The organism is Thermogemmatispora argillosa, from assembly GCF_059696725.1.
In genome coordinates this window covers 861,719-919,389 of record NZ_AP019377.1, presented here as the reverse complement: position 1 = coordinate 919,389, position 57,671 = coordinate 861,719, and the positions used below count along the sequence as shown (strand labels likewise).

Here is a 57,671-nt window from a genome sequence, read left to right as displayed (position 1 = left end):
TTGCCACCGGGGCCGGCCAAAACTACTTTGGTCATCCTGAGTGGGCCCGCTATGCTCCAGGCCTAAAAACCCTGGAGGATGCGACGCGCCTGCGACGACAGATTCTGTTAGCCTTTGAAGCCGCCGAAATGGAGAGCGATCCTGACCGGCAGCGCGCCCTGTTGACCTTTGTGCTCGTTGGAGCTGGCCCTACAGGTGTCGAGATGGCCGGCGCCATTGCCGAGCTAGCTCACAAGGCACTGGCCGCCGACTTTCGGAATATCAATCCCCACTCGGCGCGCATCATCCTGGTCGAGGCTGCCCCGCGCATCCTGCTCTCCTTCCCCGCTGAGTTAGCCGAGAAAGCGCGGCGCGCCCTCAACCGCCTGGGCGTCGAGGTACGTACCTCTGCGCCTGTGGAAGCCGTTGATGAGAATGGAGTGGTAATCGCTGGCGAGTATCTGCCAGCGAAAACCGTCATCTGGACCGCCGGGGTTCAGGCTTCACCTGCAGGTCGCTGGCTTCAGGCCGAAGTTGATCGCGCCGGACGCGTCAAGGTCAATCCCGACCTCAGTCTACCTGGCCACCCGGAAATCTTTGTGATCGGTGATACGGCTCACGTCGAGGAAAACGGTCAGCCCTTGCCTGGCCTGGCGCCAGTGGCCATGCAAGAAGGCCGCTACGTTGCGCGCGCCATTCTCCAGCGCTTGGCCGGTCGCGAACCTCCACCCTTCCACTATATCAATAAAGGGAACCTGGCGACCGTGGGGCGGGCCTGGGGCTTGTTGCAGATTGGCAGATTGCGCTTGACAGGCTTCCTGGCCTGGATCTTGTGGCTGACGGTCCACATTTTCTACTTGATCGGTTTCCGCAACCGCGTCCTGGTTCTCTTTCAATGGGCGTGGGCCTATCTCACCTTCCAGCGTGGTGCTCGCCTGATCCTCTACCCGGAGCGCGCCAGCAGTCGGGAAGCGGTGCCGCTGGCAGCTCTGGACTGACAACAATCGCTTTGCTTCAGCCGGGGCCGCGGTTCGCAGGCGACGCCCATCGTTGAAAGAGATCGACAGACACGGCGGTCGATCTGGGGGCGTCGTCTGCCGGTGCCGCTTTACCTGTTTCCATCAACGGCGGGCGTCTAGTGTGTAGGGCAGCGTGCCAGCTTGCAGTGAATGCCTGAAACCTGCTGGATCGCTGGTGCGTGTCCTCTCTGGAGAGTAGTCCAAAGCTTTACGCACGAACGCCTGAGTTTGAGGATCAGGAAAGGAAAGGTTGGGCATATGACGACGCGCACGCATAGCAGCGGTAAGACAACCTTTGAGGGCCAGCCGCGCCTGAAACAGCGCATGTACGAGATTCAGACGCCCCAGCAGGTGCGTCAACTTCCCATTGAGCTGCCCGAGGAGGCGCGTAAGCAGAGCATCGAGATGCTTAATCAGGTGCTGGCCGACTCGATCACGCTCTACCATCTCTACAAGAAGCACCACTGGCAGGTGGCCGGCCCGACTTTCTATCAGCTCCACCTCCTCTTTGATAAGCATGCTGAGGAGATCCTGCAGACCATTGATCTCATCGGCGAGCGTATCCAGACGTTGGGAGGAGTAGCCCTCGGCATGCCCTTTGATGTAGTCGAGCGCACCAACATTGAGCGTCCACCCAGTGGGGCCGAAAGCGTCCCCTCGATGCTGGCCCGCCTGCTGGAAGCTCATCGCACAGTCATCAAGGAGCTGCGTCAGGGGATTGAGCTGACAGAGCAATGCAAAGACTACGGCACTAATGATATGCTGATGTCTGACATACTTCGCATGCATGAAATGCATGTCTGGTTTATCTCACAGCATCTCGTCGATACCCCGCTCATAGGCGAAGACGGCACAGCCTGATCGCAGGCAGAAACTGCGGCTACTGCCTTAAGGCTGCTAACTGCTTGTGTCATACCAATAGCGCCAGCCTCCAAGCCGCCCTTAGAGGCTGGCGCTTGTATTATTGCCACTGGAGATGAGCGGGGGCAACGCCACCGGCTCCAAACACGCAGAGGCCCTGCTTGCTCTCGCGCGCTCCCGTGCCAACGCCTTGTTTCTTCTTCCTCGCCTGACTGGCCTGGCTTGCCGCTCTCTGCCTTCTGCCTTACGGTCCCGGCTGGGCGCTCCCTCTTTCCCATCAACGCGCTTTGTGCTATAGTATAACATCGCGTTATAATCCAATGCTGAGGCAAGCGAGCAAGACTTTGCCTATATTGTTGCAGGATTGCATCTATGTTCTACGATCAGGTCAAGATCTTTGTCAAAGCGGGAGATGGAGGCAGCGGAGCAATCCATTTTCGTCGTGAAAAGTATGTGCCGCGTGGCGGGCCAGATGGCGGAGATGGAGGGCGAGGAGGGAGCGTTTACCTGCGAGCCAGCGCGGCGGTCAATACCCTTATTGAATATCGCTATCATCAGCATTTCAAGGCTGGCAACGGGCAGCCTGGCAGGCGACAGCGCATGCACGGGGCCAGCGGTGAAGACATAGAGCTGATCGTACCCTGTGGCACCCTGGTCAAGGATGCCGAGACCGGAGAGCTGCTCGCTGATCTGGTAGAGGATGGCCAGCGCGTCATGGTAGCGCGTGGCGGGCGCGGCGGTTTGGGCAACGTCCATTTTGCCACGCCGACCAATCAGGCCCCGCGCGAGGCCCAAAATGGCGAGCCAGGTGAAGAACGCTGGCTCCTGCTGGAGCTGCGGCTGATCGCCGATGTAGGGCTGGTCGGCTACCCGAACGCGGGAAAATCGACCCTGCTCTCGGTCGTGACAGCCGCTCGTCCCAAGATCGCTGACTATCCCTTTACAACCCTGACGCCGAATCTAGGAGTAGTCCAGTTAGGCCAGGCCGGCAGCCCCGACCTGCTCAGCTTTGTACTGGCTGACATCCCTGGGCTAATAGAAGGGGCGGCGCAGGGGGCAGGCCTGGGCCTCGAATTCTTGCGCCATATTCAACGGACACGCCTGCTCATCCATCTCCTTGATGGAGCCTCCGAAAACGATCTCTGGGACAATTTTCAGGCCATTAACCGCGAACTGGAGAGCTATGATCGCCAGCTCGCGCGCCGCCCGCAGATCGTGGTCCTTAACAAAATGGACCTGCCCCAGGCGCGTGAGCGCTGGCCGGCCCTCAAGGAGCGGCTTGAGCAGGCTGGCTATCCCGCCTTTGCCATCTCGGCAGCCGCCCATCAAGGGACGACCGAGCTCATGCAGGCTGTAGCCCGGCGTTTGGAGGAGATCAAGCGCCAGGAGCAGCAGGATGCATTAGCGACCGAGCAGCCGTCACAAGGCCCCATTCTGCGACCAGTTCCCGAAGATGCCTTTACGATTAGTAAAGAGAATGGCGTCTTTGTCGTGCGAGGGAAGCGTGTAGAGCGCATTGTTAGCATGACGCGACTCGACAGCAGAGAAAGCATGGACCGTTTACAGATTACCCTGGAGAGGATGGGGGTGACGCGTGCTCTGGAAGAGGCAGGCGTCCAGGTGGGCGATGTGGTGCGCTTTGGCAAGGTTGAACTGCTCTGGGGTGAATAGGGAGCGTTGGGAGACAACCAGGGAAGCGGCGGCAGGGTGGGCCCTGCCGCGCGCTGCTGTCCCCTTGTCTTCAGCAGCGCAGCGCACCTCATCTTTTCGCTAGACCGGACCACAGCGCAAGGCACTGGGGCCAGACGACGCCCAGTCTATCCCTAGTCGGGGGCTGGGAGAACAGCGGCGCAAAGAAGGTGAGGGATAGCAGCCCAGCGACCTGAGCCTTGTCCCGCCAGGCTGGCATCTTCTGTAGGGGATCTCTGGTCTGACCGATTTCGCTCCTAATGCCTAGCTTTCTGTGCTATACTGTAAGACTGAAACAAAGAACATTCACAATCGCTCAAGTTCTTCTACTAGAAAGCCCGCGTAGCAAAGCGCGCTGTCATTATGGAAGAGAAGAGTGACCGCACAGATGGGTGAGACACTGAACATACTCTTTCGCACCCGCGCTGAGGGCGGCTTTGCCGTGGAGGTCCGGGATAGCTGGTCTGGGAAGAGTGTCAGCGGCGACTTCATTCCCCCGTTTACTCCGCGCTCCCTTACTACGCTACTCAAGCGCCTGGATCATCAAGAGATTGATGGTCAGGGGCAGCGTGAAATCGGAGAGCGACTCTTTGCGGCCCTTTGTGGAAAGCAGCCCGGAGCTTCTGGGAGGGCTGGCGCTCGCCTCAACGGGATGCATGAGCAGGGTGAATCCGTAGGTGGCCTGCTGCATAGCGTGATTCAGCGGACCCTACGTCGTCGCGGCACAGTGGCGCTTACGCTCAGTTTTACGCCTGGCTGCGATGAGTTCATCCTCTATCCCTGGGAACTGCTGCACAACAGTGAATATTTCCTGGTAGCCACGGGCGTCTTTACGCTGACCCGCATACTGCTGCGTCCTGATGAGCCGGGAGGCTGTGAGCTGCCTGTCCATCCCCCGTTGCGCGTTCTCTACATCGGAGCGGCCCCCGCAGACTGTGAGCCGCTAGAGACCGAGCGTAGCTATGATGCTCTGCGCCGCGGTCTTGCACCTCTTATCGAGAGTGGTCAGTTGATTCTCGATCGACTAGAGCCATGCACCTTTAGCGAGCTGGTGCGCTATCTGAACGCCTATGGAGGTGCTGGCATCCTTGACGATAGCGAAGTACAGATTCCCTGCTACGTCGTCCATTTTGACGGCCACGGTGACTACGGGCGTGTCTGCCCGCGTGAGGAGTGCGGGGCTTTCAATGAACCTGATCAGCGGCGCTGTCGGGCCTGTGGTACCTCGTTGGCCCGCGTGAGTGCGCAGACCTATCTCTGCTTCTGCGATGAGCAGGGGAAGCGCTGCTACATTGATACGCACTCGCTGCGGGAGCTGCTCGTCACCAGCGATGTGCGTCTGATCGTATTGGCGGCCTGCGAAACGGCGCGCCTGGAGCGCGAGCGCTCCCGTCAGCGGCAGGTCGCTCTTGACAACTCGCTAGCCACCGCGCTCGTCACGGCCCAGATCCCGGCGGTTGTGGCCATGCCCTTCTCATTGCAAGACAACCTCAGCCCAGTCTTTATCTACCATTTCTACGAAGCCCTGGCCACCGGGCGCACCCTGGAGGAAGCCCTCTCGCGGGCGCGTCATGCCTTGCTCTCCCCTCATCACAGCGGCTGGTTTATCCCGGTCCTCTATCGGCATGCCAGCCCTGGCTGTGAGGAGCCGGTCCCGCTGCTGGTTCAAGAAGAAGAGACTGAGGAGCGCGACCTTTTCCTGACGAACTTTCCTGTGCCCACCTGCTTTGTAGGCCGTGAGCGTGAGATTCAAGAGCTAACCCAGCTCATCACGACAGCCGCACAAACCGAAGAAGAACTCCCCAGCCTGCGCGGGCAGCAGCCACGTTCGCGTCTGCGCCAGATCGTACTGACTGGCCCGGTCGGCATTGGCAAAAGCGCCCTGGCTTTCGAGGTGGCGCGGCGTAATCGCGATAAGTTTCCCGGTAACGGGGGCGTGATTGGGATCTCGCTGCAGGGAGGCAAGACCTTCGCGGAAGCCGTGGTCGAGATGGCTCAGGCTTTTCCTGGCCTGGCCAGCCGCCTGCTATCAATACCGGATCTGCGTCAGCGAGCGCGCTATCTGCTCAATGCCCTGCATGCCCGTACTGATCGCGAGCTTCCCTGTTTGTTGCTCATCGATGGCTTTGAGGAGGTGACCGATCAGACTGAGTCAAAACTCTGGCTCCGGTTCCTTGGAGAGCTTCCCGAGCGCGTGGTCGTCCTGCTCACCTCGCGCTCGCATCCTGCCACACTGGGTCTACAGGAGGGGGCGGCCTGGCGCTGGTATGAGTATCCGGTTGGCAAGATGACCGATGAGGATCTCCTGCGGCTCTTTAGCGAGCTGGCGGCTCAGAGCGGTCTGGACAAGCGCATTCATCTCGATGACCCGGTTCAGCAGGAGATTCTGCGGGAGATCTGTACGCTACTGGATGGCTATCCGCTAGGGGCAGAATTGATCTTTGGGGCTGCCCGCTCTATTGGAGGTAAGGTCTTTACGCCCGAGGCTGCCACGCGCTCGCTGGAAGAGATTCGCGATGAGCTGCGCGAAACGCCGCTGGCCGGCATTTGGGCCGCCCTGGAAGTAGCCTATCTGCGTCTCTCGCCCGCGGCGCGCCTACTGCTCTCCTATCTCTCAGCTTTTCGCCTCCCCTTCGGCACCAACCAGATCGTGATGCTGATTGCTCCCCACAGCTCTGAAAGGCCGCCCCTCCATCTCTCGTTAACTCGTCTGGCCTCGCCTGGTGAGGCATCGGGAGACAGCGAGCGGACTGCTGGCAAGCCGCGTAGCGCTGGGACGGTCATACCCGATGAGCTTGCCAACAACTGGCGTGCGGCTCGCGATGAGCTGGTCCAGGCTTCATTTATGGGTTTCGATGGACGGGTCTACAGCATTCACCCGCAGGTCCGCAACTTTGCTCTCTCCTATCTGCCGGCAGAAGAACGGCGGCGGGTGCATCGGGTTGTGGCAGCCTATTACCTGGGGCTGCCTCATCTCAGCCCCGAGGAATGGTTTGCGGCCTTTGAGCACCTTGTCGGGGCTGAGGAGCTAGAAGAAGCGGTACGCACGGCGGTACGGGCCTCCTGGGCCTTGTGTGGGCGTGGCTATGCCTCCCAACTGCTGGCCATCCTGCGCCGTGCTGGCTCCTATGCGGTGCGCATCGAAGATAAGACAGGCGAAGGTCAGATTCAGTGCTGCCTGGGAGCCATTCTGCGTCAACTCGGTAACTATACCGAGGCTGTAGCCTGCCTGAAGCGCAGTTTACAACTTCATCAGGAGCAAAACCAGCAAGAAGAGGCCGCCTGGACCTTCTACGAACTGGCTATGCTGGCCTGTGACGAAGGTAACCTCAGTCAAGCTGCCGACTATGCTGCCCAGGCCCTGGCGGGCTTCGAGCGAGGAGGCAGCCACAAAGGCTCTGCCTGGGCCTTGCTAGTTCAAGGCGAGATCTTACGACGCTCTGGTCGCTATCGGGAAGCCCTCGCCTCCTGCCGCTCGGCTCTGGCCGAGCTGCGAGCCAGTGGCGACCAGGAGGGATGTGGCTGGGCCCTCCTCCAGAGCTGCCGGATCTGGCAGGCCCTTGCCAACTATGGAGAGGCTCAGGCTGCCTGCCAGGAAGCGCAGCGTCTCTTTGCCTCGCTTGGACTGCGGACCGGCAGCGCCTGGGCTCTCGCGCAGCGGGCGCTGCTCTCTCTGGAGGAGGCGCACCCCGATGATGCTGATCAGGCCACTTCCCTGGCGCTCGAAATCTTCCAAGAACAAGGAATGCGGCCAGGGGAAGGGCTGGCGCTCTGCATCAGAGGAGAGGTGCGCCGTGCCCTTGGCGATTGGGGAACCGCTCGCAGCTTCTACGAAAAAGCCCTGGCTATTTTCACGGGCCTGGGCAACCGTGTCGATCAGGCCCAGGTGCTCATCGCCTTAGGCTCTCTGGCACTCGCCGAAGGTGCTCTCCACGAAGCCAGTGAATATTTTGAGCAAGCACTTTCCCTGGCGCAAGAGCAAGAAGCGCGCCCCCTGACAGTCCAGGCCTTACGCGGCCTGGGTGATGCCGCGCGCCTGCTAAGGGCTTTCAACGAGGCCCAGACCTACTACGAGCAGGCTCTAGCGCTGGCGAGCGAGCTAGGAGCACCGTTAGAAATCAGCGCGATCCACCAGGGGCTAGGAGAGCTGGCCTGGGCCCTCGGGCAGCGCGCCGCCGCCCAACAACATTGGACCAGGGCTTTGCTGGCTGATCAGCGCCTTGAGCATCCTGCACGGCGCGCCCTCCAGCAGCGCCTTGAGGGCCTTCTTTCTGAAGAAGCGGATCAGACAGGGCCAGATGATCAGCGCGTTCAGACCGAGTCGCTGCCACCCACACCTCTCATTCTGGCCAATGAAAGGACTGACCCGGCCTCAGAGGCTTCTTGACCCCAAGAAGGCCGGGTCGGCCAAGCTACTGTTCACCTGCCTGCCTTTACCTGCTGCCCTTCGCTGGCCCAGCCGGCTAGCCCCTTATCTCGGCCGGCAGTCAGGCGCGGACCTCTGGCCAGTACGCGCAACCCACGAGCCTGGCTCTCAACGCGCGAGGGCCAGGCTGTCAGAGGCTGGCTAGAGGTGTTGCTGCGAAGGACGGCTAGAGCGCGTGCCGCGGTGGAGCAAGCGTTGCAGCCAGCTCAGCGGAGAGTGTGAGCGAGCCTGCTCGCCAGTTGCGCCGTGGCCCATCGAGACAGGCTCTCGCCCTTCCACACCTGTCGTCGCAGCCAGGCGGCGGGCGCCCAGCGCGCTGTGTCCGTTATGCGAGGCTTCCAAACGATTTTCACGCGAGAGCGACTCCGGAGGAAGGCGCTCACTTCCCGGAGCAGGCTGCCGCTCCACCGCCTCTTCGACGGACCGGCTCGACGGACGCGGCCAGGACTCCTGGACAGCCTCGGTCGCCGTGCCACTCACCGGCTCATGGGGATTCGGCACATCCGCCGGGCCGAGATTCCCTGTAATCAGCGGTGGCTGCTGCTGCCTCAGCAGATCCTCGCGCTTAATCGGTTGCGTCTCCTGCTTCTCCAGTGCCAGGCGGCTATCCAGCTCCTCAAGCAAGCGTGCGATAGCGGGGCGCAAAGCGCGATTGCCGGCAGGAATTCTGGTCCATTGCGCCAGCGCTGCTGGATAGTAACCGGCACGGTAGCAATAGAGACCGAGCATAGCTCGGGCGTCAAAGATAGTCATCCGCTGCCAGAGCGCCAACTCTTCAGCCGGGGTCTCAATCACATCCTCGCTGGCCTCAATCACCTCTACCAGATGGTAAAGAGGGATTCCCATAATGCGATAAGGAAAACCATAGTAGAGAGCCAGGCGTCGACGCCGCGAACGCTCTGGGGGATGCTTCCCTACAAAATAGCGCCGTGTCCAGGAGCCGCTAGACCAGACGATCCAGGCCAGAAGCAACACCAGGATACGACCTAAATAGCGCTGCCAGGTCTCAGGAGCCAGACCCACCATGACCCCGAGCACCGCAAAGCAGGCGCCCAAGGCCCAGGCCCCGTAGACCAGGCGGCGCCGATCCCAGCCCAGCAAATCGAAATGGTGATGCAGCGGTGTTGCCAGGAAGGGCCGGGGAAACTCGGTGTGAGGAATAAACTCACGTGTACTGGCGAAGCGCAACATTTGGAGCTGCCGGCGATAAAAGCGCGTAATCACCCGCGCAGAAAGGGCCGAGAGGCCTTCCAGCACAAAGGCAGCGCCCACCAGGAAAAGCAGCGTCTCCTGGCGATCAAAAATAGCGATCATCGCCAGCAAGCCGCCCAAAGCCAGGGCCCCGCTATCACCCATATAGATTTGCGCCAGCCGTTTAGCGCTGCTGCGCCGTCCGCGCGCGGCCCAGGCCGAAGGCCAGTTCCAGGGGAGATAGCCGAGCGTGCTACCAGCGCAGAGCAGAGAGAGCACCTCGACCACCTGGCCCTCTGGGCGGTCGATAATGCCGGTGGTCACGATGCCGAAAGCCAAGGCCGCGCTAAAGACCAGGCCGCCCGCCAGCCCATCCAACCCATCGCTAAAGTCCACAGCCAGCGACGTCACGCTGCCAGTCACGCCTGTCATCAGCACCAGGAACACCAGCCAGGCATAGTAAGCCAGCTCGCCCGGATGCAGAGGGCAAGCGCTCATCTCGGGACTGGCGTTTGGACAGATCAGGTGGCCAATAATAGGCAGCCCGATATAGGGGCTGTAGGACTCAGGCCCTTTCGGCGTCAAGAAGAAATAGCAGGCTCCGGCGGCCACCGACAGGATAAATAAGCTACTGAACTTTGCGCGCTCCGACAGCCCCTCATTGCTATAGACCTTGTGCCAGTCATCGACCAGGCCGATCAGCATAAAGCCGAAGGTAGCTCCCAGGCCGATCAGCAGCAGCGTCCACTGCTCGCGGGTATGGAACAGCAGATAGCCGGCGACCAGACCGGTGATCATCATCGCCAGCGTAAACGATGGGCCACCTACTAAAGGCAGCTCAATCGTCTTAATCTCACGCCCGCTGGCGGGCAGGTCCGAGCGCAGATCGGCGCGATGATGGCCAGGTTTATGCTCGCCACTGCGGAATTTCGGAAAGAGCAAGCGGGCAATACCGCAGAAAATCAAGCTGAGCAGTGCCGAGACCACGAATGTCAGAATCAAGATGACCGGCACCAGATAGGCATCAGGAATGGCAGGTAATGGCATACGTTTTACTCCCCCGGGGCGAAAAGAGGCCCGGAACCGTGCTGGCTAGCCCTGGCTCAAGCGAGCGCCTGCTGATCTCTCTCCACCCGCATGATTTTTCTGCAGTAATAGGAGCTGTCCATCTTGGCAAGAGAAACAGAAAGCAAAAAACACACGTTATCAGAAAAGCTATCGCATTGATAACCAGCACAAACGTACTCCGTAGCTCAAAGGTGCGAGCAGCAGCTAGGAACTTGAGGGATTGCCGGCATAACCGAGCCGTCGCAGCTCTTCGAGTGCCACCTGTCGCTCATTCCAGGGGAGCTTCTCGCGACCGACGATAATACTCTGCTCGTGGCCCTTGCCGGCCAGCAAGACTGTATCGCCGGGGCGCGCGGCGGCCAGGGCCGTGGCAATCGCGGTACGACGATCCGCAATGCACAGGAAATCGCGACCCTCAAGCTTTCCTGCAGCTTTCGCACCCGCAGCAATCTCCTGCAGGATTTTCAGGCGATCTTCTTCCCGTGGATCTTCATCAGTAATAACGAAGAAATCCGCCATCTGGGCAGCCACCGCGCCCATTGCCGGGCGTTTTTGCACATCACGTTCGCCGGCGGACCCGAAGACCACCAGCAAGCGGCCTGGGGTTAGAGGGCGCAGAGTTGCCAGCACCTTCTGTAGACTATCAGGAGTATGGGCGTAATCCACAATCACCGAGAACGGCTGACCGGCGACTACATGCTCCATGCGCCCGCTAACGCTGCGCGCCTGAGCCAGTCCCTGAGCGATCTCTGAAGGACTCAAGCCCAGATGGTAGGTAGTGGCGATAGCGGCCAGGCAGTTACTCACATTAAAGCGACCCACGAGGCGGGTCGTCATCGGCACAGGCTGAGCCTCGTGCGGAAAGCGAACCGAGAAGCGCGTACCATCGGCCCCCAAAACCAGCTCCGTAGCCTGGAAAGCCGCAGGGCAATCAATCCCGTAATCCAACACTGGCGCGCGGCAGAACGGCAGCAAAAAAGCAAAGCTGCTATCGTCGCGGTTCAAGACCGCCGCCGCGCGGGTGGCCAGCGCCTTCCGGCGCTCGGGGTCCAGCATCTCAAAGAGACGGGCCTTGGCGCGGCGATAGTTTTCAACGGTCCCGTGAAAATCGAGATGCTCCGACGTAATATTCGTGACCACACCCACGTCGAACTCACAGCCGCGCACGCGCGCCAGCTCCAGGCCATGAGAGGTTGCCTCAATCACCGCATGAGTCACGCCGGCGTCGAGCATGCGGCGGAGGAACGCCTGGATTTCCAGAGCCTCTAGTGTACTCTGGCGCGTCGTATTCTCCCACTCTTCCCCCTTCACTTTAAAATTGGCCGTCGTCATCAGGCCGGTGGCGACGCCAGCGGCTTCCAGGATTGTACAGATGAGATTACAGGTTGTCGTCTTACCATCTGTGCCAGTGACCCCGATTGTCCAGAGCTGGCGAGCCGGATAGCCATAGAAAGCGGCGGCCAGGTCAGCAAGAGCGCTGCGCACATCAGCGACCTCGATATAGGGCAAAGGAAGAGGAGAGACAGCGAATCCCTCCAGCGACTCACCGAGGGCGGCCACGGCGCCGCGAGCGGCGGCCTCGGCCAAAAAGCGACGGCCATCGGTATGCGTCCCGGGCACGGCGATAAAGAGCGTACCCGGTTCGACACGGCGCGAATCGTAGGCTAGCTGAGTGACAGTGAGCTGCTCCACGGCGGCCATCTCACTGAGAGCGCCAGCGGGGTAGATCGCCCGTGGCGGGGATGGCAAAGCAGCCAATAGCGTTTTCAGAATCATCTTACTCCAGGGATAAACAGGCTCCATATGGGCCTGGGTTCCACATGCTCTCTTTTGATTGAAGGCTCTTCTAGTAATAGATGGTACGAGTGCGGTGATACGGTCGCATATCGGGTAAGCGCTGACTGAGCAGCCAGAGCTGCTGGTCGATCTCAATGGCTTTCAGGAAGAGACCGCGGGTGGCCAGTGCCTGGCGCAGCAGCTCGCAGGCCCAGACCGTCGTTGCACGGATCTCGATCTCTTCCTCGCTGCCGGCGGGAAGCGGCTCCTGCCGGTCGATCCGTTCCGCCAGAGAGGGATCATATTCCAGCACCCCGAAATGACGAAGCACCTGGGGCAGCTTGTAATCTGCAAAGATTGTTAACTGCTCAAGATCGGAAAAGGCGCCCCACCGCTGACCGCGGAAGAGGGCATGCAGATCGGCGACGCAGATCTGCGCCCGCTTCAGAAAGCGTACCTCGCGTTGGCGATAATGGGCCACGTCGCGAAAAGAAGGGAAGGCCTCAACCAGCAACTGTACCAGGCGCACCGCGCTACCCGCCGCCTGGGCAACGGCCTGCGAGAACTGCCCATTGAAGCGCTCCACAAGCACGCGCCCGACTTCATGAACGTGCGACAGGCGCTCCTCGAAAAGGGGGATCTCGACCCCATCTTCGCTCCGGAAGATCAGAGCCAGCTCTTCCCGACTCATATCGCGCAGATAGGCAGCATCCCAAACGGGTCGGCCCTCTTCCACCGCCCGCGTCAGAGCAGCAGCCTCCGCCCAGTAGCCGCTTAGCTGCTCCCCCCGGTAGGTGATGCTCCAGCGCGGCTGTCCTTTCTCCGGCCAGAAACAGAAATTGAGGGCATCGAGCAAGAGAATCCAGTTAACGCTGCGCTCGCTGCCATCAAAGAAATGATAGCGTTCATAGCCGGCTGGCAGCACAGAGGCGGTTGATAGGGCCGAGGTCGGAGCGGCCCCGGGGCCAGCCACCTGCCCCAGCAGCTCAGGCCAACGCTCGCTGAAGGCCTGAAGCTGCTCGCGATTAATCCAGACATACTCACCCTCCTCAACCACACGACGGGTGCTGCTAAGAACCCCTAGCGGGTCCTCTCCAACGGAAGGGAGCTGTTCCTCCTGGTCCAGGTTTTGATTCCAACGGTCCATATGCTTCATCAGTCTGCCTGTGGTCCTGCGCTTTCCAACACTGGCCCATTGAGGATACGCCTCAATGACGTGATAATTGCGTACGAATTGGTTCCTGCTTTCTCCTGGGCGATTTCACTGGCAGGCGCTTGCTCAGAGCGGGCTGGCCAGCGCCTGGTGTAGGAAGGCGATCGCAAGCAGGTAGGCTCGGCCTGCGCCTGGCCTGGCTGCCTCGCCGGCGGACGGCGAGCGAATGGAAGAGACAACCGCTCTGCCCAGGGTCGCATCGGGATGCAGCACCCCGCCGCCCCGCTCAAGCCTGAGTGTGTGATGTGCGGTCTCTTCCCGATTCTAGCGGCAAGGCCCCCGTTCGTCAATTGCGCTGGGACCTTATGCTGCCGCTTTGCGTCCGCCTTCTTCCCTCTTCCAATTATTCATAGATACATCTAAATATACATATTATATGCTCTTGCATTTCATTTAGATATGTGGTATGCTCTCACGCAGAGCATGCAAAGGCATGCTCTCATGGGAAGTCTCTCTAAACTGAAGAGAGGGAAGGAGAGTACTGTGGAAGAACAGCAGTTGTGTTACCTCGTCCATCGTCTCTATAACGACGAAGACTTTCGGCAAGCATGTTTGAATGACCTAAAGAGTGTAGCCTCTTCTGAGCACATTGAGCCTCTAGTGTTGAATGTGCTTGAGAAGCTGATCCCGCATCTTGCGCTAGGGACTTCACTAGGGCCGCCTATGTGGTGGTGGCATCCCTGATCAACGAGCGGGAGACGAGGCAACGATATAGAGGAAGATAGAGTCGCGAGGGAGCGAGGTGAGTCAGGAAATATGAGTGAAGACAGGCGGACTACGGCCAGGGAAGAGGTCTTACGTGAGGCGTTGGCCTTTCTCAGCGGGCGTTTGGAGCGCTTGCTGCTGGAGGTTCCTGCTCCGCTACAAGAGGATGTGGCTTTAGCCCTCCGTCAGGAGAGCAAGCTACTCACCTGGCGGACAGCGGAGCTGAGTGGCGGTGATCCGGTTCAGGGTCCGGGCGAACCGCGGGCCGGGAGGTGGCCCTTGCTCACCTTTCTGATTGCCGGCGCGCTCTGCCCCGAAGGGGAGCCGGACTACGCCGCCGGGGCGGCCTTAGCGATCGAATGCCTGGTCTGTGCCATCGATATCTTTGACGATCTGGTCGACGATGATCAGACGCCATTGCTACAGACCATCGGTGAGGCTCGCGCCATCAACGTGGCTGCAGCCCTGCTGACACTGGCTCAGCAGGCGATTCTAGCAGTCGCTGCCAGCGCCAGACCACCCGCGGCGGAGCCGCCTGTCCTCCTGGCTGAGCTTCAGACGGCCACTCTCGCCTGTCTGGCTGGTCAGCAGCAGGACCTACTTGCTGAGGCGCTACCACTCACGGCCTGGTGCCGTGAAGAGTGCCTAGCCCTGGCAGCGGCTAAGGCTGGCTCTCTCATGCGACTGGCTTGCCGTCTCGGCGCTCTCGCTGCTGGTGTTCCTCCCTCCCTCTGCGAACAGTTCTCCCGCCTGGGGGAGCTGTTGGGGATTGCGGGCCAGCTTGATAACGACTGTCATGATCTCCATGCCGTACTGACCCGCCCTCCAACGCTCTCCAGGCCAAAGTCAGATCTGCGCCGTGGGAAAAAAACGCTTCCGCTGGTGCTCGCTGCCGCCAGCGGCTGTGCTCCAGATGCACTCCTCGCCCTGCAACAGGGTACCGCCATGCAGGCCGCGCTCTCCACCAACCTGGCTGAGGCTATCACCGCCGCCTGGAGTATCTCCCTGCTCTATCGCGAGCGGGCTCGCCTCTGTCTCCAGGCTATTGAGGCCTGCCAGCCTCTTCCGCCTGAGCTGCATCAAATATTGGGGTTATGATTGAGAGGATCTCAGGTATTCAAGCAAGAGGGAGTATATGTCGAGGACAACACGCTCGTTTCCGAGAGTCGGGCGTCTGGCGGCGATCCTGGTGCTGGCCCTGGCCTATGTTGTGCTCCTGGGAGGCGACGCCTGGGTCTTTTTCCCGCGCAGTGCCTCTCATCTGACCTATCTGCCTTACGCTTTTCTCCAGTTTGGCGTGTCGGCTCTGGCGGCCCTGCTCTTTCTGGCCGTTGGTGCTTTGGTCTGGCTCTATGCTTACCGCCGCGGCGTAGCTCTGCTCTTGCTCTGCTTCTGTGCCTGTATGATGATGACCTTTCTGGTCCAGACCGGTGCCGCGGTTGGCGATATGCTCCTCTCGGTCATCGGTGGCGTCAGCAGCGCGCTTTCGCTCCTCCTCTTCACCACGCTGCTCCTGCTCTTCCCTCAGAATATGCTGGCTCCTCCGCCCCTGGTTGCTGCTTCCACCCGCGCCTGTTGCTCGTTCGGCCATCTGCTACGTTTGCTTGTGCTGTCATTACTGGCGCCGGCCTATCTTGGGCTAGTTGTACTGTTAAGTTTACTGGTCACCTGTCATTTAGCCTTCTATGATTGGGGAACCAGTCCCCGCCTGGCCTGGCTCAACTTCGTTGACTACACCTACTATCTCCTGACCCTGACCGGCATTCTGACCTCGATTGCTCATCTCTATCGGCGCACAGCCACGCTGCGCGAGCAGCAGCAGCGCCGTCTCTTTATGGGCGCGGTCATTCTGGCCTTTGCTCCCTTCTTGCTCTTGAATGTCCTCCCCTGGTGGTTGCATATCCCGCTGCGCGTTGATCCGCGCTTCAGCACCCTCCCGCTGGCTCTTTTACCGCCGCTGCTGGGGTATTCGATCTTGCGCTATCAGATCCTGGTCTTGGATCGCTATATTCGTCGCGTGGTGGCCTGGATCGTAGGCCTGGTCTGCCTGGTCATGCTGGCCTACATCGTGGCGGCTCTCTGCCTGATCCTTCCCCTGCCGGATCTGCCGGCACGGACGCTGTTGACGGTTGCTCTGATGGCCGTCCTGGCGCCGCTCACATGGTGGCTGGCCGGTATCCTGACAGAGCGCCTCTTCTTTAGCGAGATGTACCATTATCGGCGTGTCCTGGAGGCCCCTCACCCCTTAGAGAGCGAAGGGGCCACGCTCGATGAGGTGGCACAGTTGTTGAGCGCGGCGGCTATGAATGTATTCGAGACGCGCGAGGTCTGTCTGTTTGTCCTCGACGATGAGAGTGGCTACTATCGCCTTTGCCCTCCACTTTCCTACGCCGAGCCTGCCGATGAGGTTCGTCTGCGCCTGCTCCGCTGGCTGCTGCCGATGGAGCCGGAGGAGGCTCTCAGTGAGGAGGGCTGGCTGACTCTGACGCCGTCGCTCATTGAGCGCTTAATGCCGGCTCGTTCTCCGCTGCACCTTAGCGAGCTGCAGCACTCCTTGGGGAGCAGTCCCGCTGGCCTGGCTCGCTACCTGCAGGTCGCTGTCACTCGTCAAGAGCTGGACCCGTTGTTGGTCCCAGTGCGGGCCCAGGGACGCCTGATCGCCGTGCTGGTATTGGGAGAGCGCGGTGATCATCAGCCCTATGCCGGCCCCGATTTCGAAGCCATTGAGCTGATGCTGGCGCGCTTTACGCCGCTGCTGGAGACAGCTCGCCTCTCGGCTCGCGCCAGTCGCCATGCTGCTATGCTTCATGCGCTCTACAGTGTCAATGCTCTGCCCATGAGCGCCATCGAGACGATCGAGGATGTGGCGGTCAATTATGCGGAGGTGGCCGCGCGCGCCGGCTCTGCCGGGGCTGAGGTCTGGCTGTATGACGAGCAGGAGGCCTGTCTGCGCCGCGTGGCCTACCTGCCTGGCGGCCCGCCGCTCTCTGCCGCTCAGCAGCTTAGCTCGCTCCAAGAGGCGGACTGGCGGCCCTGGTTCTATGAAGGGTATGAGCTGGCTCCAGGACCGGCCCGCGACCATGCCCTCTCCTCTCATATTCCTCCCTGCTTGCCTCAAACACCTCCTTTCCCTTTCGCCTGGCTCCCTCTGAAACGCGCTCATCGCTATCTCGGTGTCCTGGTGCTAACCTACGCACGCGCTCATGTCTTCTCCTGCGAGGAGAAACATATGCTGGAAATGTTCTCTTCTCAGTGCGCCACGATGTTGGAGAACGCCAAAATTACCTTGGAGTTGCGGGCCGCTTATGAGCAGCAGAAGGAACTCGATCGCCTGAAGGATCAGTTCATCATGACCGCCTCTCATGAATTGCGCACCCCTTTGACTGCTGTCCTCGGTTATATTGAGTTGCTAAAAGAATATCATATGCATCTTTCTCCAGAGGTGCGAGATGATTTTATCGCGCGAGCGCACCGGGGCTGCGATGAGCTGGTCCTGTTAGTGAGCAACATTATGGATGCGAGCCGTGTCCATATGGATGCTGAGCGTCTGAAACTGGAGACCGTCGAGCTGCGCAAGTCTGTTGAGCATGTGGTGGATATTTTGGATGCCCTGAGCAAGCGCGAGCGGCATACCTTGCGCATTCATGTGCCCGCGGGCATCTATGTGCTGGCTGATGAGCTGCGCCTGCGTCAGATCTTACTAAATCTTCTCAGCAATGCCCTCAAGTACTCTCCGCCAGGTACAGATGTTGATATCTTTTGTCGAGTCGAAGAGCGCTGGGTGACTATCTCGGTACGCGACTACGGCCTTGGCGTCCCACGCGAGGCCCAAAAGCATCTCTTCGAGCGCTTTGTTCGTCTTGATCGCGATATGAATAGTCCGGTGCGGGGGGCGGGACTGGGGCTGTACATCAGCGAGCAGCTTGTGAAGGCGATGGGTGGAAAGATTTGGGTGGAGAGCAGCGGCGTGCCGGGTGAAGGGAGCACCTTTTCTTTCACCTTGCAGCACGTCCCGACCTCGCTGCCCCGGTGTGAGACGCCGCACAGTGTGCGCCGTGAGCTGGCCCGCTGAGCCGGCTCCATCGATGGCCTACGGAGGCAACGGGAGCAAGCAAAGCAAGAAACAGGGCACCAGGTGACAATGGTCGGGTGCTCAGGAGAGAAGAAGGGGCAACCTGCTCACGGGAGGCAGTACCTGAATAGCTCCGCCGCAGCGTCTCTTATGAGAAAAGAGCCTGTGGGAAGCTTCCCAATCGTCAGGGACTCTCGTGTAGAATCTTACTTCTTTCTAGCTAGCTAGCTGGCTAGGAGCGAGAAGGAGCGCTATCCTCATGAACCCATTACGCCGAGCAGCTTCTGACACGATCACACCGCGTCAGCTAGAGGTCCTGACCTATCTGGCTCAGCGCGATCACTGGTCAGTGAGCGAGGTAGCCGCTCTGCTGGGAGTCAGTTCAGCGGCAGCCACCAAAGTCTTGACTCGGTTAGAACGCAAGGGGTTGATCACACGGACTCATAATGTCCTCGATCGGCGCTGTGCAGATATCACGGTCACGCGTGCGGCGCGGGCCTTATTGCAAGCGGAGGCTACGGACTCTCATCCGTAGCCTGATCTGCTGGGGCTGATGCTGGAGCCGACTCCGGCACGGCAGCCTCCGCCGGTTCGCCTGGGGTGGGTAGAGCCGGGCTCGGCGGATGCTCCGGATTCTCTGCGGCCTCAGAGGCCCTGGTCGGGCTTGCCGCCCTGAGATAGCCGCGCTCCTGAGCATAGCGCCAGAGAGATTTCTGCAACTGGCGCCGGGCTCGTGAGATGCGGCTCATTACCGTGCCAATAGGGATCTGCAGCGCTTCGGCGATCTCCTTGTAGGAAAGGCCCTCGATATCGGCCAGAATCACTGGCATGCGAAAGTTCGGTGGCAGTTCCATGAGGGCATTGTAAACATCTTCATCAAGGTAGCGCTGAAGTACCTCTTCCTCGGCGCCGGCGGTGACTTCATTGCCACCCAGATCTTTGATGCGATTGTACAGATAAAACTCTTCTCCCTCGGGCAGCGAGGCGGTCGCCGGGTGGGTTGACTGGCGGCGGTAATGATTGATTGCCGTCGTGTTCAGAATGCGAAACAGCCAGGCTCGGAGGTTGGTGCCAGGATGGTAGGTATGGGCGAAGCGAAAGGCTTTGAGCATGGTCTCCTGTACCAGATCTTCGGCCTCTTGGGGATTATTGGTCATCCGTAGTGCCGTGCGATAGAGGCTGTCAAGCTGGGCCAGGACACCTGCCGTGAAGTCCTCTCGGGGGAGCGCTGGCCTCTGCCCGGCTGCATCGCTTCCGGTATTCGCTGGAGTATTGACAGAAGTGATAGGCTGTTCGGACATGCAAATCTCCCTCTATCCTCTCTCAACCGGACGACCACAGTTGCGTTGTCTCGCGGCTGCGATGGAGTGTGCACCAGGGACAGGAGCGACAAGATCAGCCCGCTGCGGCAAGGCCGACCACCGTTGGCGCTGTCCCCCTGGGGGCTGCTCCGTGCAGAGGTGTAGTGTATAACCAGTAGCTGCGTTGAATGCGGCGTCGGCTCTGCGAGGCCTCGTATTCCAAATAAAACCTGCCTGTCGGGTATATTCCCCTGCACGGAACCGCAGCATACGGTACCTCACTAGACAATAGGCTGCTTTTAGTATAGCTGATAGATCACTGCTCAAACCAGTCCTTTCTGGTAGAGCGAGACGCCAGGATGGTCTGCCTGTGGCGTTCCTCTCCTGGCTGGCCTTTGCTCTCCCTTGCCCTGCTCTATCCTCGCTCGGACTTGATCCCTCTCCTTTCTTTCCTGTTCCATCATCTGGCGGAGCATTGCTAGAGAAGCCAGATTGTAGCTTCAAACGACATTTTCTCAGTCCCCTGTGGACAACATACCAGAAAAGGGCAGCCTGGTCAACCGTTTTGGCGTTGCCGCTCTCCTGGCTGGAGCGTCAGACGCTAGCGTATGGGGTGAAGTGGCCGGAAAGCGGAGGTTGGATGAGCCAGCGAGAACAAGGAAGCAGTTCCCTGGGGAATGAAAATCCCCTTGCCCTCTGTTAAAATGAACAGATAAGAAAACCAGCCTCGATACTTCAGGAGAGAGAGCGAGTGAACAACCATGAATTGCGTTGAAGCGATAGCTCGTCTCCATCTGTATATTGACCGGGAACTCAGCGCCGAGGAGATTATCACGGTCCAGCAGCATCTGGCTTGCTGCTCGCAATGTGAGAGCCGCTTTCGCTTTGATGAGCGTCTTAGAAGGCTGATTCATGAACGCTGTACCATTGAGCGGGCTCCTGCTCATCTGCGCGAAGCCGTGATGCGCATTGCCCAGACGCCCCCGGGTGAGCCGCTGGAACTTGATCCCGAGCTTGAGATGGAGCTGAGAGCAGATATCGCTCTGGAAGAGTTTGTCGAGTGAGCAGGCTGGCTAGTTGGCTCGTTGACTAATCAGCGAGTCAGACAGACTGAGCCCCACAGACAGCCGCAGTGTACCGTTCCCCTGTCTCTTGCGCCTGAGGTGGCTGGCCTGGCCTGTCTGTCGGCGTTGGTCCTGTCTGGTATATGGTATGTTCTCCCTTTTGCTTATGGGTGCACGCGCCGTAGCGAACCTGGCCTGTGGCGTGAAAGCGGAATAAGTGAGCCGGCGCGGAGACATCCGCGACCCCTGCCCGCTAAAGAACAGGAGGAAGGAGTAGTCTCCTCACCGGCTTCGTCTCTTTCCCAGAGTAGGCAAGAATCTACCCGACCCACTTAGGGCGCCCACGCCCTGCGCGCGCGGCCTGGCCTGGCCTGGAAAAGCAAGAGACCCAGCCACGCTAACTGACTGACCAGTCGCTGACCGCGATCCGGCCCGTGTAGAGGTGGCAGCGGACTGGTACGGCAGCGTTGTCAGCCCTCAAAGACTCAGGCCCCAGTTAAAATAATGGTTGAGCGCGGGCAGCAAATTGAAGAAGATGGCCAAACCGGCCAGAGCCATGATGACCCCGGTAGCCACCTCGATCTTCCCCAGATGCGGCTTGAGGAGCTTGAGAGCTGCGCTGACCTGATTAAGGCCCAACCCGAGCAACAAGAACGGGAGGCCCAGACCCAATGAGTAACTAAGCAGCAAGAGAACGCCCTCGCGCAAGGTCGCGGCATTGGCGGCCAAACCGAGAATGCTGCCCAAAATCAGCCCGACGCAGGGAGTCCAGCCGATAGCAAAGACCAGCCCGATGATAAACGAGGCCAGCGGACCGGGACGCGATGGGCGAAACTCAAAGCGTTTCTGCCGTGAGAGCAGCGGAAGCTGGAACAAACCCGTAAGATGAAGACCAATAATGACAAGGAGAACGCCGCCGATCTCACGCAGCAGGAGCTGATTCGCCCGCAGAAAGGACCCAAGCGCGCTGGCAGTTGCTCCGAGGGCCACGAAGGCGCAGGTGAAACCTAACACAAAGAGCGCGGCATGGAAAAAGGTCGTCAGGCGTGCCGCCGGGTTGCCTCCCTCGCGACTTGCTTGATAGACACTCTCGCCCACCAACTGCGCCAAATAGATTGGAACCAGAGGCAAGACACAGGGCGAGAGAAAGGAAGCAAGTCCCGCCAGAAAGGCGACACCAATACTCACTTGCGATCCCATAAAACGTCTTCTCCTCAAGCGACGAAGCACTCAGCTCGGATAAGATCCGGTCTGATCGTCGAACGATCGCTCGTAGTATAGCGAAGAAAGCGCCTGCCTGCAAGGCAACGATGGCACTGCTGGCAGAGGAATGAGTCGCAGAGCGGGTCAGGCAGCACTAACCACTGTGAGCATAGCCATCGCCGGACGGCATAGGGGAACCAGGCTCTGGCCCTCCTCCTCTTCCCGTGCCTGAGCGCCCGAGTAAGCGCTGAAGCTGGTGCCAGAGGCCACCCTTTTCGGACTGATCGTCTGCTACCGGCAGATCTGGGTCACTCGCTCCTCTCCCGAATGGGGGGCTGGGGCTGGCGGCAGCGCCAGCCGCCATAAACGAGCCTGGCGCCGATAGAGGCCGCTCCGGCAGCGAGGCGTAACCGGGACTGGGAGCCTGGTGCCACTCTCTGACAGCGCCTGGCTCTGGTGAACCAGGCCGATCTGGAAGCAGCTCAGACGAGTGCTGAGCCACTGAGCGCTGGGCCCGCCACTCGCTGAATGAGGGCCGCGGCTCGGCCAGGCGCGGTCGGCGTGGCGGCTGCACAGCGAACGCCCGCGGGTTCGTTGGAGGCAGAGGCGAGAGAGGCCCCCCGCTTGGAGGCGGCGGTAGTTCCTCAGCCTTCAGATTCAAGGCGCGCAACTCTTGGGCCATCTGACGCGCCTGTTCATAGCGTTGAGTCCGATCACGGGCCAGCGCTTTCAAAATAATCTGCTCCAGGCCCGGCGCGAGCTGGGGGTTAAGCCAGGACGGCGGGCGAAGCTGACCGCTTGTGATAGCCTGAGTCACCTCGGGCAGCGTGCGCCCGTTGAAAGGGCGTTGGCCGGTCACCATCTCGTAGAGAACCACACCGAGAGCATAGATATCGCTGCGATTATCTAATGGCTGTCCCCAGATCTGTTCTGGTGAAGCATAGTAGATACTGCCTACCAATGTCCGCGCCACTGTAATGCGCTGCAGCCCCGGGGCACGTGCCAGCCCAAAATCCATCACCTTGATCTTCCCCCAACGGTCCAACATCAGATTTTCTGGCTTGATGTCGCGGTGAATAACATTGCGCTCGCTGTAGGCGCAATCGAGCGCATCGGCGATCTGGGCCGCGTACTCGGCAGCCAGATGCTGGGGGATCTGGCCATCCAGGCGTAGCAAACTTCCCAGGGTTGGCCCTTGCACGTACTCCATCACAAAATAGAGCACGCCCTTTTGCTCGCCAGCATCGTAGATCTGTACGATGTTGGGATGGTTCAGCCCGGCAATGATACGGGCCTCGCGGATAAAGCGCGCGACGTAAGACGTGTCTTTGGCCAGGGCATGAGGCAGAATCTTAATGGCGACATCGCGACCAAGCGCGAACTGCTTGCCGCGGTACACCATCCCCATCGAACCACGCCCTATTTCTTCTTCCAACAGGTAGCCACCCAGACTCTGTCCTGCCAGTTCATTCATGTGCGTGAACGCACCGACGCTCTGCCAACCAGGGCCTTCAGGCGACTTCGGCGCGAAGCCGGGCGACGCCAGCCAGAGTTGAGCGGGAGGTCGGTGCCCCCTCCATTTCTGCGTTCCTGCAATGACCGGTCTCTCTCTGAATGAGCCTCCAGCCGCCTGGTCCTGGAGGCTCGCCCACGGCGGACAAGGCGCAACCTGTGACCAGGCAGCAGGTCAGAGAGAAGAAAAAGACCCGGCCCGCCAGCCTGAAGAGAAGCGCTCGTCAGCTCAACTCAGAACTCAGCCGGCGCTGGGCGCCGTTCTCTGTCAGAGCATGGCGGTGATGCTGACATAATTATTTACGTTCTTCGACGGGAGTGCATCTACAGGGAGGCGAAGAGTTGCCCCAAAAGTCATGTCCTCTCTGTTTGGTTGTGTAACAACAGTATTGTTTCTATTCACCCATCTTCCTTCTTGTCTCAAGAGAGAGGCTCGGCAGTGGGGCGGCATGGGCGCGGCGCGCACTGAAGTAGAGAAGAGGCGGAGGCAGGACAGGCTAGTGGTTACTATGGGCATGCATGTCATGCCGATTGCGGCGCAGGGGCCTGCTCCTTCCTGTCCTGTCCCGCCCTGCCGTGCTCTGCTCTGCTCGCGGTTAACTACGCGGTAAGAAGAGAGGCGAGCCAGTGGGTGCCGGCATAGGGCCGATCGGTCTCCCTGAAGGCCGGCCTCGATGCGAGCCTCATCCTGACCTGGGTGGGGCCTGCTGCGATCCAGCCGGCTTGCGCCATCCTGCTCAGTCGAGATAATCTTTCAGGTAGCGACTGGCCTGGGGATGGCGCAGCTTGCGGATTGCGCGCTCCTCGATTTGGCGCACTCGCTCGCGGGTGACTTTCAGCTTGCGGCCCACCTCTTCGAGCGTATGGTCATGGTCATCGATGAGGCCGAAACGGAGCTCGATCACCTGGCGCTCGCGGGTCGTGAGCTGGTTCAGCACCTTCCTGATCTCCTCACGCAGCAGCTGCTGATTGGTGACCTCCATTGGCCCCCGCTCGCGAGCATCCTCGATGATATCGCCCAACGTGTTCTCCTCCTCATCGGAAAGAGGCGCATCCAGCGAGAAGACCTTTTCTGCCCAGATCAGGAGCTCGTTGACGCGCTCAGGACTCATGCCGAGCCGCTCACCGATACTCTCGGGCGATGGCTCCTTTCCCATCTCCTGGTAAAGCTGGCGCATGATCCGCTTGACGCGCATGACCTCCTCCATAATGTAGACAGGAAGGCGCACCACGCGCGTCCCTTCAAGAATCGCTCGCGTTATCGCCTGCTTAATCCACCAGGTGGCGTACGTTGAGAAGCGGAAGCCCTTCTTGTAGTCGAACTTGGTGACAGCGCGAATAAGGCCGATATTGCCCTCGCCAATCAGGTCCTCCAGGGAGAGCCCCTGGCCTACGTATTTCTTAGCGATGCTGACCACCAGGCGGAGGTTCGCCATGATGAGCTGGTTGCGCGCATCGCTATCGCCCTGTTCAGCCCGCTCAGCCAATTCGGCCTCGCGCGCTGGGGTAAGCAGGGGGATGCGAGAGATCTCACGGAGGTAGAGGCGCAGGCTATCGCTCTGCGCTAGCGAGGTCAGGTCCGCATCCTCATCCTGCTCTGGCTCCGGTTCCGGTTCCGGCTCCGGCTCTGGTATGAGTTCGCGTTCTGGCTCGGTCGGCTTATCGGCGTCGAACATCACTTTTCGTTCCAAGTACCTGCTCTTGTCTCCCTACCCGGGGCAGGGAGCGGTATAATCCTCTCTTGTGGTCGGCCTGCTGGATCGCCGCAAGAGTGACAGACAGTCCCTTCCTCCAGGAAAGGAAGTAAACGTGCTGCAACTCTATCTACTCTGTTCTTATTGTACGAACGCTCACCGCATCTGGTGAATCGTCTGCCTGTTCCGGCTCTGATCAGCTCGCTGGCGTTGCCGCTATCTGCGGCCTCCCTGCCTGGGCTCACCTGTCCCCGCCTGCCTTTGTTCATCAATCCTCTGGTTCTCCCAGCCGGCCCCGGAACAGGCTCCCTTTCCTGCCAGATCGGTTGAGCATGGCCTCATTGTACCATACTGGTACACGATTGCAAGCCGGACCCTTGCTTGCAATCTCTGTCTATTTATAACATCGCTCTACGGTGCGTTATTCTCTCCAGTATAGCACGAGGGCCGCGCAGAGGAAATGCCATCCTGGCGGAAGCCAGAGAAATGCGGCCCTGGCTGCCAGCGTGTTGTGAGAGCGCGCCGTTGGCGGCTGCTCTGGTGGACGATGGGGCCGGTGCGCGGACGAGAAGGCAGGATCTCAGCCGTGCCCCGAAGCTCCTGCTGATCGCCGGCTGTGGCTCTTGCTCTGCAACTGCTGGTGTACAATAGAATGGGGAATCTGAAGTTAGCGGCAAGCCGGTGCGGTTCGCTCCAGGCCGCTGCCGGTGCTGGCTGGGGCAGCACAAGACGCCAGGCGATGGCAGGCAGTGATATGCGCATTGGAGCACAGGCCTGGGGCCTGAGCCGAAGCTGCCGGCAATCTGCTGCTGGGTGTTGCCCGGGAGAAGGACCACGAGATGACTTTTCCCCTGCCTTTGAAATCTGGGACGGTCGTCGGAGGCCACTATATTATCGACGGCCTGATTAACCGTGGTGGCTTTGGCTCGGTCTACCGCGGCATCGATACCAGCGAGGGCGACCGTCCTTGCGCTATTAAAGAAACCTATGATGTGACCCCGGCGGCGCGACGTCAGGCGCTGATGGAGGCGGGCATCCTTTTTACCATTAGGAGCAAGCACCTTCCCCAGGTCTATGACGCCTTTGAGGAGGGAGGGCGCTTCTATCTGGTCATGCAGCTCATCGAGGGGCAGAACCTGCTTCAGTTGATGCAGGCGCGAGGCGCTCCCTGTCGCGAACAGGAGGTACTGGCCTGGTTCCTGCCCATTATGCAGGTGCTGCAGGAGCTGCACAGCCGTACGCCGGCGGTGGTCCATCGCGATATCAAACCGGCCAACATCATCCTGACGGTCGAAGGTTACGCTGTACTGGTCGATTTTGGCGTGACCAAGCTGTACGATCCTGCCACCGCCAGCCAGACGATGATCAAAGCCGTGACTGAGGGCTTTAGTCCTCTGGAGCAGTACACAGGGACGACGACGCCCCAGTCGGATATCTATGCCCTGGCGGCCACGATGTATTACCTGTTGACAGCGACTAAGCCCCCTTCGGCCATCAGTCGCAGCTTGCGTGAGACGCTGCAGCCGCCGCGTCTACTCAACCCACAGATCTCACCTCAGGTTGAGCAGGCCCTGCTCAAGGGTTTGGCACTCAATCCCGAGGGACGGTTTCGCTCGATGCAGGAGTTTGCCGAAGCCCTGCAGGGGCGAGCTTTCTTCACAGGTTATGCTGATCCAACGGTGCGTGTCATTGGAGAGCCACAAGCTGGATCAGGGCCAGCCGCCGGCGGACGGCCCAGCGCAGGCCCGGCGGTGATCGTCAAAGGGCCGCCACTGGCGAGGCCGCTCTACCCCTCTCCCTCGCCGTCGGCCCCCTCCAGTCCGCAAAGAGCGGCGGTGTCTCCTCACCACACTCGCCCTGGTCAGGGGGCCCAGGCGGTCATGGTCGCACCTCCCCAGCCGCTGCCCAGTCCAATGGGGCAAGGCTGTCTCTGGGGGCTTGTGCAAGGGATCAGCTCGGCGCTCCTGGTGCTGCTGCTGCGCACGCAGGAAGCGCTGCTACTGTCGCTGCTGCTTGGCTGGCTGTGTTATCTGCTGGCTGGCTTTATGACGACCCGTCGCGGAGGCAGCTCGCTGCGTGGGGCGCGAGCTGGCTTCTGGGCTGGGATTAGCAGCACACTCATATTCTGGCTCGTCTTTGGCTTGGGCCTATTGATCCTTGTCGTGCAGCGCCTTCAAAGCGATCTGCTACATGCCAGTCAACAAGGAATTCCCCTTCAGATCGGGCGTGAACTAACGCGCATTGTGCACCAGGTAGCACCCTGGCTCTTCTCGTTGCCTTCACCGGGGGCTGGCTCGCGCCTTCCCGGTCCTCTGCTCTACCTTGGTGGAGGTCTCTTGCTGGCGATGGTGCTCGGCTGGCTTGGGGGCCTGCTCGGGAGGAGGGCTTTTCTCAACCGTTGGGCGCCACGGAGTGGCTAGCTGACTGGTGGGCGAGATGGAGGTGGAGGAGCAGAGCCGGGATGGAGCTTGCGAGAGATGAGAGAGCGGACAAAGGGCCTGAAGAGGCTGGCCTGAGACCGCGGCTATGGTATCATAGGCGCGGGTTGCTGCCGCTAGAACCGGCTCACCCTAACCTGATCAGACCAACACGAGCACAGACAGAAGGTGGCACGTATTCCGGTGAATGTGACTGATCCAAGCACAAGCATGATGCAGAGCGCAGATGAGGAGATTCTCCCCCTGTCCGAATTAGCGCGCCTGTTGAGCGCCGAGCTGCAACTCTCCAGCGAGCAGATCGCGCGCACCCTCACCCTGCTCGATGAAGGCAATACGATCCCGTTCATTGCCCGCTACCGCAAGGAGGTCACGGGCAGCCTCGATGAGGTCCAGATCCAGGCCATTGCCGACCGGGCCGCGGCCTTGCGCGCGCTCTTTGAGCGCAAAGCCGATGTACGTCGTTTAATCGCCGCTCAGGGAAAGCTCACGCCAGAACTGGAAGCGGCGATCATGGCAGCCCGCACGCTGCAGGAAGTCGAGGACCTCTATCTCCCCTACCGGCCCAAGCGCAAGACCCGTGCCAGTGTGGCGCGTGAGAAAGGGCTGCTGCCGCTGGCGGAGCTGATTCTGCAGCAGCCCGAGCTGCCTGGCGATCCGGCCAGCGTCCTGGAGGAGCAGGCTCGGCCCCTGCTCGATCCCGCGAAGGGGATTGAGACAGCGCTAGAAGCCTATGCGGGCGCGCGCGACATCGTGGCCGAGATCGTCGCCGAAGATGCCAACGTCCGTGGTGCCGTACGCGCCCTCTTTTTCAAGCAGGCTGTAGTCAGCGCTCGCCCAGTTGATCCCGACACCCTGGCCCAGAAGGACCCTAAAGGGACCTACCGTATCTACTACGACTTCCATGAAAGCGTCGATCGTATGGTCCCGCATCGTGTCCTCGCCCTGAACCGTGCCGAGCGTGAGGAAGTGCTGCGCGTCAGCGTGACGCTGGACTACGAGCAGGCGCGTCCCGCTATTACTGCGTACTATCCTCTCAAGGAGACTTCGCCCTTTGCCAGTCAACTTGCTCAGGCCATCGAAGATGGCTATAAACGTCTGCTGGCCCCGGCCATGGAGCGCGAGGTACGTGTTGAGCTAACGCGCAAGGCCGAAGAACATGCGATCGGGGTCTTCGCGGCCAACCTGCGCCATCTCCTGCTACAGCCGCCACTGCGCGGCTACAAGGTGCTGGGTATTGATCCTGGCTATCGCACTGGCTGCAAGCTGGCAGTCGTCGACGAGACCGGCAAGTATCTGACCTCAGATACCATCTATCTGCATCAGGAGGAGAAGGCGAAACAGACCCTGCGCCGTCTGATTGCCGAGTACGACTTGAAGGTCATAGCGATCGGCAATGGTACGGCCTCGCGCGAGACCGAGCAGTTGGTAGCAAGCTTGATCCGCGAGCTAGAGGCTGAGACAGGCCGCCGCGGCGAGATTGGCTATGTGATTGTCAACGAGGCTGGCGCCTCAGTCTATTCGGCCTCCGAGATCGCTCGCCAGGAGTTTCCAACGCTGGACGCTACCCAGCGCGGAACTATTTCGATCGCGCGCCGCCTGCAAGATCCACTGGCTGAGCTGGTCAAGATCGATCCGCGAGCGCTGGGAGTTGGCCTCTATCAGCATGACGTTGATCAGAAAGCCCTGGCCGAGATGTTAGAGCGGGTGGTAGTCTCTTGCGTCAACTTTGCAGGCGTTGATCTGAATTCAGCTTCGGCGGCTCTCCTCAAGCATGTCGCTGGCATTAATAGCCGTGTCGCCGCTGCGATTGTCAAATACCGTGAGGAACACGGGCCATTCCGCTCGCGCGAGGAACTGCTGAAGGTGCCCGGGCTGGGGCCAGCTACCTTTACGCAGGCTGCAGGCTTCCTGAAGATCTCTAATGGCACTGAGATGCTGGATAATACCTTCATCCATCCCGAGAGCTATCCGGCGGCGCGCGCCCTGCTACAGATGCTGCCTGATGGCGCAGACGGAGCGCTCAAGCCGGCGGAGCGCGTCGCCCAATTCCGGCGCCTGGTCAAGCTTCAGAGCACCTTGGGACGCAGCCGGCGGCGGCATAGCGGCGATGGAGAACTTGACGCTGAACAAGCGGCCTGGGCCGAGATTGCACGCAAGATCGGCGTAGGTCTGCCGACGCTCCTCGATATTTTAGACAATCTAGAAAAACCAGGGCTTGACCCGCGCGATGAGCTGCCTCCTCCCATCCTGCGTCATGACGTTCTGAAACTGGAGGACCTCAAGCCGGGCATGGTACTTCAGGGCACAGTGCGCAACGTGGTCGACTTCGGCGCCTTTGTCGACATCGGCGTCAAGCGCGATGGCCTGGTCCATATCTCGGAGCTGGCGGACCATTATGTCCGTGATCCTCTGGCGGTGGTCGCTGTTGGGCAAGTAGTTCAAGTGCGCGTCCTGGCCGTCGACTTGCAGCGCGAACAAATCCAGCTCAGCATGCGGGGCCTGGCCACTCGCTCTCACTAAGCCGCCCACTCTCTTACTTACTTAATCACCTGCGCCTTGTCAGGCGAAGAGCGAAGCGCTTCCGCGCTCTGACGCTGGTCGCTGGACCGGCCAGAGAAGCGGGCGCAGGTGATCTCGAAAAGACCAGAGTTACGCGCCCTTTCCGCGCTCACTGGCCGTCTTTCTGCAGCAGCCCGCGCTGGCATGCCCTATAGTAAAGCTCGGAGTCGGCTGCTGAGGAGCGCAACCCTTCGCAGGCACCAGCGAGGGCCAGGCTCCTTAGCAGCCGTCTTCGTTGGAGTCTCTTTCTGGAGCGGAGCGCGTAGCCTCAGTCACCTAGCTGCAGGGGACGCGTCGGTTTGGCTGCCAATCGCGGCTCATGTTCGCTGAGGCGTTGCAGCAGAGCCAGGCCCTTTTGATGGAGAAAGCTGGCCCCAAGCCGGTCGGCCTCGCGGATAGCGCGCAGCGCGTAGAGATGCGCCTCCTCCCAGGCTCCGCGGCGCCAGGCGAAGTCGGCCTCATCAAGGACCAGCGCGGGCACAAAGTAGGGGTCGAGATAGTCGCTGGCCAGAGCGATCAAGCTCTCGACTAAGGCTCGCGCCTCGGCCTGATTCCCACGGATATGGCAGAGCAAGAGCTGAATCTCTAAACGCAGGGCGCGGTCATAAGGCAGCGTCAGCACCTGCTCCTGTGAGCGCAGAAGATGCTCAGCGTGGCGCAGCGCCTGGCTTGCCTCCGACTGACGGCCCTGGCGATAGGCATAGCGTCCCTGGAGCTTGAGCGCTTCGATCGTGCCGCGCAGATCTCCACATTCCTGACAGATACGGAGAAAAATGTTAATGTAGCGCTGAGCGAGAGCCAGGTCGCCTTCGCTGCTGGCCAGAGCTGCCAGATAGAACCAGGCGCGGGCAAGGTAACTGCGCGGATGGCTGCCCCACTGAAGAGCCGGGCGCGGCTCTCCAGGCTGAAGGGCTTGCTGAGCCGCCTGGAGGCTTTCCTCAAAGCGCTGGTGAGCTTGCTGAAATTGACCGTGGTAGAAGTGGAGAGCGCCGAGGCGCTGCAAAAAGCAGGCAAGGTGGAACGAAGCGGCGCAGCCCTGACTGACCTCGATGCCGCGTAGCAGCAACGGCTCACTCTCGCTCATGGGCAAGTGCGCCAGCAGGCCCAGTAAAGACTGCAATAGCTGCAAAAAGATCTCATGCTGACCACTCTGGTACGCCTGGGAGAGGACCGTCAGGAGCTCGACCTGGCGACCCTTGAGGGCTGGAATATTATGCTGCTGCTCACTGGCGAAGGCCAGCAAAGCGGCTTGCCGCCGCTGCTGCTCTTCCTGAACATAGGCGCGCAGCAGCGGATGAACGCGATAGCGCTGCTCATGGGTACTGTCGCCAGGCATGCTCTCTGTCTCCGGCAGGAGATCGAGCAACGAACTGCGTACCAGGCGGGCCAGGTGCGCGGCGGTACTGGCCAATGTGCGTTGGGGGGCACTGAACGGTTCGTCTGTCAATGTCAAATTGCACTGAGGCTCACCCAGGCAACGCTGCTGCCAGTCTGCCGCCTCGGCCAGGCTAAAGGGGCGGGCCATCAGCGGAGCTAGCTGCAGCAACAGCTCCCGCGTTTCCTGGGGAAGCGTCCCCAGGGCCTCGGCGAGCAAACGGCGTAGCTCGCCCTCGCTATCCAGCAACCCATCGAGGGGGTGCAAGGCAAGGCGCTCCGCCAGCAGCTCGCAGGAGACGCCAGCGCCGACCGCAGTTGCAGCCAACTCGATAGCACGGGGAAGGCCGCCGACGGCACGGCAAATACGCTCAGCGGCTTGCAGCTCGCTGGTGCTCAAAGCCGTCGAACCCCGTCCCAGGAGCGTCAGAAAAAGAGTCAGGGCGTCCGCAGGGGCCAGCGGCTCTAGATGATAGTGGTGGGTGGGTAGAGCGGTCGCCGGTGGCACGATGCGACTGATCACCAGCATGCTGCTGCCCGTCAGATAGGCGCCGCTCTCGGCCAGACACTCCCCCTGGTGACAGCTACAGGAGAGCAAGACCTCCGCAGCCTGGCGCAAAGGGAAAGGCGATTCCAGATCATCCAATAGCAGCAACGCTCGTTTGCCTGCGAGTTGCCGGCGCACCTGATCAAGCAGGCCACTCATCTCGGCCTCAGAGCAGGGCGCCTGCCCTGACGACGACCCCGCAGGCTGCGCCACCACCTCCACAGGCTGCTCGGCCAGGCCCTGGCGAACATTGAGGATAGCAAGCAGACGCTGTAGCAGAGTGCAGAGGCCGGGCAAGCCCTGGCAACCTCTGGCGCTGAGGGCTACAATACCGTCGGGGAAAGATCGTCGATAGCGGTTGCTATCGGTGGCCAGCAGATGGACCAGCTCGGCGGCCAAAGCGCTCTTACCGACGCCAGGCATGCCGCTGATAATATAGATGCCTGGTCCCTCCTCGCGCAAGGCATGCAAGAGATGCTGAAGTTCATGATTACGGCCAATCAAATGAATAGGGCGAGGAGGAAGCAGCACAGGGCCAGGTGCAGAAGAGCCTCCCAATTGCTCGGTGAGCGTTGCGAGCAGCTCTGTCTCCTGGGGACTCAGGTCGTACAGGCCAGCGGCGCGCTGATAGACTTGCACTTCGCGCGGCGTTCGGCAGAGCAAGGTAGCCAGGGCGAGCACACGCTGTCTGGTTTTTCCGCGGAAAGGATAGTGGAGATGGCCAGCCTCCAGCCGCGCCAGAAAATCCTCGGAGATGCCCAGGGAGCGCAGCGCTGGGTCCTTGCGGATTGCCTCGATCAAGGCACGCTGGCTATGCCAACCGCAGAGGCGCCGTCGTTTGCTGAACCATTGACCGAACTGGAAGGCGTCCATCCTCTAGACCTCTATGTTTCCTGTTCCGAGTGTTGGGGATGAAAGGCAAACCTGACCCAGGCGCGTCGCCTGCAACCGCGCCCCAATTGTGGGCCTGTCTGCTCCCTTGCCCGGTGCTTCCCGCCTGATCCGCAATAGCTGCCTGATTGGCCGATTGCTGAACTGGCCTAGGCTGGACTGGGCTGAAACACGGCATCAAGGCAGCTATTCAGACCACCATTAGTAGAAACGCCTGATAGATCCCAGTGTTGCAGCGACTGGCCCAAGCGGCCCTGGCCTTGACGGGAAGGAAGCGCGCCTCGTCCCTCGCCGCAAGCCAGGACCGCCAGGCATACGACCAAAAACTCCCCCCTAAAGAGATTCGTCAAGAGGTTACAGCGGCTCCACCGTCAGCACAACTTTCCCTGTCGTACGACGCTCTGCAATAGCTCGATGGGCATGAGCGGCCTCTTCGAGTGGGAAAGTTTGCCCAACGAAAATCGTTAATTGACCGGCGGCCAGGTAGCGACTCAGCTCCTGCATAGCGAAAGCCACCTGTTGAGGGCGACTAAGCCAGGCGCTGAGCCAGTAGCCGATGATAGCCTGGTTCTTATACATCAATTGAACACCACTGAACTGCGTAATCTGCCCGCTGGCGGCCCCATAGACAACCATCCGACCAAAGGGAGCCAGGCAGGACAGGCTTTGTTCTGCGATTGAGCCACCGACCATCTCAAGCAGCACATCGACGCCGCGACCATTGGTAGCCTGCTTGACCTGCTCTGCCCAATTCGTCTGACTATAATTGATCGCCTGATCAGCCCCCAGCCGTCGAATATGCTCTAACTTGGCCTCGCTGCTCGCCGTGCCGATGACCTGGCCAGCCCCCAACAGGCGAGCAAGTTGCACGGCAAAGGTCCCCACACCCCCAGCCGCGGCGTGTACCAGTACGCTTTCGCCAGCCTGCAGGCGGGCGGAATCGTGCAGAAGCTGGTAGGCGGTGACCCCCTGGACCGGTAGAGCGGCGGCCCGTACGAAGTCGAGAGACTCCGGAATCGGAAAGACCGTCTCGGCCCTGGCTGTGGCATATTCAGCATAGCCACCATTGGCAAAGGCCGCCACGCGCGTGCCCGGCGCAGGTGCGCTGACGCCCTCGCCCAGGGCCGCAACCGTTCCGGCTACCTCAAAACCGAGCGTTGTCGGCGTGCGCGTACGCGTGAGATAAGTGCCCTGGCGCTGCGCCAGGTCGGCGTAATTAACTCCGGCTGCCGCGACCTTGATCAGTACTTCGCCTCGCCGCGGCTGCGGGACCTCGATCTCTTCCAGGCGCATAACCTCTGGTCCGCCGGTTTCGTGGATGCGGATCGCTTTCATGGTCAGGATATCTCCCTCACGTTTACTGCGTGCTCAGATCGCTGCAAGCTAGGCAGCTTGCCCGCCCTCTGGAAGCCCGTCGCTCTCAGCCTCTCAAGCCGGCTCGCCCGGCTGAGGCGACGGGCAAGCCTGACGAGGGCTGGCGCATTCTCATTCTATCCCATAGCGGGAGCTACCGCGCCAGAACGGATGGACAGGATAGGCGTGGTGGTGATCAGGTGTAGCAGGCCGCGCTCCGCCTTTGCCGGGCTAGCGATGTGTCGTCCAGGTACCAGAGAAACCTTGTCGGGTCGTTTATAACTAAGAAAAGAAGGTGCTGTGGCGGCAAAACCGCTGTTCACTGCCTGAACTGCCGCTGTTGCTGCGCCGCAGAGCGGTTCTGCGGGCCAAAGGTGAACGGCTGGCGATTGCTTTGGCCCCTCTCCCGCCAGCTCTCGTGCGCAGCCGGCGCTTAAGGAGAGATAATTTGGTACGTAATAGCAAGGAGAGAAACAATTTGTTATAATATTCCCTAAGAAGAAAGTACTAAAGTCCCACCTCAGCTCTGAGGAAGGCAGGGGGAAGCAGTACAATCTTCACGTGTCCGACATAGGGCGAGAGCACTCATACGATCTTCATCTCCTGGACGTTTTGGCCTCTTCCCTGCTTGCGCTTATGGCAGGAAGAAAAGGGCATAACATTGCAATTGAAACATTGGCAGACATGCGATGAACTATGAAGGACACGGAAGGCTGCGAGCATCTTTTTCAGACACTCCTCGGATGACTGCTTGCCGGCCTTTCTCAGGTGAGGTGAAGGAATGGAAGAAAAGGGTGGTCGCCGTGCGCGCTGGTGGCAACGAGCATGGCGACGCAACGGTGTGAGGAGTAGGAGAAGCAAACGGCTCAAATGGCTGTCATGGATACAGGCGCGGCGCAGCGGGCTGTTGACGGGCGCCCTTTTGCTGACGTTAATCCTGCTGCTCTTTGGTTTGGCCAGTCAGCTCCAGCCGCCGCCGCTGAACACGACCCCGAGCGGCGTGACGGCGCTCAGCTATAGCGCTTTTGTGAACCAGGTGAAGGCGGGCAGGGTACTGGCTGTAGTCCTGCAGGATCGCTCGCTGTATGGCTTGCTGGTCTCTTCGTCGACCCCCGCCGGGCAGCCGCCTTCTTCGCAGACGCAGGCCACTCAGATTCAAAGCTGGATTCGCTCAATTAGTACCAATGCCAACTACTCGAGCTGGTCCAGCACGCAGACACAGGCGCAAACTGTCGATGCGAGTCGGCAGATCTATACCCGCTTGCCTGACGAGGGCGATCCGCAGCTTATGCCTCTTCTAAATGAAAAACATGTTTTTGTGACAACTCTGCCCTCGGCTTCTAACCCTGTCTGGCTGCAGTGGCTCTGGCACCTGCTCCCTGTCGTAGTGGTGGGCTTGATTCTAACGCTCGTGCTCTTTTCCTTGCGCAATCCACGTCCATTGCGGGCCCTCGATGAGCGCATTACCCGTATGGGGCGGAGCCGGGCGCGGCGTTTCGAGCGGCATTCAAGCCCAGGAGAGCGCAAAACTGAGAGCAACGGCAAAGGAGGTAGCTCGCAGGCCGAGGTGAGCAGCGGGGGAGGAAGCAATGCTCTCGGGGGACGGATGGGGCAGGCCCGCGTGAAAACGGCCCCGCCTGTGACCTTTGCCGATGTGGCTGGCATCGATGAGGTGCGCTCTGAGCTGGAGGAGATCGTCGAGTTCCTGCGCTCTCCCGAGCGCTTCCGGCGTCTGGGGGCTCGCATTCCGCGCGGGGCCTTGTTGGTCGGCCCGCCGGGCACTGGTAAGACGCTCTTGGCCAAGGCTGTCGCTGGGGAGGCCGGGGTCCCTTTCTTCAGCATCAGCGCCTCCGAATTCGTGGAAATGTTTGTGGGTGTCGGCGCCAGCCGCGTGCGCGATCTCTTTGCTGAGGCGCGCAAGTCAGCTCCCTGTGTCATCTTTATCGATGAGATCGATGCGGTGGGGCGCAAGCGCGGTGTCCGTGTCTTCAGCAACGAAGAGCGCGATCAGACCCTCAATCAGCTACTGGTCGAGTTGGACGGCTTCAACGAGCGCGAAGCCGTGATTGTCCTGGCGGCGACCAACCGCGTCGATATTCTGGATCGGGCCTTGCTGCGCCCGGGACGTTTCGACCGTACGATAACGGTCTCCTTGCCGGATCGAGCGGGCCGACAAGCCATTCTGGCAGTGCATACTCGCCGGACGCCGCTGCATGAAGATGTCGATCTGGAGCGCCTGGCGCGTCTGACGACGGGCATGAGTGGGGCCGATCTGGCCAATCTGGTGAACGAGGCGGCTTTAATCGCGGCCCGCCGCGACCTGGAGGCGGTGACGCAGGCTTGCTTTGAGGAGGCCTTGGCGCGCGTGCAGCTGGGAATCCTGCGTCCGTTGGTGATGAGTGAGCAAGAGCGGCGCGTTATCGCTTATCATGAGGGCGGCCATGCCCTTGTCGCCTACCATTTGCCGGAGGCGGACCGTGTGAACTGCGTCACCATCCTGCCGCGTGGCCAAAGCCTCGGCGTGACCCAGTTTGTGGCAGAGGAGGACCGTTATAACTATAGCCGCGAGTACTTGATGGCGCGCATCGCCGTCGGTCTCGGTGGCCGTGTTGCTGAAGAGTTGGTCTTTGGTCCTGAGCGCGTGACCACGGGCGCGGAGAACGATCTGCAGGTGGTAACGGATCTGGCCCGCCGCATGGTAACCCGCTGGGGGATGAGCGAGCAGGTGGGGGTCATCTTTGCCGATCACGGGGCCGAGGAGGTCGGCGCTGCCCTGTCGGCGGTGTCTGCACGCGCGAGCGGAGCAACGCTAGCCCTGGAATCTTCGGCTAGCGCTCGCTTGTTGCCGGCTGCAATCTCCACGAGCAGCGTGGCGCGCCTGCAGGTGCAGGCCAGAGGGGCTGGTCTGGCGGCGGGACGCGGCTTTGGCACTATCAGTACTTCGCTGGCGGCTCTCATCGATGCCGAGGTGCAACGGATTCTGAGCGAGGGCCGGGCACTGGCTCACTCGATCTTGAGCAGGCATTGTGATCAGCTACATCGGCTGGCCGCTGCCTTACTGGAGCGGGAGCATCTGGATCGCTCTGAGTTCGAGGCCCTGCTACGGGAGTCGGAAGAGTAGCCTGTCCGGCTCTGGCCGCCATCTGTTGCGTTGCCTTCTCTCTCCTGAGCGAGACCTAAGAAGCTAAGCGAGGCCCAGAAGAAGGCGATCAGGAAGGCGTAAGCTGGATGAGGCGAGCCTCTCCCCAGCGACCTACCCACTCCCAGTCGGCTGGCGGCTGATCAGGCTCGCTGGCCCTCAAATGAAAGCGATAGTGGTCAGCATCCTGGACAGTGCAGGTGGCCTGCAGGGTTATGCCTCCCCACTGGATTGGTCCCGCCTGGTAGCGGCTACCGGGTCGACGCAAGGACTGGGGCAGCATGGGCCGTACAGTGAGTTGGCCCGCCTCCTCTTCACGCAGACCGAGCAGGTAGCGCAGCAAGAAATGTACGCCCAGCGCTCCCCAGCCGTAGCCCTCAATGCCGGCCGGAACATATTCAAGCGTGGCACCGCTCCAGCGTGCCTGGCGATACTCGCGGGTCACGCCCGGTAAGCCCGCTTCGGGCCTAAAGGAGCGCTGATCAAGATGGCGATAGCCGTCAGCAATAAACTGGCTAGCCAGTTCGGCTGCGACCTCTGGCAGGCCGGCAGCGTCGGTGGCTCCGATAACGGTCAGAGCGACGGGAGGCCAGCAGAGGGGAGCCCAGCCGCCGCTGTGGCTCGGCGGTTGGCGCAGCGCTTCCTGAAGCTGTTCAATCTGTCCCCAGCCAGCCGCGCCGCAGAAGATTGGCGCCAGATGCATGGCGTCCCGCTCGCTCGACCACTGTTGGTTTCTGGCATCATAATCCCGAAACCAGCCATATTGCCACATGCGCCGCGTCTTGACGGTAAATTCGTCGGCGATACGCTGCCACCAGGCAGCCTCAGCCTGCCATTCCGCGCGGCTGAGGGACGGGGCGACGGAGCCAGGCTGCGCCTCATCCTCTTCCTGGGCGAGGAGCGTGGCCCAGCGCGCCATAATCGCCGCGCCTTGGGCCATGCTGGCCTGCAGGTCCACCGGGCGCACGTGTTGAATCAGTGTGCCCCCCGTTTGCTGCGGCCCGAAGCGGCTCGATACATCCTGGCCACTCTCCCACGAGCAGGCATAGACCAGCCAGCCTTCGGCGTCTCGGCGATGTTCCAGCCACCAACGCAGGTAAGCCGCAGCGGCGGGGTAGAGACGGCGGAGCCAGGTGCGGTTACCGCTGCGCCGGAAGAGTAGATCGCAGCAGTAGAGTGGATAGCCCCACTCCGGGGCGGTGCCACAGATCTGCCCGTCATCGGCCACCATGTTGTAGCTGCCGTCCTCACGCATACACGGAAGATTGGCGTGAGGCGCCTGCGTAAAATGGGTCAGGAGCACCTCCTCCGCCAACGCGGGGGCGGCATAGCTCAACGCCAGGGCGTCCAGGGCCGCCTCGGCCAGCACCAGGCGCGGAGCCTGAATCTGCATACCGTCCCACGGCCCTTTCAGCAGGCCACAAGGAGGACGAACGACCATGCGCAGCGTCTCCTGATCATAAATGAAGCCGCGACGCCAGGTCGCTGGCCAATCCCCTGAAAGCTGAGGGGCCCGCGTCCAGAACGCCTCATCTTCGCGCTCGCGCTCCCTCAAAGCCGTCTGAAAGCCTTCCTGTGCCTCGCGCCAACGGCGATAGCTCTCATCGAGAGAGACGCCCCGGGCCAGCAAGAGTAATAAACGGCGCTCCTCACCAGGACCTGCCAGCTCCAACGTACACGGCAGTGTGAGCGTGCGCACCTGCCAGCCGGTCTCTGGGTCAGCCTGCGTGACCGTGGGGGGAACCACAGCGGCCCCGCGCAGGCTGGCGGCCAGCTCAGCCTGAGAGACCGTGTAGATCGCCTCGCCGGGCTGCGGCGCAGGACCCTCGTCGAGAGCCGCCCAGCCGTGAATAAAGACGTCCCCTTCGCTGGCGATTCCCAGCATGGCCAGGTTGCCCCCAGGCAGGGCACGCCCATAAAGACCATGCTCCCACAGACGGCTCGTAAAGGGATTGTGGATATGCTCGTGCTGGATATAGCAGGTCACGCGCAGCTTCGACTCGCGCGTGGTCACCAGCGAGAGCAGGCAGCCAAGCACATGCTCCTCAACCAGAAAATAGACAGCGTGCAACAGCAGATTGTGCGAGGGAACAATACAATTATAGGCGAAGCGGTTCTTTGTATGGAGAGGACTATTCAGGGCACAGCTCTGGCGCTGGAAATCCTGCGGCGTAATAAGCAGGAGATCATCGTCAATGCCCAGCCCGATATTTAAATGAGCACTATATTGGAACTGGTTGCGCACGTAGCTGCCCAGGTTGGGCACATGCCAGCCCATGCCAAGCGGCGGGCGACTGCGGAGCACACCGCTTGGATTCAGCTTCCAGCTATGGAAAGGGTTGTCTAGATACCCATACGGCGTAAAATCATCGCGAGGAACCATCGGTGCCCTGTCCTTTTCTGCTCATCCTCACTGACTGAACGCATCAGCTAGCGGCATCTGCCCCAATGATAGATCGCCGACCGACTCCCCGACAAGCCCCAATAGCAGCCTGCTGCCACCTGCGCATGTCTTCTGTTTGCCTCAGTGCCGCGCCTTGACAGAGTACGATCTCTAACCTATACTTTTCATTGTTACTATATTAATATTAGTAACTGCTGCTCAGTTATTGACTGTCCTGATTTCAGGAAGGGAGGCGAAGCCATGCCCTGGCGCTTCGACCCGGCGCACACCAGCATCGAATTCAGCGCCAAGCACATGATGATCACCACCGTGCGAGGACGCTTCAAGCAATGGACAGGGAGCATCGACCTCGATGAAGCGCACCCCGAAGCCACGCGAGTCAGCATCGAAATCGATGCTAACAGCCTCGACAGCAACCAACCCCAACGTGACGCCCACCTCAAATCTGCCGACTTCCTCGATGTAGAGCACTACCCTACCATCACCTTTACCAGCACGCGCGTAGAGCCGCTCAGCGACACCACAGGCAAACTTTACGGAGACCTCACTATTCGTGGCGTCACCAGGCCTGTGGTACTCGATGTCAGCCTGGAAGGCCGCTCGCGCGACTGGCAGGGCAAGAGGCGCCTGGGCTTCACAGCCACCACCTCGCTCAATCGCAAAGACTGGGGACTCAACTGGAATGTTGCCCTGGAAGCCGGTGGCTGGCTCGTCAGCGATCGCGTTGACGTTTCTATCGAGGCGCAGCTTATCGAAGAGAGTGCAGCCGACCAGGAAAGCCAGGCCCAAACCGTCAGTAGACAGGGATAACAAAAGGCAGGCGAGCCCAGGATGAGGGCCGTGCTCCTGCAACTGGGGCCACGGTCCTTTCCTCTGGCCGGCTCGCCGGCCGTCTGCAGCGATGGGCAGACCCTCGCTAACTAATGAAGTCCTCTGTAAACCAGACCCAACCGCTGGGATCGACATAGACCCCGATGCCCACGCGGTGCAACGTCGTACTAAACAAATGGATGTGGTGCCAGCCTGTAGCTGGCTCATTTGCCATACTCTCCTGAACCTGGTAGACGTTGGTCCACGGGGGATTTGAGGGGCCAGCCAAACCGATATTCTCGCCGCAGTCGGTGAAAGTGAGGCCCTCATTCGCGATGCGTGTGCACTGCGGCAGGCCATCGGGGCAGGTGTGGCTAAAGCCGCAGTGGTACATATTCCAGCTATGCAAGCGCGCGCCAGCGGCCAAAGTAGCGTTCCAGACATACGGATAAAGGCCCTGAGCTGCGCGATCGCTGTTGATTTGCTCAAAGAGCTTTTGGGTGAGATATTGCTCCAGAGTCGTCTGAGGGGGAGGAGGACCATAGGGAGCAGAGGCGCTGACCAACGGCGTGGCCTGCGCGCTGGCGGTTGCCGTAGCATGAGGGGGCGGTGTAGGAGTAGTATGCTGACTGGGGATCAGTACCGTGGGGGTGGGCGTTGCCAGCCGTTCTAGCTGCGTCAGGGTCCCACCGCCGGACGGAGCATGTCCTGCATCGCGCCCAGGCTGAGAGTGATCACCGCCACTCCCTGTGCTGGAACAGGCAGATAGCAGTGATAAGAGCATCAAGAAGCAAATAGCCTTGACAGCGAGCCAATCTCTTCTCATGCTGAACAGCAGCGCTCTATCTCATAGGAATGCCGTTGAGTAGGGAATAGTGTAGCATACCGTCGCGATCGATAGGCACATAGACAAACGCATCTGGTACTTTTGGGGGAAAGGATGAAGTGCAGCATAAGACGAGATGGCCGCTCTGGGGAAAGAAAGCCTAAAAGCGGCACGTTACAACAACCGCAGTGATATCATCGGGCTTAGCCCGGATCGTCAAATGGCGCTCCTCGCGTGAGCGTTGCAAAGAGCGTTCGGCGAGGAGGCGCGCCACAGAAGAGCGCGGACCGGCCTTCAGCAGAGCCCCGATCTCCTCATCGGTCAAATTATCGTGGATGCCATCGGTGCAGAAGAGCACGCGATCGCCAGGGGCGATCAGCGTCTGGTCCACATGAATAGTCGGAGGCAAAGGGCCACCAAGGGCCTGAGTGATGCCGCCGCGCCAGCGGAAGTAGTTCAGCTCCAAATCTGAGAGGTCCTCGAAGCGCATCGCCTGATCGATACGCAGGGCATCGCTATCCTTGAGCACCTTATTTTCCACCAATTTCCCCAAGAGACCGTCATCGGTTGTCAGGCGGCGGAGAGGCTCACCGGGCCTGAGCAAGTAGATACGGCTGTCGCCGACGTGGGCATAAAACAGCAAGGCTCCGGGCGCATTCGAGAGAGGGCAAAAGATGCCGAGGGCCACGGTTGTGGCCAGATCATCGGTACCAGCCAACTGGGCGCCTTCCGTACGGATCTGCTCGTCAGCCTCTTCCAGCACCTCGCGCAAGTAGCGGCCAAGCTCCTGATGGTGATTTCCCTCCTGGTCGAGCAAGAGGCCACCGGGGTAACGTTGCTGGAGGCGGCGCATTACCGTTTTCCAGCCCTGATGCGTGCAACGAGCTGCAATACGGGCTGCAATTTCGCCGGCGGCACTGCCCCCAACGCCGTCAAAGACAGCAGCCAGACCGGTTGAGGCATCAGCAATAAAACTATCCTCGTTGTGCTCGGGGTGCCTCTCACAGGGGATGCTACAAGCCGAGAAAACAAAGCGGGTTGGCTCAGAGGCGGCACCGGTCTGACGCCGGCGGCCTCTTGCATGTGGCATTGTAATCAATGACTCCTTCAGCTCCACTCCACGGCTTGATCTCGACATAGTGATACAGGCCAGTACTGGACGGATCTGGTGCCGGCCTGGTGGCTTAACCGCGGGCCTGAGTCGCTGCCGGTCGGCGCTCAGCGGCGCCGACTGCGCGACCGCGCTTCTCCGCCCTGGAGAGCCACGCGGCGGACCGGAGCTTCTCGGTATCCAGTTGTCCAGATCAACAGGGACCAATCCCCCGCAGTGGGCGCGAGCGACGTCGCACCCTACCAGACGAGGGATGGCGAGGGAAATTGTCCCTTGATCGCGCTTACGCTAATTATAGTATGCTATCCCTGTCTGGTCAACTGCTTACGCAAATACGAGACAGAAGCGCTGTGAAAACAAGGCCAACAATGTAGGCAGAGGCTCCTCTCCTCGCTCTGGCCCTGCCCTTGAGCTGCGCCGGCAAGGGAGCGGCAAAAGCGTGCGACCCGACCTGATCAGCCGCCTCCGGGCCCTCTCTCTGGCCAACGGCGCAAACGATTAATTACGCTGGCAGCAGTCCGGCCAGGCGCAGGAAGTTTTCAAAGACCAGACGTGTGTGCTGGAGATAAAGCGGATAGAAGCGGGCGCGCTCCTGCTCCAGGCGCTCAATGGCATCCGGTCCCAGCAGCTCGATGATTTCTTCCCGGTAGCCGGGAGTATAGAGCCACATATCCAGCATGGCGGGCGTCAGCTCGATATGATATTGCAGCCCATAAGCGCGGCGTCCATAGCGGAAGGCTTGATGAGGCGTACCCGGGCTGGTGGCCAGCAAGACGGCGCCTGCAGGCAGCGTAAAGACATCCTCATGCCAGTGGATTACCTGCTGATAGCCTGGCAAGCCTGCAAACAGCGGATCGCGCCGCCCGGCTTCGGTCAACTGCACCTGATAGAAGCCCAGTTCGACGAAATCGTGTCGCTTGACTTCCGCTCCCAATACATTCGCAAGCAGTTGTCCACCGAGGCAGATCCCGAGCAGCGGAATGTCCTGCTCGACGGCCTGGCGAATGAGCGTCTGCTCCTGGCGAAGGTAAGGATAGCGATCCTCCTCGCCCACGTGCTGCGGCCCGCCCATCACGAGCAGAGCGCCGTAGCCCTCTAGCGTATCTGGCAAAGGCCCCTGCTCGGCCTGCACCGTGTCGCAGGCGATACCATGCTCAGCCAGAAGCTCCGCCAGATAGCCGGGAGGATCATCCCAGATCTGCTGAATGGCCAAGACGCGCCTGGGTGGGCGCTGCTGTTCGATCTGCTCCATTGTCCGCGTTCTCTGCCTCTCCTCTCTGCCTCAAGCGCTCGCAAGCGGCTCTCCCCAGGAAGGGCGCCCGGGCTGAGCGCTTGTGGCTGCCTGATCCGGCTTCGTGCAAGATCGCCCGTTGCTTCTTTGAAGACTATAGCTGAGAAAGGGGCCTGGGGTCAAGTTTTGGCCGAGAGCCTCTCGACCGGAGCGGCTAGGGCTAAGTCCGCCTCTGCCACCTGCTCGGCTCTTGCCCTCGCTGCCTGCCTCGGAGCTAACGGTTGTTATGCTATGTAATGTCTTGTATTATTTTGTTTCAGAATGTATACTATGTAACAGGGGTGTGTGCTTTTCCTCACCGCTTGCTGCAACGTTAGCCCTGACACCAAAGGGGGTCATGTATGGGTAAACGCATACCTTCCTGCTGTCGCCTGGTGCTACCCTTCATCCTGACTCTGCTACTCCTCTTTGTTGTTGCCCCTGATGTGCATGCTGCTCATGCCCAGGGCCTGAAACTGGTAGGGCCAAAGAAGTACTACCTTGTCCTGGGGAACTCCCTCGCCTTTGGCTTCCAGCCTGACCTTGACTTCACGCATGGCTACAGTAACTACTTTTTCCAGGATCTGAAGGCGCATGGTACCACTAACATGGTCAACCTGGCCTGTCCAGGCGAGACCAGCGTGACCTTCCTCAATGGTAAGTGTCCCTTCCCCTTCCTGCGCAAGTATCCCTATCTCGGTTCGCAACTGAATGCCGCTCTCAACTTCTTGCGGGCTCATCCGGGCCAGGTTAGCCCGGTGACTCTTGACATCGGGGCGAATGATGTCTTGCCCTATCTCAACCCTCTGACGTGCGCTATTGATACCACCGGCAGCAACAGCGCTCTGCAGACCCTGGACTACAATCTGCGTCAGGTGATCCTCCCACAATTGCGGGCGGCTCTCACTGTGAACGGGCAGGTGACGGGCGATCTGATTGTGATGAACTATTATGATCCCTATCAGAATAGCTGCCCCAACACGGTGCCCTATACCCAGCAGCTTAACCAGCATCTGGCCAGCGATGTCCAGGGATTTGGCGTGCTCGTCGATGTCTTCTCAGCCTTCGGCGGTGCCGCTGTTCCCAATAACAACATCTGCAGCTATACCTGGATGTGTAGCGTTTTCCACGATATCCATGCAACCGACAAGGGCTATCAGGTGATTGCTCAGGCCTTTGAGCAGACCGTCGGCTACTAAACTGCGCGGCTGTGCGCTCGCTCGCCTGCTAGCGGACCAGCCACTCTCTAGATGGCCTGCTCTTGCTGCCTCCTCTTAGCTCAGCCCTGCCCTACTCTCCTGGTCCTGCTCGTTTCTCCACTGCTGAGAAGCTGAGGAGGAACCTGGCGGAGTAATGGAAAGGAGGAGCTTGCTCTCTCCGCAATTCGACTGGCGGACAGGTCTGCAGCGTGTTGCGCAACGACCTGCGAGGAGAGACACCCCCTGCTGTTGACCTGTCCGTCTCCCCTTCCCGCGCCGTTCCGCTGGCTGTCTCGCTCTCTTCCTTCGCCGGCTGCCCGCTGCCAGGGCCTGGCTCGCTTCAATCCAGGTTCGTCCTCTCGCCCCTACAAGGGTGTATAATAAAGGCGCGCTCTTCCCTGGTGTTCCCTGATGTCGGATAGAAACGTTCTAGCCTGCAGAAAGGAAGGCCGTGGAGGCGCTGTCGATGCCTGCTCTGGCTGGCCTGACAATGGCGCCTGGGCGCTAGAGCGCCGACGCGCTCGCTGGCGCTGGTAGCGCTCTGGAGTCGTTCGGGGTGCTGTAGCGGTGGCGCTCCCGACTGGATGGACCAGAAGGAGGGAGTTTCTGTTCTGGCTATGGAGGCTCCGATTAAGTTGTTGCTGGTTGATGATCACGGTCCCCTGCGCCAGGCCCTGCGCGAGGGCCTGGAGGCTACGGGCGCTGTTCAGGTGGTAGGCGAAGCTGCCACGGGGCGTGAGGCGGTGGCGCGCGCCCTTGAGCTGGATATGGATGTTATTCTTATGGATGTGCAGCTCCGTGATCCTGCCGTGGGTCGCAAGGCAATGAGCGGTGTGGCGGCGGCGGTCGCTATTCGCCGTGAACGCCCGCGCATGCCTGTGGTCTTTTATTCGATTCAGGATGACGATGAATACTATCGTGAATTCCGGGCTTCGGGTATTCTAACACACTACGCTTACGTGCGTAAAAGCAATTACCTCTTACCCAGTATGCTGGTGCCGTTGCTGCGCGATGCTATCAGCGGACGCAGCTTTGTCGATCCCGAGATTGAGGATCGGGTCCAGGAGGTGCGTAGCCTGGATGAGCAGTCGCCGCGCGCCTTGCTGGAGCCGAACGAGCTGCGCGTTGCCGAGCTGTTGGCGCAAGGCATGACCAATGAGCAGATTGCGGCCCGTCTGAATCTGCACGACAAGCGGGCGGTAAGCCGCACCAATGGCCGCATTTACGCTGCCTGGGGGCTGAGCGAGTCGGCGGTTGATGAGAAAGTGGCGCGGGCACGGGCAACGCTGATCTATACGCTCAATCGCATGATTATCTGGGATGAGCAGGGGGTGGCCTACGTGCAGAATCGCAAGGGTGAATGGGTGCCATTCTATAATGAAGAGCATGAAGGAGAGAAAACCTCTTCTTAGCCGAGCCTGCTGGACTGTCTGTCTGGACTGAGGGAAACAATGACCCTTGAGACACTCCTTGCCCCGGTCACCTTATTGCGCACGCTGACGCTGGCGGTCTCGATCTTTAATCTGGTGACTTTCCTGTGGCTGGCAAGTACGGTCTGGTTAAACGGTGATCATTGTGCGCGCATCACCTTATGGGGGGTAGTCGGGCTGGCGCTGAGCGCGCTCTTTTTCTTTCTGCATGCGCTACTGATTACGCTGCCGCTTGATCAGCCGGCGCTGCGTCCTCTGCTCAACCTGCTCTGGCAGGCGGTCTGGTTCCCGGCGCTGTGGGTTCCCTATATCTGGTTTGCCATTGGGTTGCACTACGCCTCGCTGATCAATGCCGGCTGGCGGCGGCGGATTCCCTGGCTGCTCGCGCTAGGGGCCGTTCTCGGGATGGCCCTGCTCTTCCTGTTGCTGGTCAACCGTCAGACCTTCACCTTTGTTGAGACGCTGCAACTCCTGGCCTATGGTACGCCGCCGCCCAGCGCTGGCCGCGCCTGGATTTCACCGCTCTTTCTGTTGCCGCTGCTCTTTCTGGTCTATGTGGGTTTCTGTGCCATTGGCCCCTGGTTTACTTCCAGCCGCATTCAACAGGTGGTCGTGGCTGGCTGGCGCGCCCTGGGGGCGAGCCTGCGCGCGCGAAGCGCGGGAAAGAGCCGGCCTTTGCTGCGGCGGGCCCTGCTCGAAGCGTTCTGGGACGATCCTGCCGAGATAGAGCTATTGGAGGAGCCGCAGCTCTCGTGGCACCTGGCGCGCCCGGCCTTGCTGCTGGCGGCCTTGCTGATGGTGGCCCTGACCATCGGCCTGGGGCTGGCTGGCCTGTGGTCGATGGGGCGCTGGCTTGGGCGGGGGGCGCCGCTGGTGGCTATGCCGTCTTTGCGGGCGATCCCGCCCGGCCTGCTCTTGCTCGATCTGGTGGCCAATCTGGTGGTCGCCTTGATCATTCTGGTCATCGGCTACTCGATTGTGCGGCATGGCATTCTGATCGAGCGCCCGCTACCCCGACGCGGCTTCTTCGAGCAGTGGCGCGGGATCGTCATTGTCGCCACGGCGGTGGCGCTCTTCATCGCGCTGCTTGTCTCGCTGACACACAGCAATCTGAGCGAACTGCTGTGCATTACCTGCCTGGCGACGGTCGCCTATGCGCTCTTTACCTGGAGTAGCTATCGTGCGCATGACCGTTATATTGCCTTGCTGGGCCGCTTTTTGCGTAGTACCAGCCTGCGTCACTGGCTCAATACGAGCGCCGAGAAGAGCGAGCGTGAGCTAGAGAGCCTCTTTTTCTCGCTCTGTCAGAGTGTGCTGGCCGTGCGCTGCGCCCAACTGGTGATTCTGGCTGGCCCGATGCGTCGCACCTTTCGCTATCGCTGGCCGGCTGATGCCTACTTCAGTGGGAGCGAGCCGCCACGCCGCGCTGAGGGAATGGCGAGCGGGGAAACCGAGGCCCTGGTGACCCTGGTACCGCGGCGCCCACCAGGAGGACGCGGCGCCGGTACGCCTCTGGCCTATCGCTTGCGTCTGCGCCTGGCCAGCGGCGAGCCGCTGATCTGTTGGGTCATGCCTCTCTACGATGAGCGTGGGCTGGTGGCGACTCTCTTTTTGGGACCGCGCGAGGACGGTGGCACTTTTACTAAGGAAGATATGAATCTGGCTCAGGCCTGTGGACAGCGTATTCTCGATACGATTGGTGATCATGAGGCGATGCAGGCTGTTGCGGCTTTGTTGCGGCGCCGCATTGTCGATGTGAAGTTGCTGGGCGCCCAGCAGCGCCGGATTCTGCATGATGAGATTCTTCCACAGATGCATCTGGCCTTGCTGCATCTGGAGACGCTGCGGGCGCTGACAGGCCAGGCGGGTCAGGAAGCGGCTCGCAAGGCGCTGGAGGAGGCGGTGAGGCTGGTGAGCGAGTCCCATCGCCAGTTGGCAGCCCTGATGCGCGCAACGACGCCCGGCGCTCCCTACCGCCTGGAGCGTGAGGGCCTGGTCCAGGCTATTCGAACTATGCTGGAGCAGGATTTTCATGATGCCTTCGATGAGGTCCGTTGGCTGGTGGATGAGGAGACCGCGGCGCGCATCGATGAGGTGACTCCGCCTGCTATTGCCGAGCTGATCTTCGCCGCCGTCCAGGAGGCTCTGCGCAACGCCGCCCGCCACGCGCGTGGGAGCGATGTGCATCGCCGCCTGAGCGTAACGCTTCAGGCTCGCTGTGGCCCCGATCTGGAGGTGGTGGTGGCCGATGATGGGGTGGGGATCGCTGCCGCCGATGCTGCTACCAGCGGCACCGGTGGCGGTCTGCTGACTCATAGCGCGCTCCTGGCTATTGCCGGCGGCAGCTTGACGATTAAGAGCGCCCCGGGCGAGGGCGTGACGGTGCGTATCTATCTACCCGCTCAGGCTTTGCTCTGACTGATAGCGGGTTGGCTGGCTCGGGCTCTCCTCACTTCACGCTCCTCGCCCGCTGCAGGGTCGCTTGGGCCGCTGTGCCACTCCTGCTGGCCTTTCTTGCGCGCTGACCCGCTGCTGTTTACCCGGTTATGGCTCTGCTTATGTTCTGCCACGTTGTTCTGATCCGCGTCGGCTTTCCTCTTCTGCTTTCCCCTAAATCTTCAGGCCAGGCGGTTCTATATAATGTGAAGACAAGCTTTCCTTTTGCTGCCAAAAGACATCCATAATGAAACCTCTCTCTGCTTCTCTTTATTGACTTTCTCCAGAAAATATGTTATCCGTGTTATATACTATAATTACAATATTGCTCTATAAAGAGAGCGAAGGAGAGAGTGAGATGCCAACACTGGACGACCTGATCGCTGAAGCTGCCCTCAGAAAGACTGAGCTTGCCCGCGAGACGGGCATTGCTCCGGCAACCATCACCCGCATCAGCCACGGTGGCCCGACAACGCGCGTCACCGTTAATAAGATCCTCAAGGTGCTAGAGCGTCATCTAGGCCGGCGCATTGAGATCGAGCACGTAGAGGGGCTCAATATCACCAAATAGCGGCCAGGCCTGTCCACAGAGCAGAGAGGTGTGATCATGGTTTCCCTGATTTACCGCTTACCTCGGAGAGCAGTTACTGTAGTCGCCTTCTTGGCGCTCGGAGCCGACTGGCGCGAACCGGGCTAGACGCGAGGCAAAGCAGGGGTAAGGCTACGTCGCTAGCCTGCCCCGTGATAGGGAAAGCCGCGCCCTGGTCGGCGGCCTGACAGGCGCTGCGACCAGTGAGACGAGCGCTCTATTTCGCCTCGCCTGCCCCTGGCTCTGGCAGCGGCTGGCAGGCGAGGCCTCTACTCCTGCTCACCTCTATCCAGGCCACGTCTCCTCGATATTCCTCTCAATCAAATTATTTATAATTTTGCGCTTTCGGAGTCATAGCACGGTATTCTAAAATAAGTTGAAGCATAGGGCTTCAATTCGTGGGATTCGGACTTGTGACGTCTGCCGGCCTGAGCAAAGCGACAGGTCTCTGAAGGTGGCCCCTGCGACGTCTTTTTCTCAGAAGGATCTCGCCATCGCTGGCGAAGAAAGAAAGTATGCCTGCCAGAGCGCATGTCCTGACTGCTGGCGTCTGCCAATCAGGACAGCGCTGAGGCAGCAAAAATGAGGAGAGAAGCCATGATCCTGATCACAGGTGCAACTGGCTTTATTGGAAGGCACCTGGTGCAGCGGCTCGTAGAGCGCGGCGAGCGACCGCGCTGTCTGGTACGCAACATCAGCCGTGCGGCCAAGCTCCTACCGGCGGAGAAAGTCGAGCTGGTCGAAGGGGCAACCACCCTTGCATTCACATTGGAGCCGGCCCTGCGTGGCGTTGACACGGTCATTCATGCTGCCTTCATGACTGCCGACCGCAAGCAATCAGCCGGCAATACCTATGAGGGGACGAATGTGATCGGCACCACCAACCTGGTCAATGCGGCCCTGGCTGCTGGGGTTCGGCGCATGATAGAACTCAGCGGCCTGGGGACGAAGCCCGATCGACCCGGCAGTTATATGCAAGGGCGCTATCTGGCTGAGGAGGTTCTCAAAAAGAGCGCCCTCGCCTGGACCATTGTGCAGCCCTCTGTGCTCTTCGGGAAAGGCGCCCCTTTCTTCAAAGGCCTGGCTGATTTGATCCGCAGTGCGCCTGTAGTTCCCCTGATCGGCGGTGGCTCGCTGCGCTTTCAGCCGATCTACGTCGAAGATGTGGTCACTGTCATTCTGCGCCTGCTTGACGATCCCGAAGGCAGCCGCAACCGCACCTTTGTCATTGGCGGACCCGAGTATTATACCTTTGCCCAGATTATTGATCTCCTCATGCAGACCCTGCAGGTGCGGCGTGCCACGCTGCCGATGCCGCTCTTTCTGGCTCACATTGGGGCCACGGCGATGGAGCTGGTGCTACCCAAGCCACCGATTACCCGTGCGGCTCTGACCCTCTTTACCTTCGACAACGTCACGGCCCTCGATGCGGTCGAGCGTCAATTTGGGTTCCAGCCTCTCTCGTGGCGGAGCTATCTGGCCCAAACTGGCAAGGACGGCCTCTAATCTCCGCGGAGCCAGAGCCGCCTGAACAAGGCCAGGCTGCCAGAGCCTCAGTGATCTCGGCGGGCCTCGGTCCGGCTCTGGCCTGCCTGGGCTAGCTGGACAAGGGTGCTGACGCTTCTGCTTATCTAGCTGCTCGCCTGAAAGTGGCTCCCTTCTCTCTCCCCTCACCACCTTGGGGGACAAGGGAATCTCTCTCTGTTTGCTCTACCCCTGTGCTATAATAAGGCTGCGTTGCGAAGAGAGGCATCTTCATCTGTATCATTTTCTGGCTGCTTCGGAGGGAGGGACGCACAGTGTTGAAGGACCTGGGGGAGGAGCTGCACTCGCTGAGCGAGGCCCTGAAGCGTATTTCTAGCCAGTTACATGAGCACACGCGTGAGCTGGAGCGAGCTGTGGAGGGGACCTATGCTCATGATCTGAGCGATCCGCGGGTTCAACTCCTCAGTAAGACACTGATGGTCAGTCGCCGCGCTGATCTTGACTTATCGCGCCTGAGTCAGCGTCTGCTGAGCTTACGGGAGAGGCTGGCCAACCATGAGGCAGCAGCTCTGGAGCGTGAGCATGAGGAGCTGCGCAGCAGCATTACCGTCCTCAAGCGCGAGCGCCACGAGCTGGAGACACTCTATGAGATTGCGCGTACCCTCAATTCAACGCTGGAGTTCGACGAGGTCTTGCGCCTGGTCATGGACCAGGTGATCAGCTTTGTCGGTGCCGAGCGGGGCTTTCTGGTCTTGCTCAACGAACAGGGCGAGCTGGAGTTTAAGATTGCGCGCACCAAGGACGCCCGCAGTCTGGAACGTGACGCCTTTAATCTGGGCATCAGCCAAAGCACGGTCAATCGCGTCGTTCAGACGCGCCAGCCGATCTTGACCAGCGACGCTCAGGAAGACCAGGATCTTAAAGATCAGCGCAGCATCATCGAAAATCGCATCCGCTCAATCATGTGCGCCCCGCTCGTGGTGCGCGATCGCTGTATTGGTGCTGTCTACGTTGACAGCCGCATCAGTGCTAATCTCTTTGGCCACCAGCAGCGTGATTTGCTCTTTGCCTTCTGTCATCAGGCGGCCATTGCCATTGACAATGCTCGCCTCTTCGCCGATCTGCAGCGCACTCTGCGCCAGGTCAACGAAGACAAGCAATACATGGATAACATCTTTGCCTCGATTGCCAACGGAGTGATCACCACTGATCCCGAGGGGGTGATCACGACCTTCAATCGAGCGGCAGGCGCGATTCTGAAGCTTGACGAGCGCTCGGCCCTGGGCAGGCACTACCGCGAGGTGCTGGCGGCTCGCCCGGAGCTGGGCCTGATCGATCTCCTGCAAGATGCGCTGGTGCACCACGAGCATGGCACGCGCGTGCCGGCGGCCTTCGAGGGGGAGGTTGCGGGACTGGGCTGGGTCAATATGAATTTCTATGTGAGTGCGCTGCGCGATGAGCATGGCCACCATATCGGTACCGCCCTGGTCATCGACGATCGGACCGATCTGAAGCGCGCTCAGGCCGAGGCCCGTGAGATCAAATCGCTCTTTGGGCGCTACGTGCATCCCAGCGTGGTCAAGCGCCTGATCGAAGATCCGCGCTCGCTCAAGCTGGGCGGTGAGACGCGCGAGATCACGGTGATCTCTGCCGACCTGCGTGGCTATACAACGCTGGCCGAGCGCCTCCCGCCGGAGCAAACGATGAACTTGCTCAATAATTATCTCGACTTGATGGTAGAAGCGGTCTGGGATGAAGGGGGCACGCTAACGGCTTTCTGGGGCGACGAGCTGATGGCCATTTTCAATGCTCCCTTGGAGCAGGAGGATCACCCACTGCGGGCGGTGCGGGCGGCCTGGAAGATGCGTCAGGCGATTCTGGACTATTGTCAGCGCCACCCTAACGAGGTGCCGGTGAAGTTCGGCATTGGCGTCAATACTGGCCTGGCCATTGTAGGCAATATCGGTTCGCGTGGGCGTCTCCAGAACTATACGGCCATCGGCGATACCGTCAACGTGGCCGCTCGTCTGCAGTCCCACGCTGACGACAACAATATTTTTCTGAACGCTTCGACCTTCTATCGTGTGCGCCAGCATGTGCGGATCGATCATGTTGGCACTCTAACGGTCAAGAATCGCTCCGAGCCGCTGGAGGTCATGCGCCTGACGGGCGTTTACAGCCTGTCTGGCTCCGGCTCACGCCAGACCTCACCCTGAGCGTGCCGCTGGCCTCCCTCGGTCCCCAGTGGCGATCTACCCTAGGAGGCGCAGGCCGGGGGCAGCTCTTTGCACAAGATGAAGCCTCGCTGGGGCATGCGCACGAAGCCAAACCATTCGTAGAGGCGATGAGCGCGCCGGTTATCCTCCTGGGTGTTCAGCATGATGCGGCGCACGCGCTCACGGGCAAAGAAGTTGATCGCCTCGGCCATCAGGCGGGCGCCGATGCCCTGTCCATTAAAGGCTGGATGGACAGCGATGCGGATCAGGTAGCCGTAGCCCTCATCGACGGTATTAAACTGATAGCCGACAATACGTCCTGCCAGCTCTGCCACGACAAAGTAAGGATGAGTAGCGGCGATGTCGGCGAAGGCCAGGGCATCGTAGCGCCAGAGCGGCGCGAAGCAGAGCCGCTCGATCTCGCAGAGAGCTTCAAAGTCGCTGCTCTGCACGCTGCGTACATGGACTGCCTGATTCCCGTGCGTGGGGATCTGATAATCGAACTTGTCATAGGCATAGAGCAAGCTGTGGGGGGCGAAGCCTCGCCTGAGCAGGGGGGTGCGCAGCCAATCCTGTTCCTGGTCGTTGCCTGAGTAGTAGAGCTGCCTCACACCGCGGGCTTGCAGACGAGGCTGCAGATAGTCAAGCAGCCTGTCGAGATGGTCGAAAGCGTGCCGGTGTTCTCCCCAGCTCACGCCAAAGCCGCCGATCCAGGCGACGGGCGGGTTCAGAGCCTGCGAGAGCAAAAAGCTTTCCAGATGCTCGGCATGGAAAAGACCGCAGGCAGGATAATGCTCCAGCAGGAGCGGCAGCTCCTGGGGGGTGAAACGCTGGTAGACGTAGTCTGAGAAGAACAGCAGCTTCTGGACGTGGGCGAGATCACAGGAGGTCAGAGGGCGCACGTGCTGCGAAGCTGGCTGCATGGGGCCTCCTTGGTAGTGATGGCGTCATTGCCCTGTCTCGCTCCTTCCTGTTCTTCTGGTCTCGTATCGCCTGAACTGAGCCGGGGCTGTCCGATCCAACTATTGACAGCAACCCTCCCACGTGAGCGCCAGACGCTCACTGATGTGCATGCCTCTTTTGTTACCCGTTGCTGACTCTGCACACTCTATACTCTCTACATGTCTGGAGGCGAGGAACGGAGGCAGCCCGCCTGAGCCTCTAGCTATCTGTCTGTCTATTCTATCTATCTGGCTGGCTGGCTCAGTGGCTACCATCCGTTCGTCTACCGTTGCTGCTGGCTGGATCGCTGGCGGAAGACTCCGCCTCTGGCCCTTTCACCTCACGGCGCAGCCTGGCGATATCTGGCCGTGGGGCATTGCGCATACGGTAGCCGGTCAGCTTATGGATGCGTCGCAGCTCGGCAATGAGCACGTCGGTATTGATGCGGAAAGCTTTCTCCGGCGGCGGTCCGAGACTATCGACGGCGGCGTCATCGCCCAGCAGCAGATTAATGCTGGTGGCAACGCAGGCCGCATTCGCCTGCAGATCGTAGCCACCCTCCTGGATCATGATCAGCCGGCCATTGCAGAGATATTTCGCCAGCTCGATAATGATCATGATCAACTGAGCGAAGCCGGCGGTTGACAGATACATGTTGGCCAGCGGATCTTTCCAGTGAGCATCAAAGCCCGCTGACACCAAGATGAGCTGCGGCTGAAAGCGGTCCGCGGCGGGGGCCATGACCTGTCGAAAGACCGGCTCATAGGTCTCGAAGCCGGTAGTGGCGGGTAACGGCACGTTGATGGTTGTACCCAGGCCCTCCCCTTCGCCAAGCTCATCGGAACGCCCCGTACCGGGATAGAACGGAGCCTGATGGGTAGAAAAGTAGAGAACACGCGGATCTCGATAGAAAATGTTCTGAGTTCCGTTTCCGTGATGAACATCGAAATCGATGATCATCACTCGTTCGAGACCGTAGCGCTCGATGGCATAGCGAGCGGCGATCGCGACATTGTTAAACAGGCAGAAGCCGAGGGCCTCATCGTACTCAGCGTGATGGCCGGGCGGACGGACCAGGCAATAGGCGTTATCGATCTCACCCTTGAACAGGGCATCGATCGCCGTCAAGCCGGCGCCAGCAGCCTTAGCCGCCGCCTCATAGGAGCGACCAGAGACAAAGGTTTCGGGAGCAAAGAAGTGCGAGACCCGCCCACCGGCGGCAGCCTCGCGGGCGGCGCGCTCTGCGGCGGCGCGCACCGAACGGATATAGAGGCGGTCATGGGCCAGGGCCAGCTCATCTTCGCTGGCCTCACGAGGCGAGAGCAATACCAGCCCTTCGCGCTGGAGCCAGCCCAGGGCCTCCAATAGGGCCATTGCCCGCTGCAAGCGCTCGGGACGTTCTGGATGCCGGCGCGGGGTAATATGCTCCAAAAAGATCGGATCGTAGACGAGTGCGGTTGTCATCTCTCCTCTTCGCCAGGCGGGAATAAGCCCCGGCTCCCCCTGCCTGAGCTGCTAGGGGGCAGGCCGGAGCCACTCCTCGCATTCGTACGCTTCTCACTGGTTTAGGCAGTCAGGCCAGGACTGGGGCCGCGCCCCCTGTTCCACTCCACCCCGCTCCACTGGGCTGTGGGCGGGAGAGGAAGGGAAAGGGAGGCAGCGCTGCGACCTGCCTTGCTTGCTTGATCTTAGAGGCGGCCCAGTCCTCTCGGGGCCAGGGAACGGCCAGGCTGCCCCGTGAAGCAGGCTAGGCCTTTTTTGCCAGAGCGGCCTTGACCAGCTCGGGGATGTCAAAGATGGTCTCCGCGACGGGCACCCCGGCGGCCTGCAGGGCGGCCACCTTGCCCTGAGCCGTGCCCGTATTACCCGAAATGATCGCGCCCGCATGACCCATACGTTTACCCGGTGGGGCGGTGCGACCCGAGATAAAGGCCACCACAGGTTTCCTCATGGTCTTAATAAACTCGGCGGCATCCTCCTCATCACTGCCCCCGATCTCGCCACAGAGCACCACCGCCTCCGTCTGCGGGTCCTGCTCGAACAGCTTCAAGTGATCGACAAAGGTGGAGCCGATGACCGGGTCGCCACCGATGCCGATGCAGGTAGACTGGCCGATGCCTGCTTCCGTAAGCAAAGCCACGATCTCGTAGGTCAGAGTGCCGGAGCGCGAAATGAAGCCGACGGGGCCGGGGGTAAAGATCTGGTAGGGCATGATGCCGATTTTTCCCTGGCCGGGGGTGCACAAACCAGGACAATTCGGACCGATGAGCGTCGCCCCGTGCTCGCGCACCACCAGCATAGCCCGGGCCGTATCGAGCACCGGGATAAACTCCGTAATGCAGACGATCAGCTTGATACCGGCGCTGGCGGCCTCCATGATGGCGTCGGCGGCTCCGGCGGGCGGGACAAAGATACAGCTCGCGTTGGCATCGGTGGCTGCCTTCGCCTCAGCCACCGTATCGAAGACCGGCAAGCCGCAGGCGCTCTGGCCACCTTTGCCGGGCGTCACACCGGCCACCACCTTGGTCCCAGCCTCCAGCATACGGCTCGTGTGATAGCTTCCCTCGCGCCCGGTGATACCCTGGACAATCACCCGGGTATGTTCATCGAGTAGAATGCTCATGCCTGCTGTTCCTTCTCCTTTGCCTGGATGGCGGCGACGATCTTCTGCGCCGCGTCGCGCATATCCTTGCCCCAATCAAGGCCGGCATCCTTCAGCATAGCGCGGCCCTCTTCTGCGCCCGTGCCCGACAGACGTACCACAATCGGCAGCCCGGCGGGTAGCTGTTGTTGAGCCATAATGACGCCCCTGGCCACCTCTTCGCCGCGGGTGATCCCGCCGAAGATATTGACCAGGATGCCCTTGACATCGGGATCGCGTGCGACGAAAGTGAGGGCCTTGGCCATCACCTCGGCGCGGGCCCCGCCGCCGATGTCGAGGAAATTGGCCGGCTTGCCGCCACAGGCGGCCACCATGTCCAGCGTGGTCATGACCAGACCCGCCCCGTTGCCAATGATGCCGACGTTCCCATTGAGCTTGACGTAGGTCAGACCCTCCTTGTGGGCCTCGAATTCCAGGGGATTGGCCTCCTCCGGCTCCTCCCAGGCGGCGTAGTCGCGATGGCGGTAGAGGGCATTGTCGTCGAGCACAATCTTGGCATCGGCTGCCTGCACCTGACCATCGCGTGTCAACACCAGCGGGTTGATTTCTGCCAGATTGGCATCGCTCTCGATAAAGGCTTGCGCCAGCGCGGTCAAGATCGCGCCTCCGCGGGCGATGACTGCCGAGGGGAAGCCGGCCTGTGCCAGAATATTGCGCGCCTCAAAGGGGCGCAGTCCCCAGCGCAGGTCGATCGGCTGCTTGATGATCTTCTCGGGGGTAGTGGCGGCAACCTCTTCGATATCGACGCCGCCGGCAGTCGACACCATCACGACGGGGGCCTGTGTCTTGCGGTCCAGGACGATGCCAAGATAATACTCCTCCTGGATCTCCAGTTTGGAGACTACCAGCACCTTCTGGACGGTCAGACCTTTGATATTCATGCCCAGCACCCGGGCGGCAGCGGCGCGCGCCTCTGCGGGCGTATTGCCAAACTGGATGCCTCCTGCCTTGCCGCGTCCGCCGACATAGACCTGAGCCTTGATGACCACCGGTCCGCCAAGCTCGCGGGCAATTGCTTCCGCTTCTTCTGGCGTATAGGCTACGCGCCCCGGCTGGATGGGGATACCGTAGCGTGCCAGGATCTCTTTGGCTTGATACTCGTGGATCTTCAAATACGTACTCCTTTGTCTGTCTGTCCTTTGCGTCGTGCGCGCGGTGCCTCTCTGCCCTCTCTCCCTTCTGGCGGCTGCCCGAGGAGAAGCCCTATGCCTGCGCTG

General features: G+C 60.5%; 35 protein-coding genes (1 of these 35 cut by a window edge). 18 read left to right on the top strand and 17 right to left on the bottom strand.

What is annotated here, in order from left to right:
- The 4 genes from AC6H1L_RS03610 to AC6H1L_RS03595 form a co-directional block, all read left to right on the top strand.
- Positions 1–977, top strand: partial view of an NAD(P)/FAD-dependent oxidoreductase gene (locus AC6H1L_RS03610; protein ID WP_497600186.1) — the 3' portion only. Its footprint begins 406 nt before the window's first position; the window shows 977 of its 1,383 coding nt (coding positions 407–1,383); its start codon lies beyond the left edge, outside the window; its stop codon occupies positions 975–977.
- Positions 978–1,256: 279 nt separating this feature from the next.
- Positions 1,257–1,859 (top strand): Dps family protein, encoded by a 603-nt coding sequence (locus AC6H1L_RS03605; RefSeq protein WP_497600185.1) that lies wholly within the window; start codon positions 1,257–1,259, stop codon positions 1,857–1,859.
- Between the two features lie 372 nt (positions 1,860–2,231).
- Positions 2,232–3,530, top strand: coding sequence for a GTPase ObgE (obgE, locus tag AC6H1L_RS03600; RefSeq protein WP_497600184.1), 1,299 nt, complete (start codon positions 2,232–2,234; stop codon positions 3,528–3,530).
- Positions 3,531–3,936: 406 nt separating this feature from the next.
- Positions 3,937–7,935 (top strand): tetratricopeptide repeat protein, encoded by a 3,999-nt coding sequence (locus AC6H1L_RS03595; RefSeq protein WP_497600183.1) that lies wholly within the window; start codon positions 3,937–3,939, stop codon positions 7,933–7,935.
- Positions 7,936–8,115: 180 nt separating this feature from the next.
- On the opposite strand, the gene AC6H1L_RS03590 is transcribed toward AC6H1L_RS03595, so the two are convergent.
- From AC6H1L_RS03590 to AC6H1L_RS03580, 3 genes are all read right to left on the bottom strand, one after another.
- Complete coding sequence (locus AC6H1L_RS03590) at positions 8,116–10,212, bottom strand: MraY family glycosyltransferase (protein WP_497600182.1); 2,097 nt, start codon at positions 10,210–10,212, stop codon at positions 8,116–8,118.
- Between the two features lie 225 nt (positions 10,213–10,437).
- Positions 10,438–12,036: a UDP-N-acetylmuramoyl-L-alanyl-D-glutamate--2,6-diaminopimelate ligase gene (locus AC6H1L_RS03585; protein WP_497600181.1), complete on the bottom strand. Its 1,599-nt coding sequence runs from the start codon at positions 12,034–12,036 to the stop codon at positions 10,438–10,440.
- Between the two features lie 43 nt (positions 12,037–12,079).
- Positions 12,080–13,165 carry a queuosine 5'-phosphate N-glycosylase/hydrolase gene (locus AC6H1L_RS03580; RefSeq protein WP_497600180.1) on the bottom strand — a complete coding sequence of 362 codons (1,086 nt, stop codon included), beginning with the start codon at positions 13,163–13,165 and terminating at the stop codon, positions 12,080–12,082.
- A gap of 813 nt (positions 13,166–13,978) precedes the next feature.
- Here AC6H1L_RS03580 and AC6H1L_RS03575 point away from each other — a divergent pair.
- The 3 genes from AC6H1L_RS03575 to AC6H1L_RS03565 all read left to right on the top strand — a co-directional run bounded on the left by AC6H1L_RS03575 (position 13,979) and on the right by AC6H1L_RS03565 (position 18,534).
- On the top strand, positions 13,979–15,025 hold the full coding sequence (locus tag AC6H1L_RS03575; RefSeq protein ID WP_497600179.1) for a polyprenyl synthetase family protein: 1,047 nt from the start codon (positions 13,979–13,981) through the stop codon (positions 15,023–15,025).
- 37 nt (positions 15,026–15,062) lie between these two features.
- Positions 15,063–17,999 carry a sensor histidine kinase gene (locus AC6H1L_RS03570; RefSeq protein ID WP_497600178.1) on the top strand — a complete coding sequence of 979 codons (2,937 nt, stop codon included), beginning with the start codon at positions 15,063–15,065 and terminating at the stop codon, positions 17,997–17,999.
- Positions 18,000–18,258: 259 nt separating this feature from the next.
- Positions 18,259–18,534 carry a MarR family transcriptional regulator gene (locus AC6H1L_RS03565; RefSeq protein ID WP_497600177.1) on the top strand — a complete coding sequence of 92 codons (276 nt, stop codon included), beginning with the start codon at positions 18,259–18,261 and terminating at the stop codon, positions 18,532–18,534.
- Here the strand turns inward: AC6H1L_RS03565 and AC6H1L_RS03560 are convergent.
- Positions 18,515–19,300: a sigma-70 family RNA polymerase sigma factor gene (locus tag AC6H1L_RS03560; RefSeq protein WP_497600176.1), complete on the bottom strand. Its 786-nt coding sequence runs from the start codon at positions 19,298–19,300 to the stop codon at positions 18,515–18,517. The two genes, AC6H1L_RS03565 and AC6H1L_RS03560, sit on opposite strands and share 20 nt — an antisense overlap.
- Before the next feature lie 761 nt (positions 19,301–20,061).
- Between AC6H1L_RS03560 and AC6H1L_RS03555 the strand changes: the two genes are divergently transcribed.
- Positions 20,062–20,364, top strand: a complete 303-nt coding sequence (locus AC6H1L_RS03555; RefSeq protein WP_497600175.1) for an anti-sigma factor family protein — start codon at positions 20,062–20,064, stop codon at positions 20,362–20,364.
- Positions 20,365–20,841: 477 nt separating this feature from the next.
- On the opposite strand, the gene AC6H1L_RS03550 is transcribed toward AC6H1L_RS03555, so the two are convergent.
- The 3 genes from AC6H1L_RS03550 to AC6H1L_RS03540 form a co-directional block, all read right to left on the bottom strand.
- Entirely contained in the window at positions 20,842–21,564 is a 723-nt protein-coding gene (locus AC6H1L_RS03550; RefSeq protein WP_497600174.1) for a cytochrome c biogenesis CcdA family protein, read from the bottom strand.
- Between the two features lie 157 nt (positions 21,565–21,721).
- Positions 21,722–23,041, bottom strand: a complete 1,320-nt coding sequence (locus AC6H1L_RS03545; RefSeq protein WP_497600173.1) for a serine/threonine-protein kinase — start codon at positions 23,039–23,041, stop codon at positions 21,722–21,724.
- 775 nt (positions 23,042–23,816) lie between these two features.
- The gene (locus AC6H1L_RS03540) at positions 23,817–24,770 is read right to left on the bottom strand and encodes a sigma-70 family RNA polymerase sigma factor (protein ID WP_497600172.1); all 954 of its coding nucleotides are present in this window, start codon (positions 24,768–24,770) and stop codon (positions 23,817–23,819) included.
- Between the two features lie 842 nt (positions 24,771–25,612).
- Here AC6H1L_RS03540 and AC6H1L_RS03535 point away from each other — a divergent pair.
- Together AC6H1L_RS03535 and AC6H1L_RS03530 are read left to right on the top strand one after the other, a co-directional pair.
- Positions 25,613–27,193, top strand: a complete 1,581-nt coding sequence (locus AC6H1L_RS03535) for a serine/threonine protein kinase (protein ID WP_497600171.1) — start codon at positions 25,613–25,615, stop codon at positions 27,191–27,193.
- 231 nt (positions 27,194–27,424) lie between these two features.
- Positions 27,425–29,731 (top strand): Tex family protein, encoded by a 2,307-nt coding sequence (locus AC6H1L_RS03530; protein ID WP_497601499.1) that lies wholly within the window; start codon positions 27,425–27,427, stop codon positions 29,729–29,731.
- Positions 29,732–30,038: 307 nt separating this feature from the next.
- Here the strand turns inward: AC6H1L_RS03530 and AC6H1L_RS03525 are convergent, their stop codons facing one another.
- Positions 30,039–32,564 (bottom strand): AAA family ATPase, encoded by a 2,526-nt coding sequence (locus tag AC6H1L_RS03525; protein ID WP_497600170.1) that lies wholly within the window; start codon positions 32,562–32,564, stop codon positions 30,039–30,041.
- 372 nt (positions 32,565–32,936) lie between these two features.
- Positions 32,937–33,917, bottom strand: coding sequence for a quinone oxidoreductase family protein (locus AC6H1L_RS03520; RefSeq protein WP_497600169.1), 981 nt, complete (start codon positions 33,915–33,917; stop codon positions 32,937–32,939).
- Between the two features lie 799 nt (positions 33,918–34,716).
- Between AC6H1L_RS03520 and ftsH the strand changes: the two genes are divergently transcribed.
- Complete coding sequence (gene ftsH / locus AC6H1L_RS03515; RefSeq protein ID WP_497600168.1) at positions 34,717–37,056, top strand: ATP-dependent zinc metalloprotease FtsH; 2,340 nt, start codon at positions 34,717–34,719, stop codon at positions 37,054–37,056.
- An 88-nt stretch (positions 37,057–37,144) separates the two neighbouring features.
- Here the strand turns inward: ftsH and AC6H1L_RS03510 are convergent, their stop codons facing one another.
- Entirely contained in the window at positions 37,145–39,457 is a 2,313-nt protein-coding gene (locus AC6H1L_RS03510; RefSeq protein ID WP_497600167.1) for an MGH1-like glycoside hydrolase domain-containing protein, read from the bottom strand.
- Positions 39,458–39,718: 261 nt separating this feature from the next.
- Between AC6H1L_RS03510 and AC6H1L_RS03505 the strand changes: the two genes are divergently transcribed.
- Positions 39,719–40,288 (top strand): YceI family protein, encoded by a 570-nt coding sequence (locus tag AC6H1L_RS03505; protein ID WP_497600166.1) that lies wholly within the window; start codon positions 39,719–39,721, stop codon positions 40,286–40,288.
- 106 nt (positions 40,289–40,394) lie between these two features.
- Here the strand turns inward: AC6H1L_RS03505 and AC6H1L_RS03500 are convergent, their stop codons facing one another.
- The 3 genes from AC6H1L_RS03500 to AC6H1L_RS03490 form a co-directional block, all read right to left on the bottom strand.
- A complete protein-coding gene (locus AC6H1L_RS03500) occupies positions 40,395–41,072 on the bottom strand; it encodes a CAP domain-containing protein (protein WP_497600165.1) in 678 nt (225 codons plus the stop codon).
- 202 nt (positions 41,073–41,274) lie between these two features.
- A complete protein-coding gene (locus AC6H1L_RS03495; RefSeq protein ID WP_497600164.1) occupies positions 41,275–42,204 on the bottom strand; it encodes a PP2C family protein-serine/threonine phosphatase in 930 nt (309 codons plus the stop codon).
- Positions 42,205–42,727: 523 nt separating this feature from the next.
- Positions 42,728–43,477: a type 1 glutamine amidotransferase gene (locus tag AC6H1L_RS03490; RefSeq protein ID WP_497600163.1), complete on the bottom strand. Its 750-nt coding sequence runs from the start codon at positions 43,475–43,477 to the stop codon at positions 42,728–42,730.
- A gap of 380 nt (positions 43,478–43,857) precedes the next feature.
- On the opposite strand from AC6H1L_RS03490, the gene AC6H1L_RS03485 reads away from it, so the two are divergent.
- From AC6H1L_RS03485 to AC6H1L_RS03460, 6 genes are all read left to right on the top strand, one after another.
- Complete coding sequence (locus tag AC6H1L_RS03485) at positions 43,858–44,694, top strand: SGNH/GDSL hydrolase family protein (protein WP_497600162.1); 837 nt, start codon at positions 43,858–43,860, stop codon at positions 44,692–44,694.
- A 617-nt stretch (positions 44,695–45,311) separates the two neighbouring features.
- A complete protein-coding gene (locus AC6H1L_RS03480) occupies positions 45,312–46,106 on the top strand; it encodes a response regulator (RefSeq protein WP_497600161.1) in 795 nt (264 codons plus the stop codon).
- Positions 46,107–46,145: 39 nt separating this feature from the next.
- Complete coding sequence (locus tag AC6H1L_RS03475; protein ID WP_497600160.1) at positions 46,146–48,542, top strand: sensor histidine kinase; 2,397 nt, start codon at positions 46,146–46,148, stop codon at positions 48,540–48,542.
- 376 nt (positions 48,543–48,918) lie between these two features.
- On the top strand, positions 48,919–49,131 hold the full coding sequence (locus AC6H1L_RS03470; RefSeq protein ID WP_376793931.1) for a helix-turn-helix domain-containing protein: 213 nt from the start codon (positions 48,919–48,921) through the stop codon (positions 49,129–49,131).
- Between the two features lie 615 nt (positions 49,132–49,746).
- Entirely contained in the window at positions 49,747–50,655 is a 909-nt protein-coding gene (locus AC6H1L_RS03465; protein WP_497600159.1) for an NAD(P)H-binding protein, read from the top strand.
- A 293-nt stretch (positions 50,656–50,948) separates the two neighbouring features.
- Positions 50,949–52,850: an adenylate/guanylate cyclase domain-containing protein gene (locus tag AC6H1L_RS03460; RefSeq protein ID WP_497600158.1), complete on the top strand. Its 1,902-nt coding sequence runs from the start codon at positions 50,949–50,951 to the stop codon at positions 52,848–52,850.
- Between the two features lie 41 nt (positions 52,851–52,891).
- Here the strand turns inward: AC6H1L_RS03460 and AC6H1L_RS03455 are convergent, their stop codons facing one another.
- The 4 genes from AC6H1L_RS03455 to sucC all read right to left on the bottom strand — a co-directional run bounded on the left by AC6H1L_RS03455 (position 52,892) and on the right by sucC (position 57,566).
- A complete protein-coding gene (locus tag AC6H1L_RS03455; protein WP_497600157.1) occupies positions 52,892–53,773 on the bottom strand; it encodes a GNAT family N-acetyltransferase in 882 nt (293 codons plus the stop codon).
- Positions 53,774–54,053: 280 nt separating this feature from the next.
- On the bottom strand, positions 54,054–55,256 hold the full coding sequence (locus AC6H1L_RS03450; RefSeq protein ID WP_497600156.1) for a histone deacetylase family protein: 1,203 nt from the start codon (positions 55,254–55,256) through the stop codon (positions 54,054–54,056).
- A 283-nt stretch (positions 55,257–55,539) separates the two neighbouring features.
- Positions 55,540–56,415 carry a succinate--CoA ligase subunit alpha gene (gene sucD / locus AC6H1L_RS03445; RefSeq protein ID WP_497600155.1) on the bottom strand — a complete coding sequence of 292 codons (876 nt, stop codon included), beginning with the start codon at positions 56,413–56,415 and terminating at the stop codon, positions 55,540–55,542.
- The gene (gene sucC / locus AC6H1L_RS03440) at positions 56,412–57,566 is read right to left on the bottom strand and encodes an ADP-forming succinate--CoA ligase subunit beta (protein WP_497600154.1); all 1,155 of its coding nucleotides are present in this window, start codon (positions 57,564–57,566) and stop codon (positions 56,412–56,414) included. Before sucC ends, sucD begins: the two co-directional genes overlap by 4 nt.
- Positions 57,567–57,671 lie beyond the last annotated feature (105 nt).

What these genes read in the sequence shown, in the direction of transcription:
- AC6H1L_RS03560 (WP_497600176.1), bottom strand. Translation starts at nt 19,300, where the DNA reads ATGTCCGAACAGCCTATCACTTCTGTCAATACTCCAGCGAATACCGGA.
- AC6H1L_RS03535 (WP_497600171.1), top strand. Translation starts at nt 25,613, where the DNA reads ATGACTTTTCCCCTGCCTTTGAAATCTGGGACGGTCGTCGGAGGCCAC.
- AC6H1L_RS03490 (WP_497600163.1), bottom strand. Translation starts at nt 43,477, where the DNA reads ATGGAGCAGATCGAACAGCAGCGCCCACCCAGGCGCGTCTTGGCCATT.
- AC6H1L_RS03580 (WP_497600180.1), bottom strand. Translation starts at nt 13,165, where the DNA reads ATGAAGCATATGGACCGTTGGAATCAAAACCTGGACCAGGAGGAACAG.
- AC6H1L_RS03585 (WP_497600181.1), bottom strand. Translation starts at nt 12,036, where the DNA reads ATGGAGCCTGTTTATCCCTGGAGTAAGATGATTCTGAAAACGCTATTG.
- AC6H1L_RS03525 (WP_497600170.1), bottom strand. Translation starts at nt 32,564, where the DNA reads ATGGACGCCTTCCAGTTCGGTCAATGGTTCAGCAAACGACGGCGCCTC.
- AC6H1L_RS03485 (WP_497600162.1), top strand. Translation starts at nt 43,858, where the DNA reads ATGGGTAAACGCATACCTTCCTGCTGTCGCCTGGTGCTACCCTTCATC.
- AC6H1L_RS03470 (WP_376793931.1), top strand. Translation starts at nt 48,919, where the DNA reads ATGCCAACACTGGACGACCTGATCGCTGAAGCTGCCCTCAGAAAGACT.
- AC6H1L_RS03495 (WP_497600164.1), bottom strand. Translation starts at nt 42,204, where the DNA reads ATGCCACATGCAAGAGGCCGCCGGCGTCAGACCGGTGCCGCCTCTGAG.
- AC6H1L_RS03550 (WP_497600174.1), bottom strand. Translation starts at nt 21,564, where the DNA reads ATGGGATCGCAAGTGAGTATTGGTGTCGCCTTTCTGGCGGGACTTGCT.
- AC6H1L_RS03570 (WP_497600178.1), top strand. Translation starts at nt 15,063, where the DNA reads ATGTCGAGGACAACACGCTCGTTTCCGAGAGTCGGGCGTCTGGCGGCG.
- AC6H1L_RS03555 (WP_497600175.1), top strand. Translation starts at nt 20,062, where the DNA reads ATGAATTGCGTTGAAGCGATAGCTCGTCTCCATCTGTATATTGACCGG.
- AC6H1L_RS03520 (WP_497600169.1), bottom strand. Translation starts at nt 33,917, where the DNA reads ATGAAAGCGATCCGCATCCACGAAACCGGCGGACCAGAGGTTATGCGC.
- AC6H1L_RS03480 (WP_497600161.1), top strand. Translation starts at nt 45,312, where the DNA reads ATGGAGGCTCCGATTAAGTTGTTGCTGGTTGATGATCACGGTCCCCTG.
- AC6H1L_RS03465 (WP_497600159.1), top strand. Translation starts at nt 49,747, where the DNA reads ATGATCCTGATCACAGGTGCAACTGGCTTTATTGGAAGGCACCTGGTG.
- obgE (WP_497600184.1), top strand. Translation starts at nt 2,232, where the DNA reads ATGTTCTACGATCAGGTCAAGATCTTTGTCAAAGCGGGAGATGGAGGC.
- AC6H1L_RS03575 (WP_497600179.1), top strand. Translation starts at nt 13,979, where the DNA reads ATGAGTGAAGACAGGCGGACTACGGCCAGGGAAGAGGTCTTACGTGAG.
- ftsH (WP_497600168.1), top strand. Translation starts at nt 34,717, where the DNA reads ATGGAAGAAAAGGGTGGTCGCCGTGCGCGCTGGTGGCAACGAGCATGG.
- AC6H1L_RS03565 (WP_497600177.1), top strand. Translation starts at nt 18,259, where the DNA reads ATGAACCCATTACGCCGAGCAGCTTCTGACACGATCACACCGCGTCAG.
- AC6H1L_RS03530 (WP_497601499.1), top strand. Translation starts at nt 27,425, where the DNA reads ATGCAGAGCGCAGATGAGGAGATTCTCCCCCTGTCCGAATTAGCGCGC.
- AC6H1L_RS03595 (WP_497600183.1), top strand. Translation starts at nt 3,937, where the DNA reads ATGGGTGAGACACTGAACATACTCTTTCGCACCCGCGCTGAGGGCGGC.
- AC6H1L_RS03455 (WP_497600157.1), bottom strand. Translation starts at nt 53,773, where the DNA reads ATGCAGCCAGCTTCGCAGCACGTGCGCCCTCTGACCTCCTGTGATCTC.
- AC6H1L_RS03510 (WP_497600167.1), bottom strand. Translation starts at nt 39,457, where the DNA reads ATGGTTCCTCGCGATGATTTTACGCCGTATGGGTATCTAGACAACCCT.
- sucD (WP_497600155.1), bottom strand. Translation starts at nt 56,415, where the DNA reads ATGAGCATTCTACTCGATGAACATACCCGGGTGATTGTCCAGGGTATC.
- AC6H1L_RS03500 (WP_497600165.1), bottom strand. Translation starts at nt 41,072, where the DNA reads ATGCTCTTATCACTGCTATCTGCCTGTTCCAGCACAGGGAGTGGCGGT.
- AC6H1L_RS03505 (WP_497600166.1), top strand. Translation starts at nt 39,719, where the DNA reads ATGCCCTGGCGCTTCGACCCGGCGCACACCAGCATCGAATTCAGCGCC.
- AC6H1L_RS03545 (WP_497600173.1), bottom strand. Translation starts at nt 23,041, where the DNA reads ATGAATGAACTGGCAGGACAGAGTCTGGGTGGCTACCTGTTGGAAGAA.
- AC6H1L_RS03475 (WP_497600160.1), top strand. Translation starts at nt 46,146, where the DNA reads ATGACCCTTGAGACACTCCTTGCCCCGGTCACCTTATTGCGCACGCTG.
- AC6H1L_RS03605 (WP_497600185.1), top strand. Translation starts at nt 1,257, where the DNA reads ATGACGACGCGCACGCATAGCAGCGGTAAGACAACCTTTGAGGGCCAG.
- AC6H1L_RS03450 (WP_497600156.1), bottom strand. Translation starts at nt 55,256, where the DNA reads ATGACAACCGCACTCGTCTACGATCCGATCTTTTTGGAGCATATTACC.
- AC6H1L_RS03590 (WP_497600182.1), bottom strand. Translation starts at nt 10,212, where the DNA reads ATGCCATTACCTGCCATTCCTGATGCCTATCTGGTGCCGGTCATCTTG.